This window comes from Bradyrhizobium sacchari, assembly GCF_002068095.1.
Taxonomy (GTDB): domain Bacteria; phylum Pseudomonadota; class Alphaproteobacteria; order Rhizobiales; family Xanthobacteraceae; genus Bradyrhizobium; species Bradyrhizobium sacchari.
On record NZ_LWIG01000066.1, the window covers coordinates 1 to 55,989 of the forward strand.

At 64.4% G+C, this 55,989-nt stretch carries 50 protein-coding genes, 3 tRNA genes, 1 pseudogene and 2 riboswitches; of the genes and pseudogenes, 31 read left to right on the top strand and 23 right to left on the bottom strand.

Annotated features, from left to right (window positions below; genetic code table 11):
- A pseudogene (locus A5906_RS45795) lies at positions 1-139 on the top strand (FAD-dependent monooxygenase); the annotation flags it as partial.
- Positions 140-160: 21 nt separating this feature from the next.
- Here the strand turns inward: A5906_RS45795 and A5906_RS38450 are convergent.
- On the bottom strand, positions 161-586 hold the full coding sequence (locus tag A5906_RS38450) for a twin-arginine translocation pathway signal (RefSeq protein ID WP_080134293.1): 426 nt from the start codon (positions 584-586) through the stop codon (positions 161-163).
- 170 nt (positions 587-756) lie between these two features.
- Here A5906_RS38450 and A5906_RS38455 point away from each other — a divergent pair.
- Positions 757-845: transfer RNA gene (locus A5906_RS38455), tRNA-Leu, on the top strand.
- A 141-nt stretch (positions 846-986) separates the two neighbouring features.
- On the opposite strand, the gene A5906_RS38460 is transcribed toward A5906_RS38455, so the two are convergent.
- A complete protein-coding gene (locus A5906_RS38460) occupies positions 987-1,919 on the bottom strand; it encodes a hypothetical protein (protein WP_136614992.1) in 933 nt (310 codons plus the stop codon).
- 289 nt (positions 1,920-2,208) lie between these two features.
- On the opposite strand from A5906_RS38460, the gene A5906_RS38465 reads away from it, so the two are divergent.
- The gene (locus tag A5906_RS38465; RefSeq protein WP_080134291.1) at positions 2,209-3,711 is read left to right on the top strand and encodes a hypothetical protein; all 1,503 of its coding nucleotides are present in this window, start codon (positions 2,209-2,211) and stop codon (positions 3,709-3,711) included.
- 1 nt (position 3,712) lies between these two features.
- Here the strand turns inward: A5906_RS38465 and A5906_RS38470 are convergent, their stop codons facing one another.
- The 3 genes from A5906_RS38470 to A5906_RS38480 all read right to left on the bottom strand — a co-directional run bounded on the left by A5906_RS38470 (position 3,713) and on the right by A5906_RS38480 (position 7,282).
- Positions 3,713-5,005, bottom strand: coding sequence for a hypothetical protein (locus A5906_RS38470; protein WP_080134290.1), 1,293 nt, complete (start codon positions 5,003-5,005; stop codon positions 3,713-3,715).
- Complete coding sequence (locus A5906_RS38475) at positions 5,005-6,327, bottom strand: hypothetical protein (protein WP_080134289.1); 1,323 nt, start codon at positions 6,325-6,327, stop codon at positions 5,005-5,007. Before A5906_RS38475 ends, A5906_RS38470 begins: the two co-directional genes overlap by 1 nt.
- 175 nt (positions 6,328-6,502) lie before the next feature.
- Positions 6,503-7,282, bottom strand: coding sequence for a crotonase/enoyl-CoA hydratase family protein (locus A5906_RS38480; protein WP_080134288.1), 780 nt, complete (start codon positions 7,280-7,282; stop codon positions 6,503-6,505).
- Positions 7,283-7,371: 89 nt separating this feature from the next.
- On the opposite strand from A5906_RS38480, the gene A5906_RS38485 reads away from it, so the two are divergent.
- The 3 genes from A5906_RS38485 to A5906_RS43455 all read left to right on the top strand — a co-directional run bounded on the left by A5906_RS38485 (position 7,372) and on the right by A5906_RS43455 (position 9,553).
- A complete protein-coding gene (locus tag A5906_RS38485) occupies positions 7,372-7,956 on the top strand; it encodes a TetR/AcrR family transcriptional regulator (protein WP_080134287.1) in 585 nt (194 codons plus the stop codon).
- A 151-nt stretch (positions 7,957-8,107) separates the two neighbouring features.
- Positions 8,108-9,358, top strand: a complete 1,251-nt coding sequence (locus A5906_RS38490; protein WP_080134387.1) for a multidrug effflux MFS transporter — start codon at positions 8,108-8,110, stop codon at positions 9,356-9,358.
- A 54-nt stretch (positions 9,359-9,412) separates the two neighbouring features.
- A complete protein-coding gene (locus A5906_RS43455) occupies positions 9,413-9,553 on the top strand; it encodes a hypothetical protein (RefSeq protein ID WP_167523487.1) in 141 nt (46 codons plus the stop codon).
- A gap of 8 nt (positions 9,554-9,561) precedes the next feature.
- Here A5906_RS43455 and A5906_RS38495 read toward each other — a convergent pair whose 3' ends face one another.
- The 3 genes from A5906_RS38495 to A5906_RS38505 form a co-directional block, all read right to left on the bottom strand.
- On the bottom strand, positions 9,562-11,193 hold the full coding sequence (locus A5906_RS38495) for a glycosyltransferase family 39 protein (RefSeq protein WP_347337590.1): 1,632 nt from the start codon (positions 11,191-11,193) through the stop codon (positions 9,562-9,564).
- Positions 11,194-11,405: 212 nt separating this feature from the next.
- Positions 11,406-13,013, bottom strand: coding sequence for an ABC transporter substrate-binding protein (locus tag A5906_RS38500; RefSeq protein WP_080134285.1), 1,608 nt, complete (start codon positions 13,011-13,013; stop codon positions 11,406-11,408).
- Between the two features lie 110 nt (positions 13,014-13,123).
- Positions 13,124-14,731 carry an ABC transporter substrate-binding protein gene (locus A5906_RS38505; RefSeq protein ID WP_080134284.1) on the bottom strand — a complete coding sequence of 536 codons (1,608 nt, stop codon included), beginning with the start codon at positions 14,729-14,731 and terminating at the stop codon, positions 13,124-13,126.
- A gap of 270 nt (positions 14,732-15,001) precedes the next feature.
- On the opposite strand from A5906_RS38505, the gene A5906_RS38510 reads away from it, so the two are divergent.
- The 9 genes from A5906_RS38510 to A5906_RS38550 all read left to right on the top strand — a co-directional run bounded on the left by A5906_RS38510 (position 15,002) and on the right by A5906_RS38550 (position 26,961).
- Positions 15,002-16,132 (top strand): M20/M25/M40 family metallo-hydrolase, encoded by a 1,131-nt coding sequence (locus A5906_RS38510; RefSeq protein WP_080134283.1) that lies wholly within the window; start codon positions 15,002-15,004, stop codon positions 16,130-16,132.
- Positions 16,133-16,226: 94 nt separating this feature from the next.
- Positions 16,227-16,331, top strand: a riboswitch (glycine riboswitch).
- Position 16,332: 1 nt separating this feature from the next.
- Positions 16,333-16,442: riboswitch (glycine riboswitch) on the top strand.
- A gap of 63 nt (positions 16,443-16,505) precedes the next feature.
- Complete coding sequence (locus tag A5906_RS38515; protein WP_080134282.1) at positions 16,506-17,807, top strand: D-amino acid dehydrogenase; 1,302 nt, start codon at positions 16,506-16,508, stop codon at positions 17,805-17,807.
- 182 nt (positions 17,808-17,989) lie between these two features.
- The gene (locus A5906_RS38520) at positions 17,990-18,931 is read left to right on the top strand and encodes an ABC transporter permease (protein ID WP_018647027.1); all 942 of its coding nucleotides are present in this window, start codon (positions 17,990-17,992) and stop codon (positions 18,929-18,931) included.
- 18 nt (positions 18,932-18,949) lie between these two features.
- Complete coding sequence (locus A5906_RS38525) at positions 18,950-19,837, top strand: ABC transporter permease (protein WP_018647026.1); 888 nt, start codon at positions 18,950-18,952, stop codon at positions 19,835-19,837.
- Positions 19,838-19,963: 126 nt separating this feature from the next.
- Complete coding sequence (locus tag A5906_RS38530; protein ID WP_080134281.1) at positions 19,964-21,613, top strand: ABC transporter ATP-binding protein; 1,650 nt, start codon at positions 19,964-19,966, stop codon at positions 21,611-21,613.
- Between the two features lie 212 nt (positions 21,614-21,825).
- Positions 21,826-23,331, top strand: coding sequence for a M81 family metallopeptidase (locus A5906_RS38535; RefSeq protein ID WP_080134280.1), 1,506 nt, complete (start codon positions 21,826-21,828; stop codon positions 23,329-23,331).
- Positions 23,332-23,344: 13 nt separating this feature from the next.
- Positions 23,345-24,508 (top strand): M20 aminoacylase family protein, encoded by a 1,164-nt coding sequence (locus A5906_RS38540; protein WP_080134279.1) that lies wholly within the window; start codon positions 23,345-23,347, stop codon positions 24,506-24,508.
- 2 nt (positions 24,509-24,510) lie between these two features.
- Positions 24,511-25,932: an amidase gene (locus A5906_RS38545; RefSeq protein ID WP_080134278.1), complete on the top strand. Its 1,422-nt coding sequence runs from the start codon at positions 24,511-24,513 to the stop codon at positions 25,930-25,932.
- Between the two features lie 138 nt (positions 25,933-26,070).
- Positions 26,071-26,961 (top strand): crotonase/enoyl-CoA hydratase family protein, encoded by an 891-nt coding sequence (locus tag A5906_RS38550; protein ID WP_080134277.1) that lies wholly within the window; start codon positions 26,071-26,073, stop codon positions 26,959-26,961.
- 139 nt (positions 26,962-27,100) lie between these two features.
- On the opposite strand, the gene A5906_RS38555 is transcribed toward A5906_RS38550, so the two are convergent.
- The 3 genes from A5906_RS38555 to A5906_RS38565 form a co-directional block, all read right to left on the bottom strand.
- Entirely contained in the window at positions 27,101-28,078 is a 978-nt protein-coding gene (locus tag A5906_RS38555; protein WP_080134276.1) for an NADPH:quinone oxidoreductase family protein, read from the bottom strand.
- Positions 28,078-28,686, bottom strand: coding sequence for a 2-hydroxychromene-2-carboxylate isomerase (locus A5906_RS38560; protein ID WP_080134275.1), 609 nt, complete (start codon positions 28,684-28,686; stop codon positions 28,078-28,080). The genes A5906_RS38555 and A5906_RS38560 overlap by 1 nt, the downstream gene beginning before the upstream one ends.
- A 142-nt stretch (positions 28,687-28,828) precedes the next feature.
- Positions 28,829-29,530 carry a glutathione S-transferase N-terminal domain-containing protein gene (locus tag A5906_RS38565; protein WP_080134274.1) on the bottom strand — a complete coding sequence of 234 codons (702 nt, stop codon included), beginning with the start codon at positions 29,528-29,530 and terminating at the stop codon, positions 28,829-28,831.
- Positions 29,531-29,665: 135 nt separating this feature from the next.
- Here A5906_RS38565 and A5906_RS38570 point away from each other — a divergent pair, with 135 nt between their 5' ends.
- Both A5906_RS38570 and A5906_RS38575 read left to right on the top strand, forming a co-directional pair.
- Positions 29,666-30,688, top strand: a complete 1,023-nt coding sequence (locus A5906_RS38570) for a methionine synthase (RefSeq protein ID WP_080134273.1) — start codon at positions 29,666-29,668, stop codon at positions 30,686-30,688.
- 5 nt (positions 30,689-30,693) lie between these two features.
- Entirely contained in the window at positions 30,694-30,921 is a 228-nt protein-coding gene (locus tag A5906_RS38575; protein ID WP_080134272.1) for a hypothetical protein, read from the top strand.
- On the opposite strand, the gene A5906_RS38580 is transcribed toward A5906_RS38575, so the two are convergent.
- The 3 genes from A5906_RS38580 to A5906_RS38590 form a co-directional block, all read right to left on the bottom strand.
- Positions 30,918-31,535 (bottom strand): hypothetical protein, encoded by a 618-nt coding sequence (locus tag A5906_RS38580; protein ID WP_080134271.1) that lies wholly within the window; start codon positions 31,533-31,535, stop codon positions 30,918-30,920. The two genes, A5906_RS38575 and A5906_RS38580, sit on opposite strands and share 4 nt — an antisense overlap.
- 104 nt (positions 31,536-31,639) lie before the next feature.
- Positions 31,640-32,167, bottom strand: a complete 528-nt coding sequence (gene gpt, locus A5906_RS38585; protein ID WP_080134386.1) for a xanthine phosphoribosyltransferase — start codon at positions 32,165-32,167, stop codon at positions 31,640-31,642.
- Positions 32,168-32,204: 37 nt separating this feature from the next.
- Positions 32,205-32,942 (bottom strand): competence/damage-inducible protein A, encoded by a 738-nt coding sequence (locus tag A5906_RS38590; RefSeq protein ID WP_080134270.1) that lies wholly within the window; start codon positions 32,940-32,942, stop codon positions 32,205-32,207.
- Positions 32,943-33,164: 222 nt separating this feature from the next.
- Here A5906_RS38590 and A5906_RS38595 point away from each other — a divergent pair, with 222 nt between their 5' ends.
- The 7 genes from A5906_RS38595 (at position 33,165) to A5906_RS38625 (ending at position 40,007) form a co-directional block, all read left to right on the top strand.
- Positions 33,165-34,583 carry a circularly permuted type 2 ATP-grasp protein gene (locus A5906_RS38595; protein WP_080134269.1) on the top strand — a complete coding sequence of 473 codons (1,419 nt, stop codon included), beginning with the start codon at positions 33,165-33,167 and terminating at the stop codon, positions 34,581-34,583.
- Positions 34,584-34,587: 4 nt separating this feature from the next.
- Positions 34,588-35,532 (top strand): alpha-E domain-containing protein, encoded by a 945-nt coding sequence (locus A5906_RS38600; RefSeq protein ID WP_080134268.1) that lies wholly within the window; start codon positions 34,588-34,590, stop codon positions 35,530-35,532.
- A 110-nt stretch (positions 35,533-35,642) separates the two neighbouring features.
- Positions 35,643-36,491, top strand: coding sequence for a transglutaminase family protein (locus A5906_RS38605; protein WP_080134267.1), 849 nt, complete (start codon positions 35,643-35,645; stop codon positions 36,489-36,491).
- Between the two features lie 160 nt (positions 36,492-36,651).
- The gene (locus A5906_RS38610) at positions 36,652-37,791 is read left to right on the top strand and encodes a flavin-dependent monooxygenase (RefSeq protein WP_245326602.1); all 1,140 of its coding nucleotides are present in this window, start codon (positions 36,652-36,654) and stop codon (positions 37,789-37,791) included.
- Between the two features lie 53 nt (positions 37,792-37,844).
- A complete protein-coding gene (locus A5906_RS38615; protein ID WP_080134265.1) occupies positions 37,845-38,252 on the top strand; it encodes a carboxymuconolactone decarboxylase family protein in 408 nt (135 codons plus the stop codon).
- A 212-nt stretch (positions 38,253-38,464) separates the two neighbouring features.
- On the top strand, positions 38,465-39,223 hold the full coding sequence (locus tag A5906_RS38620) for a proteasome-type protease (protein ID WP_057740901.1): 759 nt from the start codon (positions 38,465-38,467) through the stop codon (positions 39,221-39,223).
- A gap of 25 nt (positions 39,224-39,248) precedes the next feature.
- The gene (locus tag A5906_RS38625; RefSeq protein ID WP_080134264.1) at positions 39,249-40,007 is read left to right on the top strand and encodes an SDR family oxidoreductase; all 759 of its coding nucleotides are present in this window, start codon (positions 39,249-39,251) and stop codon (positions 40,005-40,007) included.
- A gap of 210 nt (positions 40,008-40,217) precedes the next feature.
- Here A5906_RS38625 and A5906_RS38630 read toward each other — a convergent pair whose 3' ends face one another.
- A complete protein-coding gene (locus A5906_RS38630; protein ID WP_080134385.1) occupies positions 40,218-41,456 on the bottom strand; it encodes an MFS transporter in 1,239 nt (412 codons plus the stop codon).
- A gap of 161 nt (positions 41,457-41,617) precedes the next feature.
- On the opposite strand from A5906_RS38630, the gene A5906_RS38635 reads away from it, so the two are divergent.
- The gene (locus tag A5906_RS38635; protein WP_080134263.1) at positions 41,618-42,868 is read left to right on the top strand and encodes a NupC/NupG family nucleoside CNT transporter; all 1,251 of its coding nucleotides are present in this window, start codon (positions 41,618-41,620) and stop codon (positions 42,866-42,868) included.
- A 134-nt stretch (positions 42,869-43,002) separates the two neighbouring features.
- On the opposite strand, the gene A5906_RS38640 is transcribed toward A5906_RS38635, so the two are convergent.
- Positions 43,003-43,530 carry a cupin domain-containing protein gene (locus tag A5906_RS38640; RefSeq protein ID WP_080134262.1) on the bottom strand — a complete coding sequence of 176 codons (528 nt, stop codon included), beginning with the start codon at positions 43,528-43,530 and terminating at the stop codon, positions 43,003-43,005.
- 213 nt (positions 43,531-43,743) lie between these two features.
- Here A5906_RS38640 and A5906_RS38645 point away from each other — a divergent pair, with 213 nt between their 5' ends.
- A complete protein-coding gene (locus A5906_RS38645; protein WP_080134261.1) occupies positions 43,744-45,870 on the top strand; it encodes an O-linked N-acetylglucosamine transferase, SPINDLY family protein in 2,127 nt (708 codons plus the stop codon).
- 197 nt (positions 45,871-46,067) lie between these two features.
- On the opposite strand, the gene A5906_RS38650 is transcribed toward A5906_RS38645, so the two are convergent.
- On the bottom strand, positions 46,068-46,355 hold the full coding sequence (locus A5906_RS38650; protein ID WP_018648592.1) for an usg protein: 288 nt from the start codon (positions 46,353-46,355) through the stop codon (positions 46,068-46,070).
- Positions 46,356-46,756: 401 nt separating this feature from the next.
- Here A5906_RS38650 and A5906_RS38655 point away from each other — a divergent pair, with 401 nt between their 5' ends.
- From A5906_RS38655 to A5906_RS38665, 3 genes are all read left to right on the top strand, one after another.
- Complete coding sequence (locus tag A5906_RS38655) at positions 46,757-47,071, top strand: co-chaperone GroES (protein WP_025037205.1); 315 nt, start codon at positions 46,757-46,759, stop codon at positions 47,069-47,071.
- 48 nt (positions 47,072-47,119) lie between these two features.
- Positions 47,120-48,760: a chaperonin GroEL gene (groL, locus tag A5906_RS38660; protein ID WP_027560140.1), complete on the top strand. Its 1,641-nt coding sequence runs from the start codon at positions 47,120-47,122 to the stop codon at positions 48,758-48,760.
- 147 nt (positions 48,761-48,907) lie between these two features.
- Complete coding sequence (locus A5906_RS38665; protein ID WP_080140313.1) at positions 48,908-49,195, top strand: GIY-YIG nuclease family protein; 288 nt, start codon at positions 48,908-48,910, stop codon at positions 49,193-49,195.
- Positions 49,196-49,264: 69 nt separating this feature from the next.
- Here the strand turns inward: A5906_RS38665 and lepB are convergent, their stop codons facing one another.
- From lepB to A5906_RS38690, 5 genes are all read right to left on the bottom strand, one after another.
- Complete coding sequence (gene lepB / locus A5906_RS38670) at positions 49,265-50,008, bottom strand: signal peptidase I (protein ID WP_080140314.1); 744 nt, start codon at positions 50,006-50,008, stop codon at positions 49,265-49,267.
- Between the two features lie 158 nt (positions 50,009-50,166).
- Complete coding sequence (locus A5906_RS38675; RefSeq protein ID WP_080140315.1) at positions 50,167-51,318, bottom strand: slipin family protein; 1,152 nt, start codon at positions 51,316-51,318, stop codon at positions 50,167-50,169.
- Positions 51,319-51,652: 334 nt separating this feature from the next.
- Positions 51,653-51,718: transfer RNA gene (locus A5906_RS38680), tRNA-Asn, on the bottom strand.
- A gap of 2 nt (positions 51,719-51,720) precedes the next feature.
- Positions 51,721-51,793, bottom strand: a tRNA-Phe gene (locus tag A5906_RS38685).
- Positions 51,794-51,986: 193 nt separating this feature from the next.
- Positions 51,987-52,820, bottom strand: coding sequence for a LysR family transcriptional regulator (locus tag A5906_RS38690; protein ID WP_080140316.1), 834 nt, complete (start codon positions 52,818-52,820; stop codon positions 51,987-51,989).
- A gap of 128 nt (positions 52,821-52,948) precedes the next feature.
- Between A5906_RS38690 and A5906_RS38695 the strand changes: the two genes are divergently transcribed.
- Both A5906_RS38695 and A5906_RS38700 read left to right on the top strand, forming a co-directional pair.
- Complete coding sequence (locus A5906_RS38695; protein WP_080140317.1) at positions 52,949-53,542, top strand: cysteine hydrolase family protein; 594 nt, start codon at positions 52,949-52,951, stop codon at positions 53,540-53,542.
- Between the two features lie 12 nt (positions 53,543-53,554).
- Positions 53,555-54,184: a glutathione binding-like protein gene (locus tag A5906_RS38700; RefSeq protein WP_080140318.1), complete on the top strand. Its 630-nt coding sequence runs from the start codon at positions 53,555-53,557 to the stop codon at positions 54,182-54,184.
- 108 nt (positions 54,185-54,292) lie between these two features.
- On the opposite strand, the gene A5906_RS38705 is transcribed toward A5906_RS38700, so the two are convergent.
- The gene (locus A5906_RS38705) at positions 54,293-55,366 is read right to left on the bottom strand and encodes a DUF2778 domain-containing protein (RefSeq protein ID WP_080140319.1); all 1,074 of its coding nucleotides are present in this window, start codon (positions 55,364-55,366) and stop codon (positions 54,293-54,295) included.
- Between the last annotated feature and the right edge of the window lie 623 nt (positions 55,367-55,989).

Sequence of the window (55,989 nt, forward strand, 5' to 3'; positions counted from 1 at the left end):
GCAGCGGACCGCGCGGCAGCAGGGCCGCATCTATCATCTCACCGGGCCGCTCGCGATGGCGCGCGATCTTGCGATCCGTGCGCTTGGCCCGGACCGCATGCTGGCACGCCAGGACTGGATCTACCGCTGGCGGCCCTGAGGCTGATGCATTCGTGCCGGCTCAGCGCGCGACGCTGCCGGATCTCGGAGCGGGCTTGATCACCGGCGGCTGCGGACTTGAGGCCACCGGAGCTGCACCCGGCGGCGTCTCCCGGCATCTGTTGCGGCGCCAGGCGTCTTCAGCGAGCTGCGCCTGCCCGCGCACCGCGACGTAGTCGTTGCGATAGGCGAGCTCGGACACGACGGCCCCGCCGGCCCCCGTCTCCGCCTTGTCCATCAGCCTCTGCAAATCGGTCGTGCGGGCGGTGAGGGCCTTGCGCTCGGTCTCGAGCTGCTTGCAATCGTACAGATCGTACTTGGCGGGATCGGCAAAGGCCGGCGCGACCGTCTCGCTGATGCCGGCGCAGCCGGCCAGGGCCGCCCCGCCCGCGAGCAGCACGAGAAACGCGCCGCAGAAGCGCAGCGGAGATGAAAGCGAAGCAGCCATGCCGGATGAATAGTCCCCGTGGATTGAGAATGCCTAAAGCAGCAACAGATGTCCGGATTGAGGCTTTGCCTTGTGCGCCCGGCTCGCTTAAGGAAGGACACCCGCCGGGCCGCAAACGCCAATTCCAGACGGCCGCAGGTGGACTTAAGTGTTTGATCTCGTTGGATCAAGCGGGCATGGCGGAATTGGTAGACGCAAGGGACTTAAAATCCCTCGGCGCGCAAGCGCTGTGCCGGTTCGACCCCGGCTGCCCGCACCATGAGAGCTGACCGGGAATGGCGCGGCCGCACGATCATAAACAGACCCGCGGTCGCAAGACGCCGCCGGAGATCGACGCCGCGACCGGCACGCGGTCGGGCACTATCAGCCCCCGCCTTTGACACGGGGTTCGCGTGCCCAGTCATTGCGCTTTGAAATCGATCTCGAAGAAATGAACTTCCAGCTTCTTCTCCTCGAAGAGTGCCTTCCATGACCGCAAGGTGAAGTTTTGCGCGAACGCAGCACTGGTTGAGCTATTCGAGAAAATGATGAAATTATCGGGCTCATCCGCCAACGGCGTCCCCGTAATTCCAATATGCCCGGTTGCACTTCCTTGCGTGGGCGACACGATGATCATTCCGGGTTTCACCTTCGCGATCGGTTGCTCGATATGACGAGCTTTCAAGATCTCAAAGGTTGCGAGGATGCTCAACCCGTTATCGCCATTTGAAGAACTGATTGGCTTTCCAAGTGCAATCCGCGCGACCTCGTTGACCGACCATGCCGAAGCAAGCATCCCGCGACCTGTCCCCGGCACATTGGCCGTGGAATACCCGACTAACGAGGAAGCCGCCTCAAATAACTTCGGATTGACCTGATCCTGAGAAGTAGGAGGCTGCCCAGCCGGGCGTCTCTCGAACGGCACGGAAACGGTCGGTGGCGGTGGCGTAATCGAAGGATACTGACTCGCGCTGAGATTGACGATTTTCTGATCCGGGTCCTGAATGAAACCCGCATTCAAAAAGAATTTGAGGTTTCGAACCGCCTCGTCCCGATCCGGCGTTTCGATGGCCTTCAGGATGAGCTTTGTTTCAAATTCCCGCCTCGCCAGCTCGGTTGCCGCTGCCTGCTTCTGTCGTTCGATCTCCAGACTACCGTCGACCTTTGTCTTCTCGATGCTGAGGGCAGTTGACGACTTTCCCGCCTCAACGTCGCGCGTCGTCATTGATTGAATGAACGCGCCGCCAATGGCGCTAACGACTGCCAGGGCCGCCGCCGCAACGGTCGCTTGCGCCGTGGTAATTGCAAGGCCGCGCTCCTGCGGAGCCGATGACTGGGACGGTGTGTCACTCATTCTCGCCTCGATCTCGTAGCCCGGAGATATCAAGCGATAATTTTAGACAGAATGCCAGCAGTTTTCAGTGACAGATTGCTATAGTTTACCATTTCTCGCCCAGATTGCACCCCCGCCGACGCCTACCTTCACGCAAGCATTCGTTCACCAACTCGCCTGCATAGTGCAACCGACCTTTACCCGACCTTAGACCGTCCTCCCCTAAATCGAACGATGTCTGCCGCCGTTGCCGCAGGCTTCAAGGGAAACGCGGCAGCCTGCAGCGCCGGCTTCGATGGTGAGAGTTTTCATGGACGCGCGCGAGAATTGGTCCCGGACCGGGATTGGCGGGGCGCCCACGGCGTTCGGACGCCATTTGCACGGGCGCGAGATCTACCTCGTCCTGATCGCGTTCCTGTCGGTGTTCTACATTTCGAACGGTCCGGTCCAGCTCAGCCACTACGACCTCGGCTGGCACATCGCGGCGGGAGACCTGATCAGGGAGCGCGGCGAGATCCCGTTTCAGGATCCGTGGGCGTTCACGCTCGCAGACAAGCGCTGGTACAATCTGTCGTGGCTCTGGGACGTGATTGCCAGCGTGCTCTACCAGCACGCGGGCCTTGCCGGGATCGTCCTGCTGGTCGTCGCCTGCGGCGCGGTCATCGTCGCATACCTCACCTCATGCGGCCTGCGCAGCGGCGCATCGGTGCCGGCGGTCTGCATCACCGTCTTCGCCGCATGCCTGCTCTACCCCTGCTACGAGGCGGCGCCCAACACCTATCTGGCGGCATCGCCGAATATCGCGACCATGCTGTTCGCGGTGATCTTCTACGGCGAATGCCTGCAGCGGCGCAGCTGGTTCCTGCTGCCGGTGTTGATGGTGCTGTGGGTCAATCTGCACGGCGGCTTCATGCTCGCCTTTCCGATCATCGGCGTCTTCGCCGGCGTCGCCTTGCTGCGACGGGACTGGGCGAACTTCAGGAATTACTGCTTCGCGGGCATCGGGTGCGTTGCTGCGATCTTCGTCAATCCCCTGGGATGGCACATCTACGACGGCGTGATGGCGACGCTCGGCCATTTCATCCAGGCCAATATCGGCGAATGGCGTCCCTATCTCCACAACATGGAGCTGCCCGGAAGCATCCCCGGCATCGCCTATGCGTTGACGTTCATTGCGCTCGAGCTGCACTATCGAAACTCGAAACCCATTCCGGTGGAGCCGCGCCTGCTGGCTTGGCTGTTCCTGTTCCTGGGCCTCTACCAGTTCAGGTACATCGCGTTCTTCTTCATCTTCTCGGCAGTCCCGATGGCGCTGCATGTCGACCGGCTGCTGCCCGAGCGGCTGTCGCGGTTCGACATCCGCCGCGCGATGCTGGCGGCGGGGATCATCGGTGTGTTCGTGCTGCCGCTCAGCTTCCTGCAGGTGCGACCGGCGCTGGCGCTGCCGGACATGCTCTCGGATGAGGATGCCGGCTATTTGCTCGCGCACTCCACGCATTCGCGCGTGCTGAACCACTGGAATTCCGGCGGGCTCCTGATCTTCCGCACCCACGGATCGGTGCCGATGTTCGTGGACGGCCGGGCCGCGACCGCCTATCCGGACGAATTGCTGCGCGACTATCTCAAGCTGGTGCGCTGGGACATCGACGAGGCCGCCTGGGACTCGGTCATCAGCAAATACAGAATCGATGCGGTGCTCTGGGTCCGCGGACACGAGCAGCTCCGGCAGTTCCTCGTCGGCCGGCGAGGCTGGAAAGAAGACTACACGGGCGCCTATATGAGCCTCTACACTGCGCCGCCGGCGCCGAGATAGATCACATCCGCTGCGGTTCGCGCGGAAGCAGAATCCAGAAGCAGATCAGCGCGAGCGTGAGCTGGCCATACCCGCCCATGAAGGCGGTGACCGAGGCCGACGCCAGGACCGGAATGGCGACCGCGACCGTGAGTGCGGCGACCATCATCATCGCGGGCAGATCGGCGACGAGAATGGCCGCGTAGAGCGCCACCTGAAAAAAGGTATATTCCTTCGGTCTCGGCGTGCAGAGATAGAGCGCGTACATCGCGAGGACGGTGATGCGCATCGCCGCGCCCGGATGATTCACCAGCCAGTCGTCAAACGCCTGAAGCAGCGAGGCTGTCCGAGGCTCGCCCTGGCGCTTGAACATGCGCCACACCGAAAGCGCGAACGGCGCGAGCACAAGCGTGATCGCGATGACCCCGTAGAGGCCGATGACGAACACCTTGCTGCCGGCAAGTCCAATTTGGCCTGCAAGCGTCGACGCAATCAGCAACAGCGACGGATTGACCTCGCTTGCGGGTGAATGCTGTCCGGGGATCTGGCCGGTGATCGCGCTGAGCCAGCTCCGAGACAGATCCGGATATAACAGCAGCGAAACCAGGATCGGCAGGACGAACGCGCCCGCCGCCACCGCAACCAGAAGCAGCTTGCGGCGTCTCGGCTGCGGCAGGAAATAGAGCGCGGCAAGGACCGGCAAGAACACCAGCTTGAACGCGGTGACGAGGCCGAGCACGGCCGCCCCGGCGAGCTGCGGCATGAGGCTCACCTCACCCCGCCTGCCGGACGGCACAGAGCGCAGCAACAATGCGAGCGAGGCCGCCGTCAGCAGGCCGCTGAGGATCTCGAAATTACCGGTCGCAACGACCCAGTCGAAGCCGAGGAAACCACCGAGCACGAACACGCCTCGCAGCACGACATCCCGCCAACCCCGGCGCGCCGTGCCGAGACCAGGCAGCAGCAGCGCGCAGATCAACGCAAGGACGAGATAGGTCGGCTTGTAATGGGCGACCAGAAAACCGCCGGCGCAGAGCGGCCGAAACGCGTCGAGGGTGACCGGAAGATAGGGGTAGGAGAGTTTCGTATCCTTGAGGTTCTTGACGAAATAGGGATCGAGCCCCGCAAGGTGGGCATCCACTGCCGCGCAGTTGATCCGTACGTCCCAGCCGAAGGTGTCCTCTGCGGCGAAGTCGACGGTGACGGACATGGCGACAAGCAATGCCGCGACCAGGATCACCCAGGTCCGCCAGCGGCTTCCTGACGCGTTCGCGGCCAGGGATCGGGCATCTGCGGACGAGGCGAGGCTCGTCATCAACGCGCGTCCCGCGGCTCAAGTCGCATCGGCTCCGCGCGAAAATCCAGCAGCAGGATCCAGAAGGTTGCCAGCGCGACGATGAGGAGGATGAAGCCGCCCTCCACCGTGTGTCCCGAAATCGAGACCATGCCGGGAGCGAGCAGACCGACGCTGAGCATGGCGGCGAGTGCCAGGGACGGAAGATCGGCGATGAGAACCGCGGCATAGACCGCGAGCTCGAAGAAGGCATATTCCTTGAGGCGGGGCGAGCTGACATAGAGCGCAAACATCGCGAGCACGGTGACGCGCGTGGCGACGCGGGGATGCTCGATCAGCCAGCGATCGAGCCGCGCCAGAAGCGATTCCCCTTCCCGAACCGGTCCGCTGCCGACCTCGCGCAGGACGGACAGGACGAACGGCACGAGCACGATTGCGAGCGCTGCGATCCCATAGGTCGCGAACATCACCGGCTTGCTGTCGCCTAGCCCGACTTGCTCCAGGAGGCTGCGCGCCAGCAGCAGCAGCGACGGATTGTTTTCCATGAGCTCGACGACATGCTGATCGGGGATCTGCTTCGTCAGCACACCCAGCCAGCTCGAGAACAGGTCGGCGTAGAACAGCCTCGAGATCAGGATCGGCAATGCGAAGCCGAACGCGGCCACCGCGACCAGCGCCAGCTTGCGCGCGCGCGGCAGCGGCAGGAAATAGAGCGCGGCGATCACGGGACAGAACACCAGCTTGAAAGAGGTCACGAGACCAAGCAGCGCGGCACCGCCGACGCGCAAGGCGAAGCCGCGGTCCCATGCGCCGGAGGCCGGCGAAAGCAGAAGCCTCAGCGCGACTGCGGTCAGCACGCCGCCCAGGATCGCGAAATTCCCCGACGCCCAGACCCACTCGAAGCCGAGGAACGCACCGAACACGCAGAGCAGCCTGAGCGCAACATCGCGCGGGCTGGTGCGCGTCGGGCCAAGACCCGGAAGGGCCAGGGCGCAGAGCACGGCGAGCACGAGGTATAGGCTCATGTGATGAGCGACGAGGACACCGCCCGCGCAGAGGGGACGAAACACGTCGAGCGTCACAGGCAGATAGGGGTAGGAAAACCTGGTGCCCTTCAAATTCTTGACGAAATAGGGATCGAGCCCGTCGGCATAGGCATCGACCGCGGCGCAATTGACGCGAACATCCCAGCCGTAATTCAGGGGAATTGAGCCGTCGCTGACAAGATTGCCGAGCACCAGCAGCGCCGTCAGCCCGATGAGCCAGGCAAGCCAGGTGTTTCGCCCTGCGCTCGTGTCAAGCGAGGGGCCCAATCCTCGTGCTATGCCGGTCACGTCGGACATCGCGAAATACCTGCCTTGGTGGGTTCCCTCGGGGCGCCTGCGCGGCGCCCCATCGGGCCCACAATGGACAGGATGAGTTGCGGATTCATCTCCCCGATGCGGCGTCCGCGATCTTATGGTGAATGGCTGGTTGCCGGCCCCGGCTGAGACGGCGGCGAAACCGTCGCCACGCCCCCTACCGCGACGCGCGTGCGGCCAGCCAGGCGTCGAGCGCTTCGCGCGTATCCTGTGTCGCCGCCATGCGCGCGAACTGCTCCCCCTCGATGGCAAGGCCTTCGGAGATGGAGACGTTGAGGCCCCGCGTGGTGGCGGTGATGACCCGGGCGACCGCCAGCTGCGAATGCCTGACGATGCGACCCGCCAGCGCGAAGGTGGCGTCCATGAGCTGCTCGTGCGGCACGACGCGGTTGACCAATCCCATCTCGACGGCTCGTTGTGGAGAAAAGGAATCTCCCGTCAGCAGGTGTTCCAGCGCACGCTTCCGGCCCGCGAGCCGCGGCAGGCGCTGGGTGCCGCCAAAGGTCGGCGTGATGCCGATGGCAATCTCCGGCTTGGCGAAGCTTGCCCGCTCGCTCGCGACGGCAAGATGCACGGCTTCCGTGATCTCGCAGCCGCCGCCGAAGGCGATGCCGTTGACCGCAGCGATGACCGGCTTCGGAAACGCCTCCAGGCGCGCCGTCATCGCCTGGCCGCGCCGCACGAACGCCTTCACCGCGGCATCGGGCCCGGCTTTCACGCTCTCCGAGAATTCGGCGATGTCGGCGCCGGCCGAGAAGGCCCGGTCGCCTGCCCCGGTCAGCACGACGGCACGAACACTGGCGTCGTCCTCGATGCGGTCGAGGGTCGTCATCAGACGGTCGATGAGGGCGTAGCTCAGCGCGTTGAGCTTGTTGGGGCGATTGAACGTCAGCAGTGCAACGGCGCCGCGCGTCTGCGCGAGGACGAGATCGGACAAGTGCAGGCTCCTTCCAGGTCGAACAGGCGCGGAAGTCAGCCACAGCGGCCTTGCCGTGTATACTCACTAGGCAGTATACATTTGAGGCCATGTCGAGAAGCGGTGACAGCACGCGGGAGCAGATCGTCGTTGCCGCGACGCGCCTGTTCTATGGCGAAGGCATCAAGGCGGTGAGCATGGATGCCGTCGCCGAGACGGCCGGCGTCACCAAGAAGACGCTCTATTATCATTTCACCAGCAAGGACGAGCTCGTCGCCGAAACCATCGCGGCCAGGGACCAGCCGACGCTGGAGCTTTACATGCGCTGGTTCGCGGAGACCGACGGCGGCGCCGCCGACAAGGTCCGCGGTCTCTTCACCAAGCTCGGACGCTCCGTGAACACGCCGCGCTGGCGCGGCTGCGGATTCCTCCGCACCATCGCCGAGCTCGCGAACACCCCGGCACATCCTGCGGTCAAGGCCGGGGCGGCGCACAAGAAGCGCTTCGAAGCCTGGCTCGCAACGGAATTGCAGGGCCACGGCGTTGCCGATGCCGCGGCGCTCGCGCGCCAGATCGTGATCCTGCTCGACGGCGCCACGACCGTGATGCTGATCCATCGCGACCTGGATTACGTGGAGACCGCGGGACAATTGGCGCTTGGCCTGGTCGAATCAGCTCAGAACCGTCGGCCTTAAGCCGCCCTTAACCTCGACGCCGCGGCCGGAGTGGCGGGCGACCTCACCAACTCGTGTCCGCCGTCGTCCTGCCTGACAGCCATCCCGAAACATGGGTTGTGCGCCGCAGCATAACCGCTAGAAAAAGCCCTGAATTTCAGAGGTGAGCTTCTTGTCCGACGTCAATGCCGACGGTTGGGTGTCCTCGGGACACCGGCCCATGGGTTTTCCCGAATTCGTTATCGTGATTGCGTCCATCATGGCGCTCAATCCGCTTGCGATGGACATGATGCTGCCGGCTCTGCCCAATATCGGGACGGCGTTCAGCATTCCCGTCGCCAATCAACTCCAGCTCGTGCTGTCGACCTTCCTGATCGGCTTCGGCGCCGGTCAGTTCGTCATGGGGCCGTTGTCCGACCGCTTCGGTCGCCGTCCGGTGCTGCTCGGCGGCATGGCGGTCTATGCGGTGGCGAGCGTGCTCGCGGTTGCCGCGCCCTCGTTCGAGACGCTGCTGCTGGCGCGCGCGCTGCAAGGGCTCGGCACCTCGGCAACGCGCGTGATCGCGACCTCGATCGTGCGCGACTGCTATGTCGGCCGCCGCATGGCGAGCGTGATGTCGCTCGCGATGATGGTGTTCATTGCGGTGCCCGTGATCGCGCCGTCATTCGGACAGGCCGTGCTGCTGGTGACGGCCTGGCGCGGCATCTTCGTCGTGCTGATGCTCTATGGCCTGCTCGCGCTCGCATGGTGCGTGCTGCGGCTGCCTGAAACCCTTCCCGAATCGGAGCGCAGGTCGCTCGCGCCCGCCGATGTGCTCTCGGCCTTTCGCCAGACCGTGACCAACCGCCAGACCATCGGCTATGCGACAGCCGCCGGCAGCGTCATCGGCGCGCTCTTTGCCTACGTGTTCTGCGCCCAGCAGGTTTTCACCGGCATCTATCACCTCGGCCGCTATTTTCCGATCGCTTTCGCTGCGATCGCGGCCGGTACGGCTGTGGCGGGCTTCCTCAACGCGCAGCTGGTCGGACGGCTCGGCATGCGCGTGATCTCGCACGGCGCGCTGACGCTCTACACGGTCGTAGCGGGCGTGATGCTGCTGACGGAAAGCCTCGGTGTGCTGCCGCTTGCCCTGTTCATGGTGCTCTCGGCGCTGATGATGTTCTCGTTTGGCATGATGGTCGCGAACTTCACCGCGCTGGCCATGGAGCCGCAGGGCCACATCGCCGGCACCGCTTCATCGCTCTACGGCTCGATCACGACCCTGATCGGCATCGTGGTCGGCATGGCGATCGGCCAGAGCTTTGACGGCACGCTGCTGCCGTTCTCGATCGGCTTCTTCCTGTCGACGCTGGCTGCGCTCGGAATCGTGCTGGTGGTGGAGAAAGGACGGCTGTTCAAGCCGCATCATCGTCCCGTGACCTGAGGAACTTCACGGTGGCCTTGATGTTGTACCGCAGCAATTCGAAAGGCCGCAACAATGGAACTGGAACTCCGCAAAGACCGCCACGCCTCGGAGCCGACGGACGCAAAGCGGCCCGAGCCGAATGCGGAGCAGGCCGCGTTCACTGCACCTTTCGCCAGCGAAGGGCTCGAGCAGGTGCGCGACAGTCATTGCTGAGCGCGCGCCTACTCCGCAGCTCGCCTGCTCGCGCTGAAATCGTTGGCGGCGCTCTCGGGCGCGGCCCGCTCGCCGCGAGACGGCACCATCAGCAGGATCATCTGCCGCGTCAGGCCGGGTCGGCCCCACAGTGAAGCCTGCACAGTGAACTCGCGCCTGACCGAGGGTCCGGCCTGGGGTGACACCCACTCGATCCACCCGCGGCAAAGATCCTGGTCGTGGAAACAGAGCGCGGCCCAACCGCCATCCGCCATGGCTTTGCGCGGCACGCCCCAGGGGTATTGATACACCAGCGGGCGCGCATGCCGCGGATGGTCGGGGCTGTAGAATGCCGTGGCGAAGGTCAGCGCGTCGTCGCCGGTCACGATGCTGAGCGGCTCCCCGGTCAGCTCGCGCCACTCGTGCGTCGCCCTGTCAGCCGCCTGTGCGTAGAAATTCCGCCCTTCTTCGTAGCCGTGCTTGTTGCGGTAAATGGCATGGATCGGAGCCGCGACCAGAACTGCCGCGAGCGCGACGATGGCCACGATCACTGTGACGTTGACGGTGTGGAAGCGCTCGATCGGATAGCGGGCGCCGCAGACCACGAGCACGACCACAAGAAATAGCCCCTGCAACGCCCACAGCGACGGCAGATCTGTCCCCATCGCGAGCGACGTCAGCACCGGCAGCGCGATCGTTCCGATCGCGATGAAGAAGAGAAGTCGTAGGCCCGGGCTCATCGCGGCAAAATCCGCCGGAAACTGCTTCAGCCGCGTGCCGGCGATCAGCGCCCAGCACACAGCCGACACGCTCATGGCCGCCGCCAGCCCCAGCAGGAAGTTTCTGACCTCACCGAGCGAGCTCACGACGTTGCCGTTTGCGTGGGCCAGCGCATAGGTGAAGGTCGATGCGCCCGTCGTCGCGAGCCAATACAGATGCGGTGACAGCGCCGCGAGCCCGACGACGACCGAGATCCAGGGCGAAGCGGAGGAAAAATAGGCGCGCCGCCCCGGGTGCGCCAGCGCGGCAAAGACGAAGCTCGCGACGAGGAAGATCGAGTAATATTTGCCGATCATCGCCAGCGCCGTCGTGGATCCCGCCGCAGCCGCCCACAACGCGGCGCGCGTCTCGAATGCGCGCAGGAAGCAATACGTCGCCAGCGGCCAGGTCGCGAGCAGCACCGCATTGGCGTTGAAGCGCTGGGCATGGAATTGATAGGCCGGCGTCAACATCAACAGCAGCAGCACCAGCACGCGCTTGTGCCCGGTCACGAACTGCCGCGAGATCAGGTCGACGAAGAACAGCGCGAGCCCGGCATTGGCCATCGCCATCAATTGCAGCGACCAGTCGCTGAGCGGAAACACGGAGGTCCATGCCGCCGTAACCCACCCCATCAGCGGCGGATGTTTCTGATAGCCAAAGGCGAAATTCCGGCCAACGGCCCAGGCTTCGAGCGTATCCGGATGCAGGCCGCCGCCGGCATAAGCGATGACGAGGTAAAGCGTCCAGATCGCGACGAAGCAGGCGAGGAGAAGCGGCACGGCCCAGCCTGCCTCGACTGCGCTCAGCCAATGCAGGAACGGGCGGCGCCATCGCGCCGGCGCACGATCGGACCGTTCGGCCATCGCCTGGAATGCAAAATCGAACGGCACGGGACGCAAATGGGACAAGGAAAATGATGCGTTGAGACGCCACATCTATTTCAGGATGGAAACAAATAGCAACAATTAGAAACTGGAAGAGTTAAAAAGCGGCCCGCCATCTCAAGCCACGCAAGAGCAACAAACGAAAACGGCGCCGCTGACGACAGCGGCACCGCGGCGTAACGTTGGCGTAACGTTCGGAACGAAAGGCGCGAGGCCGCGCCTTCGCCCTACTCTGATTTGTCGATGTTCCAGAACACCGGGGTTGCCGGGCCGTCGAGCACGCCGGTGAGTGACTTCCGCCACGCGCTCGGTGCCTGATATTGACCCAGCGGCATATAAAGCACCTGGTCGTAAGCTTCCTTCTGGATCTCGGCCGCGATCTTCTTCTGATCCTCCGCCGAGGTCGCGCGAACGAAGGCGTCCTTGAGCTGCTCGATCTTGGCGTCCTCCGCCCAGCCGAACCAGCCGCCCTTCTTGCCCTGCCCGCCGACGGCGACGTTGGAGATCGGATTGTCAACGTCGGCGCTGACCCAGTTGGTGATGAACATGTTCCAGCCGCCCTCCTTCGGAGACTTCTGGCTGGCGCGGCGGCTCACCACCGTCTGCCAGTCGGTCGCCTGCAGGTCGACCTTGAAGCCGGCTTCGCGCAGCTGCTGGGCCACCACGATCGGTTGAGCCTTCAGCGTCAGCACATCGCCCGGCGCCATCAGCACGACCGGTGTCCCGTCATACCCGGACTCGGCGAGCGCCTTCCGGGCCGCAGCCATGTCGCCGCCCTTCGCAAGGGTCTCGCCGCCCACGTCCGTCGCGAACGGCGTGTCGCAAATGAAGGCCGCAGCACAAGTCTTGTAGTATTTGGGATTGCCGATCAGCGCATCGAGCACGTCCTTCTGCTTGACCGCGAGGAACGCGGCGCGGCGGACCTTGACGTTGTCGAACGGCGGATGAAGGAAGTTCATCCGTGCACCCGTCTGGAATCCGAACTTGTTCAGGATATCGATCTTGAGGTCTTTGTCGGCTTCAATGGCGGGCAACATTTCGATAGCGGGAAATTCCATGAAATCGACGTCACCCGACTGCAGCGCGTTCAACGCCGTCTGCGCGTCCGGCATCGTAAGCCATTCGACGCGGTCGACCTTCACCACCTTGCCGCCGGTGGTCCAGTTCGCCGGCTCCTTGCGCGGCACATAGTCGGTGTTCTTGACGTAGACCGCCTTCACGCCGGGCTGGAATTCACCCTGCACGAATTTGAAGGGGCCGGAGCCGATCTGCTCGGGGATCTGCTTGTCCACCGGCGTCTCGGCGAGACGCTTCGGCATCATGAAGGCGACCCGAGAGGACGGCTTGCCGATCGATTCCAGCACGAGCGCGTACGGCTCCTTCAGCTTCAGCGTGATGGTCTTGGGGTCGGTCGCCTCGATGCTCGCGGTGAACAGCATCAGCTGCTGCCCCATCCCATCGACGACGGCCCAGCGCTTCAGGGAGGCAACGCAATCTTCCGCGGTGACGGGCGTGCCGTCATGCCACTTCAGACCATCGCGGAGCGTGAAAATGTAGGTCAGCTTGTCGTCGGAGATCTTCCAATCCGCCATCTGCGGCTGAATCTTGAAGCTCGAATCCGTCGCGATCAGCGTGTCATAGACCATGTAGCCATGGTCACGCGAGATATAGGCGCTGGTGAAGATCGGATCGAGGATGCGCAGATCCGAATGCATCACGGCAGTGATGGTCTTGCCGGCGGCAAGAACTGGCGAGGCCAGTGCCGAAAGCGCCGCGACCGAGAGCGCAAGTTTGGAGGCGAACGACCTACGCCCCCGACGCATGAGTTCGAACATTGAAGTTCTCCTTGGCGAGCGGCTGGCTGGCGAGCGGCGCCGCTGATGACAGCGGCGCCGCGTAACGGTCGAAACGAAAGGCGCGCGATGCGCCTTTCCTTATCTAGGCCTTACTCCGACTTGTCGACGTTCCAGAACAGCGGGGTTGCCGGACCGTCGAGCACGCCGGTGAGCGATTTGCGCCAGCCGCTCGGCAGCAGGTACTGCCCGAGCGGGATGTAGATCACCTGCTCATAGGCTTCCTTCTGGATGTCGGCTGCGATCTTCTTCTGCTCCTCGACCGAGGAGGCGCGGACGAAGGCGTCCTTGAGCTGCTCGATCTTGGCGTCTTCCGCCCAGCCGAACCAGCCCTTCTTGCCCTGGCCGCCGATCGAGAGATTGGCGATCGGGTTGGCGACGTCGGCTGCGACCCAGTTGGTGAAGAACATGTTCCAGCCGCCTTCCTTCGGGGGCTTCTGGCTGGCGCGACGACTCACCACCGTCTGCCAATCGGTCGCCTGCAGGTCGACCTTGAAGCCGGCCTCGCGCAGCAGCTGGGCCGCCACGATCGGCTGCGCCTTGAGCGTGGTGACGTCGCCAGGCGCCATCACCACGACCGGGGTCCCATCGTAGCCGGACTCGGCGAGCGCCTTCTTGGCTTCGGCCATGCCGTTGCCCTTCACCAGAGTCTCGGCGCCGATTTCGGTCGCCAGCGGCGTGTCGCAGACGAAGAACGCGCCGCAGACCTTCTGGTACTTGGCGTTGCCGACGAGCGCGTCGAGAACGTCCTTCTGGTTCATCGCCAGGAAGGCCGCGCGCCGCACCTTCACATTGTCGAACGGCGGATAGAGGAAGTTCATCCGGCCGAGAGTCTGGAAACCGAACTTGTTGGAGACCTCGATCGTGATCTCCTTGTTCGCTTCAAGTACCGGCAGCATGTCGTAAGGAAGGTTTTCCATGAAGTCGATGTCGCCAGACTGCAGCGCGTTCACCGCGGTCTGCGAGTCCGGCATCGTGATCCACTCGACGCGGTCGACCTTCACCACCTTGCCGCCGGAGGTCCAGCTCGCCGGCTCCTTGCGGGGCACGTAGTCGGTGTTCTTGACGTAGACCGCCTTCACGCCCGGCTGAAATTCGCCCTGCACGAACTTGAAGGGACCCGAGCCGATCTGCTCGGGGATCTGCTTGTCCGGCGGTGTCTCGGCGAGACGCTTCGGCATCATGAAGGCGACGCGCGAGGACGGCTTGCCGATGGAATCGAGGACGAGACCGTAGGGCTCTTTCAGCTTCAGCGTGATGGTCTTGGCGTCGGTCGCCTCGATGCTCGCCGTGAAGTCCATGAGCTTCTGGCCCATGCCGTCGACCGCGGCCCAGCGCTTGAGCGAGGCGACGCAGTCTTCCGCCGTCACCGGCGCACCGTCATGCCACTTCAGGCCGTCGCGCAGCGTGAAGGTGTAGGTGAGCTTGTCGTCGGAGATCTTCCAGTCCGCCATCTGCGGCTGGATCTTGAAGCTCGAATCGGGGGCCACCAGCGTGTCGTAGACCATGTAGCCGTGGTCACGGGTGATGTAGGCCGTGGTGAAGATCGGATCGATGATGCGAAGGTCCGAATGCATGACCGCTGTGAGGGTCTTGCCGGCCGCGAGCACCGGCGAGGCCAGTGCCGTTGAAAGCGCGACGACCGACAGCGCAAGTTTGGAGGCGAACCCGCGAGGCCCCCGGCGCATGAAGTTGGACATAAAATGTTTCTCCTGACGTGAAACTGGTCAAAGGCAGGTTATTGGTTGGGCATCCGGTTCGTTCCTTGGGCGAACTAACCTCATGCAATGCCTTTATCTTTTCGAGACTTGCAGACAGTATTGAGCGCGTCAATCCGGTTTCGCTGCAGCCCCTCGCGGCACGTGCACGGGCTCCACAAAGATCGGTTTCGCTCTACAACGCTGTCCGCTTGTCCTGCCCCGCGCCAGTGCAATGCGCGTTCCATCTTTCGCAGCTTGAGAGACATTAAGATGAATCCAGCCAATCTTCCCTTCGATTCCGAGGCCATGCTCGAGGGCCTGCGTTCCTGGGTGGAATGCGAAAGCCCGACCTGGGACGCGGGCGCGGTGAACCGCATGCTCGATATCGCGGCGCGGGACATGGCAATCATGGGTGCGACGATCGAGCGCATCGCCGGCCGTCAGGGTTTTGGCGGCGTGATCCGCGCGCGCTTTCCGCATCCGAAGCAGGGCGAGCCGGGAATCCTGATCGCCGGCCATATGGATACCGTCCACCCGGTCGGCACCATCGAGAAGCTGAAATGGCGGCGCGAGGGCAACAAGTGCTACGGCCCAGGCATCTACGACATGAAAGGCGGCAATTATCTATCGCTGGAAGCGATCCGGCAGCTGGCGCGCGCCTCGTTCACGACACCGCTGCCGATCACCGTCCTGTTCACACCCGACGAGGAAGTCGGCACGCCTTCCACGCGCGACATCATCGAGGCGGAAGCCGCGCGCAACAAATACGTGCTGGTGCCCGAGCCGGGCCGCCCCGACAACGGCGTCACCACCGGACGTTACGCCATTGCGCGTTTCAATCTCGAGGCGACGGGACGGCCGAGCCACGCCGGCGCGACGCTGTCGGCGGGACGTTCGGCGATCCGCGAAATGGCGCGGCAGATCCTCGCCATCGACGCGATGACGACGGAGGACTGCACTTTCTCGGTCGGCGTCGTGCATGGAGGACAATGGGTCAATTGCGTTGCCACGACCGCGACCGGAGAGGCGCTGTCGATGGCCAAGCGGCAGGCCGATCTCGACCGCGGCGTCGAGCGGATGCTGGCACTCTCAGGCACCAGCAACGACGTCGCCTTCAAGGTCACGCGCGGCGTGACACGGCCGGTCTGGGAACCGGATGCCGGCACCATGGCGCTGTATGAGAAGGCACGCGGTATCGCCAAATCGCTCGGCGCGGAATTGCCGCACGCGAGCTCCGGCGGCGGCTCCGATGGCAATTTCACCGGTGCGATGGGAATCCCCACGCTCGACGGCCTCGGCGTGCGCGGCGGCAACGGCCATACGCTGGAAGAGTTCATCGAGGTCGACAGCCTCGTCGAACGTGGGCGTTTGATGGCGGGGTTGCTGGCGACGCTGGAATGACTGCAACAACTTCGCACTGCACAATGCGTTGGCAGTCGCGGTCTAAATTTAGCCTTGTCTAAAAATGAGGCGTATCGTACTGGTCGATTGTCCACGCGACGATGCGGGAGAGATCGCAACGAAGGTTTTCAGCTTTCGTCGCGGCGCCGACGGAGCAACCGCCCCGGAAACTCTCAGGCAAAAGGACTGTATCGTCAGGACAATCTGGAGAGAGGCGGCGCGATTTTAGGCAATCGCGACGTCCACCGAAGGGGATCGTCCGTTGCAGGAGCCGCAGCGGATCAAGCTCTCAGGTAACCGTGACAGATGGGGCGCCAACGGCCTTCGGCCGGTGGTTCGCCTATCCTAACTCACGGGAGCCCCGAGACCTGCCATGACTCATATCGCCATCATCGGCGCCGGCATCACCGGCGTGACGACTGCCTATGCCCTGCTCGAACGCGGCTTTGAGGTGACGGTGCTCGACAAGCACCGCTATGCCGCGATGGAGACGTCGTTCGCCAACGGCGGACAGCTTTCCGCCAGCAATGCCGAAGTGTGGAACTCTACCGCAACGATCCTGAAAGGCCTGCGCTGGATGTTCCGGCGCGATGCGCCGCTGCTGATGAACCCGCGGCCGAACTGGCACAAATATTCGTGGATGAGCGAGTTCGTCGCCAACATCGGCAACTACCGGGCCAACACCATCGAGACCACACGGCTTGCGATCGAAGCCCGCAAGCATCTGTTCGAGATCGCGGCGCGCGAAGGCATCGACTTCGATCTCGAACGCCGCGGCATCCTCCACATCTATCACGACAAGGAAGGTTTCGAATCCGGCCTGCGCGTCAACGCGCTGTTGCAGGAGGGCGGCCTCGATCGCCGTCCGGTGACGCCGGAGGAAATCCACGCGATCGAGCCGACGCTGCGCAAGGCGTATTATGGCGGCTTCTACACGCCGTCGGATGCGACCGGCGATATCCACAAGTTCACCCGCGGACTGGCGGACGCCTGCAAGCGGCGCGGCGCGACCTTCGTCCACGAAGCCGATATCGATTCAATCGCGCGCGCCGGCAGCGGCTTCGTGCTCGGCTGGGCCGAACTTGCCGCAAGGGATGCCGCAGCAACCACGCGCGGCATGCTGAAGGCGGACGGAATCGTGGTCTGCGCCGGCGTCGCCAGCCGCCACTTCGCCGCCCTCCTCGACGATCGCATCAACGTCTATCCGGTGAAGGGCTACTCGATCACCGTGCAGCTCGACACTGCCGAAAGCCGCGCCGCGGCGCCGACCGTGAGCCTGCTCGACGAAGCCGCCAAGATCGTCACCAGCCGGCTCGGCGCCGATCGTTTTCGCGTGGCCGGAACGGCCGAGTTCAACGACTTCAACCGCGACATTCGCGCCGACCGCGTGCAGCCGCTGGTCGACTGGGTGCGCAGCAACTTCCCCGACATCGAAACCTCGCGCGTCGTGCCCTGGGCCGGGCTGCGCCCGATGATGCCGAACATGATGCCGGTGGTGCGCGCGGGGCGGACACCGGGCGTGTTCTTCAACACCGGCCACGGCCATCTCGGCTGGACCCTGTCGGCGGCAACGGCGCAGATGATCGCCGAGACCATCGACGGCTGGCGCGGGATCAACGCGCCGGCGGCGGTGCCGTCACTTGGGGTTGAGCGTGAGTATCGCCATGCATCTTGAGTGGTTCCGATCTGATGCGGCGCGGCCCCTTGCGACCGCCCTGCCCTTGGCACACAATTTGCCCCGAAAGACCGGCATCTCCGGCCGGCCTTCCCAGCCCGAGTGACAGGCGCGCATGATAGACTCGTTCGAATCCACGGGCGCTCCAGGGCCCCACAAGTTCCGCAGCCGGAGATAGGTGCATGCTAGGTTATCTCATTCGCCGCGTTCTGGCCGCGGTGCCCGTGATGGGCGTCGTCGCGCTGTTCGTGTTCCTGCTGTTGCGCCTGACGCCGGGCGATCCCGCCGCGATCCTCGCCGGCGACAATGCGACACCGGAACGGCTCGAGCGCATCCGGGAATCGCTCGGCCTCAACGAGCCGCTGATCGTGCAGTTCATCACCTGGGTGAACAAGCTGCTGCACGGCGATCTCGGAACGTCGCTGATCTCCAACCTGCCGGTGATGAAGATGATCGGCCAGCGCGTCGAGCCGTCGATCTCGATCGCGCTGTGCACCATCATCCTCGCCGTCATCGTCGCAGTGCCGCTGGGCGTGATCGCCGCGTGGAAGCACGGCACCTGGATCGACCGTTTCGTGATGGGCCTGTCGGTCCTGGGCTTCTCGGTTCCGGTGTTCGTGGTCGGCTATGTCCTGATCGAGGTCTTCGCGATCGATTTGCGCTTGGTGCCTGTGCAGGGCTTCCGCAGCATCTTTAACGGCTTCGGCCCGTTCTTCGAGCGCATGATCTTGCCGACCTGCGCGCTGTCCTTCATCTACATCGCGCTGATCGCGCGCATGACGCGCGCGGCGATGCTCGACGTGCTCGGTGAAGATTACGTGCGAACGGCGCGTGCGAAAGGCATCAACGAGGTCGCCGTGATGATGCGGCATGCCCTGCGCAATGCCGCCGTGCCCGTGATCACCGTGATCGGCACCGGCTTTGCGCTGCTGATCTCCGGCGTCGTCGTCACCGAGAGCGTGTTCAACATCCCCGGCATCGGACGCCTCACTGTCGATGCGGTGCTGGCGCGCGACTATCCGGTGATCCAGGCCATGATCCTGCTGACGTCGCTGATCTATGTCGTCGTCAACCTTCTCATCGACGTCGCCTACACCCTGCTCGATCCCCGGATCCGGTACTGAGGCAAGGACAAGAACAAAATGTCGGTCGATACCCTTCCCCAGTCGTCCATTCCGATCACGTCGCCGCTGCGGCCGCGCTTCGGCTTCCTCACCTCGACGCCGATCATCGCGACCGCGACGTTCCTGCTCGCCCTGATCGTGGTGATCTCGATCCTCGCGCCGCTGATCGCGCCGCATGATCCGATCCAGCTCGCACCGTCACAGCGGCTCAAGCCGGCCTCGGCGCAATTCCTGCTCGGCACCGACGCATACGGACGCGACCTGTTGTCGCGCGTGGTCTATGGCGGTCGCATCTCGCTGCTGATCGGCATCGGCTCGGCGATCCTGTCGATCGTCATCGGGCTTTCGATCGGCCTCGTCTCCGGCTTCTTCAAGCTGGTCGATTCCGTGATGATGCGCATCATGGACGGCCTGATGGCGATGCCGAGCATCCTGCTCGCGATCGCGGTGGTCTCGCTCTCCGGCGCCAGCATCTGGACCGTGCTGATCGCGATCACCATCCCCGAGATTCCGCGCGTGGCGCGCCTGGTCCGCTCGGTCGTGCTGTCGGCGCGCGAGGAGCCCTACGTCGAGGCCGCGATCTCGGTCGGTTCCAGCCTGCCGAAGATCATGTGGCGTCACCTGATGCCGAACACGATCGCGCCGCTGATCGTCCAGGGCACCTATGTCTGCGCCTCCGCAATTCTCACCGAGGCGATCCTGTCCTTCCTCGGCGCCGGCATCTCGCCGGAGACGCCGACCTGGGGCAACATCATGGCCGAGGGCCGCCAGTACTTCCAGATCAAGCCCTCGCTGATCTTCTGGCCGGGCCTTCTGCTCTCGATCGCCATCCTCAGCATCAACCTGATCGGCGATGCCGCCCGTGACGCCCTCGATCCCCGCATGAAGCAGCGGGAGGGGAAGTGATTGTTTCGCCGGCCCATCCCCTTGTTCCGTCATTGCGAGCGAAGCGAAGCAATCCAGTCTGCCTCCGCGGAAAGATTCTGGATTGCTTCGTCGCTTCGCTCCTCGCAATGACGACGGAGTGACCTGATGACCAACCCCGTTCTCGACATCAACAACCTCGTCGTCTCCGTCGGCAAGAAGCCGGGCGGTGCCAAGATCATCGACGGCATCTCGATCCAGGTGCGCGAGCGCGAGACGCTGTGCCTCGTCGGCGAAAGCGGCTCGGGCAAGTCGGTGACCTCGCTCACCACGATGGGCCTGCTGCCGAAGGGCACGCTGGTGCCGACCTCCGGCAGCGTCAAGCTGGTCGGCGAAGAGCTGCTCACCGCCACCGATCGCCGCCTGCGCCAGCTCCGCGCGACGCAGATGGCTATGATCTTCCAGGAGCCGATGACCGCCCTCAATCCGGTGGTGCCGGTCGGCCGCCAGATCGACGAGGTGCTGCGCGCCCATACCAAGCTCGACGCGAAGGCGCGCAAGAAGCGCATCCTCGACATGATGGAGCAGGTTCGCCTGCCCCAGGTCGAGCGCATCTTCGCCTCCTACCCGCACCGCCTTTCCGGCGGCCAGCGCCAGCGCATCATGATCGCGATGGCCTTGGTGCTGGAGCCGAAGCTGCTGATCGCGGACGAGCCGACCACCGCACTCGACGTCACCACGCAGAAGCAGATCCTGACCCTGATCCGCGACCTCCAGCGCGATCACGGCACCGCCGTGCTGTTCATCACCCATGACATGGGCGTGGTGGCCGAGATCGCCGACCGTGTCGCGGTGATGCGGCAGGGCCGCCTCGTCGAGACCGGTCCGCTCGAGACCGTGCTGCGCAATCCGACCATGGAGTATACCCGCAACCTGCTCGCATCGGTGCCGAGCCTGGTGCCGCGGCCGCCGCGCGAGGAGAGCCGCGAACCTATCGTGCTGGAGGCCAACGAGCTCAGCAAGGTCTACAAGGAACGCGCGTTGTTCGGCAAAGGCCGCGAGGTCGTCGCCGCCGACAAGGTCACGCTGACGCTGCGCAAGGGCCGCACGCTCGGCATCGTCGGCGAAAGCGGCTCGGGCAAGTCGACGGTGGCGCGCTGTATCGTCCGCCTGATCGACCCGACCTCCGGCGGCGTGCGCCTTGCGGGCCGCGAGATCTCCGACATCTCCCGCCGCCTGCTGCAGCCGCACCGGCAGAAGATCCAGATCGTGTTCCAAGATCCCTACCGCTCGCTCAATCCGCGCGTCAGCGTCGGCGAGAGCATCGCGGAAGGGCCGATCAACTACGGCGTCTCGCATGCCGACGCGATGAAGCGCGCCCGCGAGCTGCTCGAGCTCGTCGGCCTGCCGGCCGATGCGGTCTCGCGCTATCCGCACCAGTTCTCCGGCGGCCAGCGCCAGCGCATCGCGATCGCGCGCGCGCTTGCGCTCGATCCGGACGTGCTGGTCGCGGACGAAGCGGTCTCCGCGCTCGACGTCTCGGTGCAGGCCCAGGTGCTGGAACTGCTCGACGAGATCCAGAAGAGGCTCGGCATCGCCATCCTGTTCATCACCCACGATTTGCGCGTCGCCGCCCAGATCTGCGACGAGGTCGTGGTGATGCAGCACGGCCGCGTCGTCGAACAGGGCCCCGCCGCCGAAGTGCTGACGCATCCGCAGGAGGCCTACACCAAGGCACTGCTGGATGCGGCGCCGGGACGCAACTGGGATTTTGCGAACTTCCGGCCGGTAGCGGAGGGTGTGGCGGCTACGGCTTGATCCGCATATTCCGTCATTGCGAGCGAAGCGAAGCAATCCAGACTGCCGCCGCGGAAAGATTCTGGATTGCTTCGCTTCGCTCGCAATGACGGTGAGCGCCGCAAGCATTCCCAAAACAGCTTGAGGCCATGCGTGGCGCGATTGTCTGCCTTGCTTGCGCTTGCCGCAAAGGCGGGTAACGTCGCGGCATTCTTTGCCCGGGACTGGATTGAATGACACGTATCGCGGTCGGCGGCTTCCTGCACGAGACCAACACCTTCGCGCCGACAAAGGCGACGTTCGCGGACTTCCAGCATGGCGGCGGCTGGCCGGCGATGACTGAAGGTGCCGACGTCCTGAAGGTGATGCGCCGCATCAATGTCGGCCTTGCCGGTTTCGTCGACAGCGCGGAGGCGAACGGCTGGGAACTCATTCCGACCATCGCCTGCGGGGCGAGCCCGTCGGCACATGTCACCAAGGACGCCTTCGAGCGCATCGTGAAGGTGATGGTCGACGGCATCGCGGCCGCGGGCCCGATCGATGCGGTCTATCTCGATTTGCACGGCGCGATGGTCACGGAGCATCTCGACGATGGTGAAGGCGAGATCCTGGCGCGTGTGCGCCGCGTCATCGGCAAGAATGTCCCGCTGGTCGCAAGCCTCGACCTGCACGCTAATGTCACGCCCGCAATGATGGAACATGCGGATGCGCTGATCGCCTACCGCACCTATCCGCATGTCGACATGGCTGACACAGGCCGCGCCTGCGCAAAGCATCTCGCGCTGCTGCTGAAGACGAAGCAGCGTTTCGCAAAGTCGTTCCGGCAATTGCCTTTCCTGATCGCGATCAGCTGGCAATGCACCAATGACTTTCCGACCAAAGGTATCTACGAAGAGCTCGCCGCGTGGGAGAGCGACGCGGTTCCAACCCTTTCTTTCGCGCCCGGCTTCCCTGCCGCCGATTTCCGCGATTGCGGGCCGAGCGTGTTCGCCTATGGCAAGACGCAGGAAGATGCCGACCGTGCGGCCGACGCCATCGTCAAGCTGATCGAAAGCCACGAGGACGATTTCGACGGCAAGATCTGGACGCCCGACGACGGCGTCCGCCACGCCATGGAACTTTCGAAGGGCGCCAGCAAGCCGATCATCATCGCCGACACCCAGGACAATCCCGGCGCCGGCGGCGATTCCGACACCACCGGCATGCTGCGCGCGCTGGTGCGCAACAAGGCCAGCGCTGCGACCGGTGCCATCTATGATCCGGAGTCGGCGAAGGCCGCGCATGCGGCCGGCGTCGGCGCCACCGTGACGCTATCGCTCGGCGGCAAGTCCGGTATTCCCGGCGATGAGCCCTATCGCGAGACCTTCGTCGTCGAAAAGCTCTCCGACGGCCGCTTCATCGCACCCGGCCCCTATTACGGCGGCCGCGAGATGGAGATGGGCCCCTCCGCAGCCTTGCGCATCGGCAACGTCCGGGTCGTCGTCTCCTCGCACAAGGCCCAGCTCGCTGACCAGGCGATGTACCGCTATGTCGGCATCGAGCCGACGCAGGAGAAGATCCTGGTCAACAAGAGCTCGGTGCATTTCCGCGCCGATTTCGAACCGATTGCGGAAAAGCTGATGATCTGCGCCGCGCCGGGCGCGATGCCGGCCGATACCGCCTCGCTGCCCTGGACGCGTCTGCGCCCGGGCATCCGCATCAAGCCGAACGGCCCCGTTTTCAATCCTCCCTCACGCTAACCGGACAGGACACATGCCCACGATCGACCGCATCGACGGCTATGCCGACGAACTCACCGCTATCAGGCGCGACCTCCACGCCCATCCCGAGATCGGCTTCGAGGAAGTGCGCACTTCCGGCATCGTCGCCGACAAGCTGAAGGGCTGGGGCATCGAGGTGCATCGCGGCCTCGGCGGCACCGGCGTGATCGGCGTCATCAAGGGCAAGGGCTCGGGCAGCAAGCGCATTGGCCTCCGCGCCGACATGGACGCACTGCCGATGGAAGAGAACACCAACCTGAAATGGAGCTCGAAGATCCCCGGCCGCTTCCACGGCTGCGGCCACGACGGCCACACCACCATGCTGCTCGGCACCGCGCGCTATCTCGCCGAAACCCGGAACTTCGACGGCACCGTGCATCTGATCTTCCAGCCGGCCGAGGAAGGCCTCGGCGGCGCCCGCGCCATGATCAAGGACGGTCTGTTCGAGAAGTTTCCGTGTGACGAGCTCTACGGCCTGCACAACGCGCCCGACCTCAACCACGGCGAGATCGCGATCCTGCCCGGCCCGGCGATGGCCAGCGCCGATTTCTTCGACCTGCGCATCACCGGCTATGGCGCGCATGGCGCGATGCCCGAGCGTTCCAAGGACGCGGTGATCATCGCAACCACGCTGGCGCAGGCGATCCAGACCATCGTCAGCCGCAACGTCGAGCCGTTGCAGGCCGCGGTGGTGTCGATCACCCAGATCCATGCGGGCTCCGCCTACAACGTCATTCCCGGCGACGCGCATCTTTGCGGCACCATCCGTACCTTCTCGAAGGAAGTCCGCACCCTGGTGAGCGAACGCATCCGAACCATCTGCGCCGGCATCGCAAACGCCTACCAATGCGTCATCGACGTCGACATCCGCGATACCTTCAACGTGCTTGTCAACCAGGTCGAGCAGTCGAAGGTGGTCGAGGACGTCGCGCGCACCGTCGTCGACCCCGCCAAGGTGATCACGCGCACCCAGCCGAAGATGGGCAGCGAGGATTTTGCCGACATGTTGGAGACCATTCCCGGCGCCTATTTCTGGGTCGGCCACGACGGCTCGGTGCCCGTGCACAATCCCGGCTTCGTGCTCGACGACAAGATCCTGCCGATCGGCGCCAGCATGTTCGCCCGCATCATCGAAACGCGCATGCCGGTAGGCTAGCAATGCATAAAAAGAGCGCCGAGGAGGCGGTCACCTCGCTGCACGATCTTTCCGCGGTCGACCTGATCGCGGGCTATCGCGCCAAGCAATTCTCGCCGAGCGAGGTGCTGGAGGACGTGCTCGCGCATGTCGCTGCGTGGGAGCCGCACCTCAAGGCGCTCTATGCATTCGATCCCGAAAGCGCGCGCGAGGCCGCAAAGGCCTCGACCGCGCGCTGGACCGGCGGCGAGCCGTCCGGCGCGCTCGACGGCGTGCCTGTGACGGTGAAGGACAACATCGCGACCAAGGGCGTGCCGGTGCCGCTGGGCGCGGCCAGCGTCAAGCTGGTGCCGGCAGAGAAGGATGCCCCGCCCGCCGCGCGGCTGCGCGAAGCCGGCGCGATCATCTTCGCGAAAACCACCATGCCCGATTACGGCATGCTGTCCTCGGGTCTCTCCAGCTTCCATGCGCTGGCGCGCAATCCCTGGGACCTCAGCAAGAACCCCGGCGGCTCCAGCGCCGGCGCGGGCGCCGCTGCCGCGGCCGGCTATGGTCCCCTGCATCTCGGCACCGATATCGGCGGCTCGGTTCGCCTGCCCGCCGGCTGGTGCGGACTCGTCGGCCTGAAGCCGAGCTTCGGCCGCGTGCCGATCGATCCCACCTATGTCGGCCGCGTCGCCGGCCCCATGACCCGCACCGTCGATGATTGCGCACTGATGATGAGCGCGATCGCAAAGCCCGACCGACGCGACGGCATGAGCCTGCCGGCCGAGCCGCTGAACTGGAAGGGACTGGAGAAGTCGCCGCGAAAGCTGCGCATCGGCCTGATGCTCGATCCCGGCTGCGGCCTGGCGCTGGAGAAGCCGGTGCGCGAGGTCGCGGTGAGGGCCGCGAAGGCATTTGAATCCGCGGGTGCAGTCGTGACGGAAGTCGACGGCATCCTCACCCGCGAGATGCTCGACGGCCTCGACAATTTCTGGCGCGCGCGGATGTGGGACGATCTGTCGAAGCTGACGCCGGGCGAGCAGGCCAAGGTGCTGCCCTACATCTTCAAATGGGGCGAGTCCGGTGCGAAGCTCTCGGGTGTGGATGTCATCCGCGGCTTCAACCAGACCATGGCGATCCGCGCCGCGGCGTCAAAGCTGTTCTGCGAGCTTGACTATGTGATCTCGCCGACCGCGCCGAACGTGAACTATCCGGCGGAGTGGGCCTCACCGACCAACGATCCCATGAAGCCGTTCGAGCACATCGCCTATACCGTGCCGTGGAATATGTCGGAGAATCCGGCCGTCTCCGTCAATGGCGGCTTCGACGCCAAGGGTTTTCCAATCGGCGTGCAGATCGTCGGCCGCCGCTTCGACGACATCGGCGTGCTCGGCATGGCCAAGGCGTTCGAAGGCCTGCGCGGCGCACAGAAACCCTGGCCGAAGCCACCGGCTCGTTGAGCACGCATCCAGCGTCTCAGCACAAATCGTCATGCGCGGGCTCGACCCGCGCATCCATCCTCTTCAAAAAAGATGGATTGCCGGGTCGAGCCCGGCAATGACAGAATTGATTCAAGAATGACAGGGAAGGAAACCACCATGGCGTATGAGACGATCAAATATGAGGTCTCAGAGCAGATCCTCACCATCACGCTGAACCGGCCCGACAAGCTCAACGCCTTCAACGCGCAGATGCAAGCAGAGCTGATCGACGCGTTCGACGCCGCCGACAAGGACGACAATGTCCGCGCCATCATCGTCACCGGCGCCGGCCGCGGCTTTTGCGCGGGCGCCGATCTCTCCTCCGGCGCCGATACCTTCGACCGCGACGCGCGGCGCGGGCCGGTGAAGCGCTTCGCCGACGGCAAGGTCGATTACAGCGATCCGCAGGTGCGCGACGGCGGCGGCCAGGTGACCTTGCGCATCTTCAAGTGCCTCAAGCCCGTGATCGCGGCGGTGAACGGCCCTGCGGTCGGCATCGGCGTCACCATGCAGCTCGCGATGGACATCCGCATTGCCTCGGAGGCCGCGCGCTTCGGCTTCGTGTTCTCCCAGCGCGGCATCGTGCCGGAGGCCGCCTCGAGCTGGTTCCTGCCGCGCATCGTCGGCATCTCGCAGGCGCTGGAATGGTGCTATTCGGGCCGCGTCTTCCCGGCGCAGGAAGCGCTCGCCGGCCGCCTCGTCAGCAAGGTCGTCCCGCCCGACGATCTCTTGCCGACCGCTCGCGAATTGGCAAAAGAGTTCGCGGCCAAGACCGCGCCGGTGTCGGTGGCGCTGATCCGCCAGATGATGTGGCGCATGATGGGCGCCGACGATCCCATGGAAGCGCACAAGGTCGATAGCCGCGGCATCTACGCCCGCGGCCGCTCGGACGACGTCAAGGAAGGCGTGGTGTCGTTCCTGGAGAAGCGTCCCGCGCAGTTCAAGAACAAGGTGTCGACGGACATGCCGGACTATTTCCCGTGGTGGACGGAGCGGGAGTACAAGTGACGCGAAGCGTCATCCCGGGGCGATGCGAAGCATCGAACTATGGTGCGCACTTTCGCACCTGAGGATCTCGAGATTCTTTGGTGCGCAATTGCGCACCAGAGTTCGCCCTTTGGGCGCCCCGGAATGACTGTGGTGGAGGTCACTCCATCACCAGCGCCACGCGTCCGATCGCCTTGCGATCGATCAATAGCCGCATCGCCTTCGCAAACTCCGCTAGCGGCAGTCGGTGCGAGACGTTCGGGCGCAGCTTGCCCTCCTCCGCCCACCGCAAGAGCGCCTTCAGGCGCACTTCGCCGAGCGCGGGGTTTTTCCGTGCCGCCTCGCCGGCGCGCACGCCGAGAACGCTGGCGCCCTTGATCAGCAGCAGGTTGGTCTTCGCCGAGCCGATGCCGCCGGTGAAGCCGATCACCAAGAGGCGCGCGCCCCAGGCGATGCAGCGCATCGAGTTCTCGAACACCTCGCCGCCCACTGGGTCGAACACGACGTCGGCGCCGCGGCCGTTGGTGATGCGCTTGACGGCGTCGCGAAACGGCTCGCGATCGTAGCGGATGAGATGATCGGCACCGCGCGATTTCGCGATCGCGAGCTTGTCGTCGCTGGAGGCCGTTGCGATCACGGTCGCGCCCAGCAACTTGCCGATCTCGACGGCGGCAAGGCCGACGCCGCCGCCGGCGCCGTGCACCAGCAGCACCTCGCCCGGCTCGACCCGGCCGCGATCGATCAGCGCGTGATAGGCCGTGCCGTGACCGGCGAGATAGGTCGCAGCTTCCGCATAGTCGAAGGTGGACGGCTTAGGGGTGAGTTGCGACGGCGTCACCACGGCCTCGTCGGTAAACGCGCCATGGCGCATCTTGACGATGACTTTGTCCCCGACGGCGACGCCCCTCGCCTCCGCGCCCAATTCAGTCACGTCGCCGGCAGCCTCCATGCCGGGCGTGAACGGCAGCTCGGGCTTGAGCTGATATTCGCCGGCCGCCATCAGCACGTCGGGAAAATTGAGCCCAGCGGCGCGGATCGCGACGCGGACCTCGCCCGGCTTCAGGGCGCGCGACGGAAACTCCTCCAACCCCAAGGTCTCGGGCGCACCAAGCGCGCGGCAGACGACAGCGCGCACCATCAGGCCGCGCTCGCCTTGTTGCGCTCAAGGGCCTCGCGGATCAGCGGCAAGCGGTCATTGCCGAAATACATGTCGGTCTTGTTGACAAAAATCGTCGGCGAACCGAAGCCGCCGCGCGCCACGACCTCTTCGGTGTTGGCCTTGAGCTGGTCCTTGATGCCCTGCTCGGAGATGCCGGCAAAGAATTTCTGCTCATCGATGCCGACCTTGCTGCAGATCCCGGCCAGCACCGCGTCCTGCGAGATATCCTTGTCCTCGCCCCAATAGGTCTCAAACACGGCGGTCGCGAACGGCACCGTGTCCGCACCCAACCAGATGCAGCCGCGCATCGCCTTGACGCTGTTCACCGGAAACACCGTCGGCGGCATCTTGATCGACAGGCCCGCCGAGCGCGCCCAATCGGCGAGGTCCTTTTTCATGTAGCGCGCCTTCAGCGGCACCGGCTTCTCGCGCTGTGCATAGACGCTCGGATTGACGGTGTTGAAGATGCCGCCGACCAGGATCGGTCGCCAGACGATCCCGGCACCGCACTCCCTGGCCAGCGGCTGGATGTTGTGGAAGGCGAGATAGGTCCAGGGGCTGGAACAGTCGAAGAAGAATTCGATCATGGCGTTTTCCTTGTGTCTCGTGTGTCCCGCTCTCTCACCCGTCATTGCGAGCGAAGCGAAGCAATCCAGAGATGCATCCGTGGAAACAGCCTGGATTGCTTCGTCGCAAGGGCTCCTCGCAATGACGGTTGTGGCGAACAGCCTACCGCTTTCCCAACACTTCCTTCGCACGCTGGCCGAACATGATCTTGCGTGATTCCTCGTCGAACGGCTCTTTCACGAATTTTCCGATCGCAAGCCCGGCCTGCACCTGCGGCCGCGCCCGAACCTCGGCGTACCAGCGTTTCACGCTCGGATAGTCGTCGAGCGTAAAGCCCTGCGCCTTGTGGGTCATGGTCCAGGGAAAACAGGCGATGTCGGCGATGGAATAGTCGCCGGCGACATAGGCGCCGGTCTTGGCCAACTGCCGGTCGAGCACGCCGTAGAGCCGCGCCGCCTCGTCGCGATAGCGCTCGATCGCGTAAGGGATCTTCTCGGCCGCATAAAGCGCGAAATGGCCGTGCTGGCCGAGCATCGGCCCCAGGCCCGCCATCTGCCACATCACCCACTGGATGGTGGTGGAGCGCCCGCGCAAATCGCTGGCCAAGAAACGACCGGTCTTCTCCGCGAGATAGATCAGGATCGCGCCGGTCTCGAACGCCGAGAACGGCGCGCCGCCGTCGGCCGGCTCATGATCGACGATCGCGGGGATCCGGTTGTTCGGGGAGAGCGCCAGAAATTCAGGGCTGAACTGCTCGCCGGCGCGGATATTCACGGGGATCACCTTATAGGGAAGCCCGAGTTCCTCCAGCATGACCGAGATTTTCCAGCCATTCGGCGTCGGTGCGTAATAGAGGTCGATCATGACCTTTCCATTGACCTTTCCTTTTGCGCCTTCCCTGTCGCCGCCGCTGGAATAGAGAGCGACTTTCGTTGTTCTGTACCTCGACGTTAGGACATGGCAGGAAGGGGCGCAACTGAACCTGCCGGGAGAGCCGCCATGATGTTTCCAACCACGATCGCCGGCTCCTTGCCGAAACCGGAATGGCTCGCCGAGCCCAACATGCTCTGGGCGCCCTGGAAGTCCCAAGGCGACGAGCTCGCCCGCGCCAAGCGTGACGCGACGCTGATCTGGCTGAAGATCCAGGAGGACGCCGGCATCGACATCGTCACCGAGGGCGAGCAGGCCCGGCAGCATTTCGTGCACGGTTTTCTGGAGAAGATCGAGGGCATCGATTTCGCCCACAAGGTCGAGATGGGCATCCGCAAGGACCGCTACAAGGCAATGGTGCCGCAGGTGGTCGCGCCGCTCCGGCTGAAGGACCGCGTCCATGCCTTCGAGGCGCGCGTCGCGCGCACGCATACGAAGAAGAAGCTGAAATTCACCCTGCCCGGCCCGATGACCATCATCGACACCATTGCCGACCGCTATTATGGCGACCGCGTCAAGATGGCGTTCGCCTTCGCCGAGCTCTTGAACGAAGAAGCCAAGGCGCTGCAGGCCGACGGCGTCGATCTCGTGCAGTTCGACGAGCCCGCCTTCAACGTCTACATGGACGAGGTCAACGACTGGGGCATCAAGGCGCTGGAGCGCGCCGCGCAGGGCCTCACCTGCGCCACCGCCGTGCACATCTGCTACGGCTATGGGATCAAGGCCAACACGGACTGGAAGGAGACGCTCGGCGCGCAATGGCGGCAGTATGAGCAGATCTTCCCCGCGATCGACGCGAGTCCGATCCAGCAGGTCGCGATCGAGTGCCGCAATTCGAAAGTGCCGCTCGACCTGCTCGCGCTCCTGAAGACCAAGATCGTGCAGGCCGGCGTGATCGATGTCGCCAGCGATACGGTCGAGACCGCCGAGGACGTCGTCAAGGTGATCGACGCGGTGTCGAAATTCGTTCCCAAGAGCAACATCATCGCCACCACCAATTGCGGCATGGCGCCGATGCGGCGCGAGATCGCCGAAGCCAAGCTGATGGCGCTCGGCGCCGGCGCGGCGCTGGCGCGCGAAAGGCTCTCGTAGCGGCGATGATCCGGCCGGCAATCCTCGCCGCGGCAGTCGTTGCGACCGCGGCTTCGGCGCGCGCGGAGGACCGCTCCGTGCTCGTCAATTGCAAGGCGATGGTCGAACGGGCATCGACGGATGCGCATGCCGCGAGCGAAGCCGAGCTGACCCGCTGCCGACAGGTGATCCGCGAATGGGCGCTGCGCGATGCCCGGATGACCGTCGATGAAGAAGGCAAGTCGCTGCGCTAGCTGCGCGCCGTCGGATGCAGCACCGGCTGATATCCGGCGATGATCGCACGCAGCGTGGACGGCGGCGTCAGCAACATCGGACGATCGAGGGCGGGTGCATGCGGGGCGTAGCCCGCGAACGACCACCGCAACGCCTTGCCCTGCGTCACCAGAAAGCTCTCGTCACCCTGCTGCACCATTGCGCCATCAGGCAATTGCGCGAGCGGCATCGGCAATTCGTGCAGCCGTTTCCTGCCACGATCGAGCCGCTCCTGATGCAGAACGACATCCATTGCCTTCGCGCTGATGCCGCTCACACCATTGCCCTTCTCCCACGCGGCGCGAAAGCGCTTGGCATCGTCGCGGCGGCAAAAGAAGCAGGGCCGGTGCCCGGCCGCAAAGGCGGTGGCCTCGTCGAGGAAGAACAGCTCGGTCCAGCTCCGACGCGCCATCACCGGCCGCCGCCATCCCCGGAATTCGCATAGGCAGGTGATCCACGCCGATGTCGACCAGCGCTTCTTCAGCAGCGTCTTCGTCGCGGGATCATGGATGATGCCGCGGTTGCCGGTGAACATCCCGCGATGCGGCGTCGCGATGACGTCGCCGGTCGGCGTGACGCGGTTTTGCAGAGGCATGGCCGCCTCCGCCCGTCATTGCGAGCGAAGCGAAGCAATCCAGAAATGCATCCGCGCAAACAGTCTGGATTGCTTCGTCGCTTCGCTCCTCGCAACGACGGCGATCACGCCGCCCCGTCGCGCAGCGGCGGGTGGTAGGACAGCGCGGTGTCCCAGGGGAAGAAGATCCAGGTGTCCTGCGACACCTCGGTGATGAAGGTGTCGACCAGCGGACGTCCCATCGGCTTGGCGTACACGGTAGCGAAATGTGCGTCGGGCAGCATCTCGCGCACCATCCTGCCGGTCTTGCCGGTGTCGACGAGGTCGTCGACGATCAGAAGCCCCTTGCCGGTGCCGCCGCCGAGCTTCATCGCCGCCTCGGAAATGCCCTTGAGCACCTGCAGCTCGCCCTGCTTGTTGTGGTCGTAGCTCGCAATGCAGACCGTATCGATCACGCGCACGCCGAGCTCGCGCGCGACGATCGCGGCCGGCACCAGGCCGCCGCGGGTGATCGCGATGACCGCGTGGAACGGACCGACCTCGTTGAGCCGCCAAGTCAGCGCCCGGCAATCCCGGTGGAACTGGTCCCACGAGACCGGAAAGGCCTTGCCCGCCCGCTCCTGCGCACTCAGTTCCGGTGCTTCACCCGCCATCGTCGTCTCCTGCCATTCGTCCGCCGGCAACTTGGTGCTAGCGGGTGATGTTCAATCCCGCCAGCATTTCCTTCACTGCGGCCATCGCCGCCGCGAGCTTGTCGGCATCGCGCGATCGCACCACCAGGTTGGTGTTTGGCTTCTGCTCCTCGTCCATGAAGGGATAGCTGCCGATGATGGTGTCGGGATGGGCGGCGGCGATCGCCCGCAGCGGGCTGCCGATGTCACCCTCCCGCGCATTGGCCCGAACCGATTCGGAGAGCATGCGCACGCCCGATTTCAGCTTGGGCGAGACGATGTCCATCATCGCCTGCATGATCGAGGGCACGCCGGCCATCACGATGACATTGCCGATCTTGAAGCCGGGGGCGAGGATGGTGGCGCTCTGGATCAGCTCGGCCCCATCGGGGATGCGGGCCATGCGCAGGCGGGCCTCGTTGAGGTCCTGCTCGCTCCAGCGCTCGCGGAAGCGGGCGACCACCTCCGGGTGATGGTCGATGCCGACGCCGAAGGCCTTGGCGACGCTGTCGGCGGTGATGTCGTCATGGGTCGGCCCGATGCCGCCGGTGGTGAAGACGTAGGTGTAGCGATGCCGCAGTGCATTCAACGCGGCGATGATGTCGGCCTCGTCGTCGGAGACGACACGGACTTCCTTCAGGTCGATGCCGATATTGGTCAGATATTCGGCGATGAAGCCGATATTCTTGTCCTTGGTCCGGCCCGACAGGATTTCGTCCCCAATGACCAGAATGCCCGCCGTGACGATCTCGCTCATAAACTCTGTCCCTCACCTGTGGCACCGACTTTGCCGAGGTAACGCGTTGAAGTCACGCGGTTTTGCTGCCGAAATAAGCAGTCCTCAGCCATTTTTTCAGGCAAGCCGCCGTCCGTCCCCGCTAAATCCTGCCAGTCCATGCTTATCGCGCTGGCCCGGCCCTTGCTACCACATGAAAGTCATGCACTCTTGCCGCATGGCCAGGGAGACAAGTCGGGATCTATGGCAGTCGCGTTTGATGAAATGAATATTCCCGGCGGGGACCTTCGCCCCGCCTACCAGGAGCTGGCGCGCTGGCTCAAGGAGACGCCTCCGGAGGCGCTCGAATATCGCCGCCAGGAAGCCGAGCTCCTGTTTCGCCGGATCGGCATTACCTTCGCGGTCTACGGCGACTCCGAATCCACCGAACGCCTGATCCCGTTCGACGTGATCCCGAGGATCATGTCCGCCAAGGAATGGGCGCTGCTGGAGAAGGGCCTGAAGCAGCGCGTGAAGGCGCTGAACATGTTCCTGCGCGACATCTATCATGGTCGCGACATCCTCCGCGCCGAGGTTGTCCCCGACGATCTGATCTTCCAGAATCCGGTCTTCCGCCCCGAGATGAACGGTCAGCAGGTGCCGCACGACGTCTACGTGCACATCGCCGGCATCGACATCGTCCGGGTCGACGCCGAGGACTTCATTGTGCTGGAGGACAATGCGCGCACGCCCTCCGGCGTGTCCTACATGCTGGAGAACCGCGAGATCATGATGCGGCTGTTTCCGGACCTGTTCGCCCGCCACAGGGTGGCGCCGGTCGAGCGCTATCCGGACGAGCTGCTCGCGGCCTTGCGCTCGGTCGCGCCGCAAAGCGCATCCGGCGAGCCGACGGTCGCCCTGCTGACGCCGGGCGTCTACAACTCCGCCTATTACGAGCACTCGTTCTTGGCCGACAAGCTCGGCATCGAGCTGGTCGAGGGCCGCGACCTCATCGTCAAGAACAATGAAGTGTTCATGCGGACGACCGAGGGTGTGAAGCGGGTCGATGTGATCTACCGCCGCGTCGACGACGATTTCCTCGATCCCCTCACCTTCCGCCCCGACTCCGTGCTCGGCGTGCCCGGGCTGATGTCGGCCTATGCGGCCGGCAACATCACGCTCGCCAATGCCGTCGGCACCGGCATCGCCGACGACAAGGCGATCTACTCCTACATGCCGGACATCGTGAAGTTCTATCTCAGCGAGGAGCCGATCCTGAAGAACGTGCCGACCTGGCGCTGCCGCGAGCCGAAGGACCTCGCCTATGTGCTGGACAATCTCGGCGAGCTCGTCGTCAAGGAGGTGCACGGCTCCGGCGGCTACGGCATGCTGATCGGCCCGGCCGCGACCAAGGCGACCATCGAGGCCTTCCGCGAGAAGCTCAAGCGCGAGCCGGAAGGTTTTATCGCCCAGCCGACGCTGGCGCTCTCGACCTGCCCGACCTGCACGGCGTCGGGCCTTGCCCCGCGCCACGTCGACCTTCGCCCCTTCGTGCTCACCGGCAGCAAGAGCACCACGATCGTGCCGGGCGGCCTCACCCGCGTCGCACTGAAGGAAGGCTCCCTGGTGGTGAATTCGAGCCAGGGCGGCGGCACCAAAGACACCTGGATTCTGGACGAGTAGAGAGATGCTGTCGCGTACCGCCGAAAACCTCTACTGGCTCGCCCGCTATGTCGAACGGGCCGAATATCTCGCGCGCACCATCGATGCGACGCTGCGCGTCACCGCGCTTCCCGCCGCCTATATCGGCAAGACCAACGAATGGGACTCGGCGCTGCTCACGGCCGGCGTCGCCGCGAGCTTCTATCAGACCTATGAGGAAGCCAACGAGCACAACGTCGTGGAGTACCTCTCGTTCTCGCCGAACAACCCGTCCTCGATCCGGAACTGCATCGAGGCGGCGCGGCTGAACTCGCGCTCGGTGCGCACCGCGCTCACCAGCGAGATGTGGGACACCATCAACTCGGCCTGGATCGAGCTGCAGGCGGTCTGGAGCAAGGGCACCTCGACGCGCGAGGACCTCGCCAAATTCCTGCGCTTCGTGCAGGAGACCTCGCTGCGCTTCGACGGCTCGGCCTACCGGACCATGCTGCGGAACGACGCCTACTGGTTCTCGCGCATGGGCGTGCATCTCGAGCGCGCCGACAATACCGCCCGCATCCTCGACGTGAAGTACCATGTGCTCTTGCCTGAGGAAGAGCATGTCGGCGGGCCGCTCGACTTCTACCAGTGGAGCTCGATCCTGCGCTCGGTCTCAGCACTGACGGCCTATCACTGGGTCTATCGCGAGACGCTGAAGCCGTGGCTGATCGCGGATCTGTTGATCCTCAACGACACGCTGCCGCGCTCGCTCGCCAGCTGCTATGGCAATCTCGTGCGCAACCTCGACCAGATCGGCGTTGCCTATGGCCGCCAGGGTCCGGCCCAGCGCCACGCCCGCGGCATCCGCAACCGGCTGGAACACAGCAATATGAACGACATTTTCCAGCATGGCGTGCATGAATTCATTCAGGAATTCATTGCGGACAATTCCAGGCTGGGCGAAATCATCACGAAGCAGTATTTGATCTGATAGACGCCGTCATTCCGGGATGGTCCGAAGGATCAGACCGGAATCTCGAGATTCCGGGTTCGATGCTGGCGCATCGCTCCGGAGTGACGACGCCAGAACAATGGTCCACCATGCGCCTGCGAATCCAGCACACCACGACCTATCGCTACGAGCCGCCGGCCACCAGCGTGATCCAGATCCTGCGCATGACGCCGTGCAGCCATGACGGACAATATGTGGCGGAGTGGCAGATCGACGTCTCCACGGACACCAGACTCGACACCCATGAGGACGCCTTCGGCAACGTCACCCATGTGCTGTCCTGCGGGCCCGTCGGCGACATCAGGATCACCGCCGAAGGGCTGATCGAGACCCACGACACCGGCGGCGTGCTGCGCGGCGCCGACGAGCGCTTTCCGGCCGGCATGTTCTTGCGCGCCACCGACCTCACCTCGGTGAATCCGGCGATGGCGGCGGTCGCACGGCAGCTGCGCAGCGAGGCCGAGAGCGACACGCTCGGCTTCCTGCACACGCTGATGAGCGAGATCAGCGACCACATGACCTTCGACGAGGACCCGACCAACAGCGGCACCTCGGCGGCGGAGGCGTTCGCGCTCAAGCGCGGCGTCTGCCAGGACTACGCGCACATCTTCATCGCCTGCGCCCGCACCGGCGGCGTGCCGGCACGCTTCGTCTCCGGCCACTTCTTGCGCTCCGACGGCACGGTGCATCAGGATGCCGGCCATGCCTGGGCGGAGGCCTATGTCCCCGACCTCGGCTGGGTCGGCTTCGATCCCGCCAACTGCATCTGCACCACCGATGCCCATGTCCGCGTCGCCATCGGCCTCGATTATCTCGGGGCGGCCCCCGTGCGCGGCACCCGCTATGGCGGCGGCGCGGAGACGCTGACAGTCGCGGTCAAGGTCGAACAGGCCGGCCGCGGCGGCCAATCGCAATCGCAGTCCCAGCGCCAGAGCTAGCAGCGTTACAGCCGTAACCGACGACCGCCGCGTTGAAGCCGCGCCGTAGCATTGTCTGTTCAACCTCCGTTGCGATCCGTTCCCGCAACAGAGGTTGAGACAGATGCGGCTTCAAGAAAGACTCAGCGACCACTTCGCACTGCGCGATCCCCACAAAGCCATGCTTGTGGGCATCCGGGAATTGGCACCCGAGATCACGGCACGCACCGCAGAGATCGAAGCTGCACGCCGCATCCCGCCCGACCTCGTGGAACGGCTGCGATCGATCGGGATCTTTCGCATGTTCGTCCCGCGGAGCGAAGGCGGACTGGAGCTCGATTTTCCCGCCGGACTGGAGGTCATCAAGGCGCTCGCCCGTCTCGACGGCTCGATCGGCTGGATCGCGGTTGTCGCCGGAGCCAGCAGCCTCTTCGTCGCAGCCTCACCCGCGGAACTGTACAAGCGCATCTATCAGGACGGACCTGATACTGCGATCTGCGGCTCATCCCAGCCGGGTGGAACGGCAGAACGCGTGTCGGGCGGCTATCGGGTCAAGGGCCGTTGGCCGTTCGCCAGCGGTTGCACGCATGCCGACTGGATCGGCGGGTTCTGCATCGTCACCGAAAACGGCAAACCGATCCCCGGCCCACAGGGCAAGCCGCTGCTTCGCGTCGTTGCGCTGCCGGCGCGCGACTGGGACGTCGAGGACACCTGGCACGCGGCGGGGCTCAAGGGCACCGGCAGCCATCACGTCACGCTACGGGAGACGCTGGTTCCCGAGGCCAATTTCTTCGATCTCGAGGCCGCCCCGCGTCAGTCGGGTCCGCTTTATCAAGCACTACGGCAATGGCTGCCGTTGCTTCACGGCGCGTTCTCGGTGGGCCTCGCCGAGGGCATGGTCGATGACCTGCTCGCGCTGGCGCATACAGGGCGGCAGCAATTATATGCGGCGGTCCCGATGCGGGAGTCCGAGACTTTCCAGTACGAACTCGGCCGGATCTCCGCCGACCTCGGCGCCGCGCAGGGCTTTCACGAGGTCCAGGTTGCCGGCCATTGGCGCCACGCGCAGTCCGGCACGCTGAACAACGAAGACCTCGTGATCGAAGGGGCTCGATCGGCGACCTGGCTCGCCACGACCTGCGTCGGCATCGCGGATGCCTGTTTCGCGCTGGCCGGAAGCAGCGCGGTCTACGACACATCGCCGCTGCAGCGGCGCCTGCGCGACATTCACGTCGCAGCCCAGCACGCCCATGCGCAGCAGCGGCAGTATGTCGACGTCGGCAAGCTCGCCTTGCGCCGCTCGGCCGAGGATGCCGCCTGAGCGCATCAGCCGTGCTAAACTCGCGGGATCAGACCCGATCCCGCGAGGCCCTCATGGCAACTGTAAAACTGCTTTCGGACGACGAACTCTCCAGCGAGGTGCGCGCCGTTTTCGACGACATCCGCAAGGTGCGGCAGTCCGATTTCATCAACAATTTCTGGCGCGCGCTGGCGCATGATCCCAAGACGCTGCGGCGGACCTGGGACAGCCTCAAGGAGGTGATGGCGCCGGGCGCGCTCGATCCCAAGGTCAAGGAAATGCTCTATGTCGCGGTATCGGTCGCGCATGGCTGCAGCTATTGCATCCATTCGCACACTGCGAGCGCCCGGGCCAAGGGCATGACCGCGGCCGAATATGGCGAGTTGCTCGCCATCGTCGGCATGGCCGCGGAGACCAACCGGCTGGTCACGGCCCTCGGCGTCCCCGTCGATGCGGCGTTTCTGGTCGATAGCGCGGATTGAGGTGGGAAAGCCAAGCCGTTCCGTCCCGTCATTCCGGGGCGCGCGCCGCGCGAGCCCGGAATACATCGGACGGCAAGGTTAGTGGATGAATGGATTCCGGGCTCGCGACTTCCTCGCGCCCCGGAATGACGACCCTTTCCGCGGGAATCGGGGGTTTCATGCTTCCCTGAAATTCGCTAGTAATTCCGCGCAAACGCGTTCGGGGACTGGAAATGACCTATTGCTGCGGAATCCTGGTTCGGGACGGTCTGGTGATGATCGCCGATACCCGCACCAATGCCGGCCTCGACAACGTCTCGACCTTCCGCAAGCTGCATATCTTCTCCAAGCCCGGCGACCGCATCATGGCGATCGCCAGCGCCGGCAACCTCGCCATCAGCCAGTCGGTGCTGTCCACGCTGACCGAAGGCCTCGAGGACCCCAATACGGGCGAGATCGAGACGCTGATGAACGCGCCGACCATGTTCCAGGCCGCCCAGCGCATCGGCCGGGCGATCCGGGCGGTGCATGCGACCGAAGGCCCGGCGCTGAAGTCAGAGGACGTCTCCTTCGACGTCTCCTTCCTGTTCGGCGGCCAGATCAAGGGCGCGCGCATGCGCCTGTTCATGGTCTACACCGCCGGCAATTTCATCGAGTGCACGACGGATACGCCTTACCTGCAGATCGGCGAGCACAAATACGGCAAGCCGGTGCTCGACCGCGCCATGCATTACGACGTCGAGCTCTACGAGGCGCTGAAGACCGGCCTGATCTCGATGGACTCGACCATGCGGTCCAATCTCGGCGTCGGCCTGCCGATTGATGTCCTGGTGGTGCGCACGGACGCCTGCGAGGCCGATCTCAACCACCGCATCGAGGCGGGCGAGCCCTATTTCCACGATCTGCGCTCGCGCTGGTCGGCGGCCTTACGCGCCGCGCATCAGAACATCCCGCGCCCGCCCTATAAGAACGAAAAAGAACCCAAAACCTGACAGCTTAAGAGAAGAGGCAGGAACGATGAGTGAAGCAAAAAAAATCGCAGTGGTTACGGGCGCCGGCACCGGTGTCGGGCGCGCGGCGTCGCTGGCGCTGATGAATACCGGCTTCACCGTGGTGCTGGTCGGACGCCGAATTGAGATGCTCGAGGAAACCGCAAAGCTCGGCCCCGCGGGGAAGAGCCTCTGTATCACCGCCGACATGACCAAGCCGGACCAGATCGCCGCGCTGTTCGACAAGGTGAAGGCGACCTATGGCCGCCTCGACGTGCTCTTCAACAATGCCGGCATGGGCGCACCCGCCGTGAACTTCGAGGACCTCAGCCTCGAGCAGTGGCAGGCGGTGGTGAACACCAACCTCACCGCCCCGTTCCTGTGCACCCAGCACGCCTTCCGCATCATGAAGGACCAGAGCCCGCGCGGCGGCCGCATCATCAACAACGGCTCGATCTCGGCGCATGCGCCGCGGCCGTTCTCTGCCGCCTACACCTCGACCAAGCACGCCATCACCGGCCTCACCAAGGCCTCAAACCTCGACGGCCGCATGTACGACATCGCGGTCGGCCAGGTCGACATCGGCAATGCCGCGACCCCGATGACCGACCGCATGGTCAACGGCCCCGGCGTGCTGCAGCCCGACGGCACCACCAAGCACGAGCCGCGCATGGACGCCAAGGCGGTCGGCGATGCCGTCGCCTACATGGCCGGCCTGCCGCTCGATGCCAACGTGCTGACCATGACTGTCATGGCGACCAAGATGCCGTTCGTCGGACGGGGTTGAACAGAAAACTGCGAAAACAACCCCATGCACAGTAGGCGTCAAGTGGCGCCTGCTGCTGCTCGGCTGCGGGGGTGACGTGACCTAAGTCACCACGCTATCTCAACAATCGTCATTGCGAGCGCAGCGAAGCAATCCAGGCTGCCTCCGCGGCGAGATTCTGGATTGCTTCGTCGCAAGAGCTCCTCGTAATGACGTGGAGGGAGCGGGGGCCTACTCCAAGCTCTCCACCTGCCGCAGGGTCGGAAACAGTTTCATCCACAACAGCGCCACCGCGACCGTGCAGATGCCGCCGAGCACGGCGGCGGGCATGGTGCCGAACAGTGCCGCCGTGAGCCCGCTCTCGAACTGGCCGAGCTGGTTGGAGGCGTTGATGAACAGGAAATTCACCGCGCCCACACGGCCGCGCATCTCGTCCGGCGTCGACAGCTGCACCAGCGAGAAGCGGATCACGACGCTGATCGTGTCGGCCGCGCCGAGGATCGCGAGCGACAGCACCGACAGCCACATCCAGGACGACAGCGCGAACACGATCGTGGCAAGGCCGAACACGATCACGGCCTGGAACATGCGCAGGCCCACATGGCGCGAGATGGCGTGGCGCGCCAGCACCATGGTCATCAGCAGCGCGCCGACCGCAGGCGCGGCACGGAGCACACCGAGACCCACCGGGCCGGTCTGCAGAATGTCGCGGGCATAGATCGGCAAGAGCGCGGTGACGCCGCCGAACAGCACCGCGAACAGATCGAGCGAGATGGTGCCGAGGATCGCGGGATTGCTGCGGATGAAGCGGACCCCGGCGAAGATATTGTCCGCATCGTCCATGTCCTTGGCCACCGCCTGCGGACGCGGCCGGATGAAGCCGGTAAGGATCATCCCCACGATCCAGAACAGCAGCATCACGGCATAGGCGAGATGCGGCGCGATCGCGTAGGCGAAACCGCCAAGCGCGGGACCGGTGATGGTCGCGACCTGCCCCGCACCGCTCGCGACCGCCGTGGCGCGCTGGAGCGATCCCTGCGGCGCGATCAGCGGCAGCAGCGCGGCGGTGGTCGGGCTCTCGAACGCGCCGGCGATGCCGAGCACGAAGGTCGCGATGAAGATCTGCACCTCGCTGACCGCGCCGAGATAGGTGATGACGCCGAGATAAAGCGCCGTCAGGGCTTCCACGAGCTGGCAGAGCTGGACCACACGCTTGCGCTCGAAACGGTCGGCGGCGTGGCCGGCGACGAACACGAGCAGCGCCGTCGGCAGGAACTGCACGAGCCCGACCATCCCGAGGTCGAAGGCCGAGCCGGTGAGATCGTAGATCTGCCAGCCGATCGCGACCGCGGCGATCTGGCTGGAGAAGCGCGACAGGCTGCGCGAGAGCAGGAAGTACAGGAAGGCGCGGTGGGCGAGGAGCGCGCCGGCGCTGACCGGCGGATTTTGGGATATTGGCTGCTCTGGCATCGCCTTTTCGGTCACCTCGGGCGGTCCGCCCCCTTATCTCGATGGGTCTCCCCGCGTGGCTGAGACGGGTCCGCTTGTCAACAACGGGGCGCTTCCGCGGCCTGTCGGCATTGCCTTTGCAACGCAGGCGCGGCCATAATCATTGGGGGTTTGGGGACATCATGCTTCGCCTGCAATCGGCACTCGGCATTTTCGCATTGCTGCTGATCGCCTTCGCGCTCGCAGAGAATCGCCGCGCGGTCTCGCTGCGCCAGGCGGCGATCGGCCTCGCCGTGACCTTCGTCACCGCGGTCGTGCTGCTGAAACTGCCGGTCGTCGCCCATGCCTTCGGCACCATCAACGATGCGGTCGGCGCGATCTCGGCGGCCTCGCGCGCAGGCTCCGCCTTCGTGTTCGGCTATATCGGCGGCGGCACCCTGCCCTTCGACCTGAAGGTGCCCGGCGCGGACTTCATCCTGGCGTTCCAGGCGCTGCCGATCGTGCTGGTTATGAGCGTGCTGACGACGCTGCTGTTCTACTGGCGCGTGCTGCCGCCGATCGTGCGCGGCATGGCCTGGCTGCTGGAGCGGACGCTCGGCGTCGGCGGCGCGGTCGGGCTCTCGACCGCCGCCAACATCTTCCTCGGCATGGTCGAGGCGCCGCTGTTCGTGCGGCCGTATCTGGCGCAGATGACCCGCAGCGAATTGTTCCTGGTCATGACCGGCGGCATGGCCGGCATCGCCGGCACCGTGCTGGTGCTCTATGCGACGCTCCTTGCTCCTCTTATTCCTGATGCGGCCGCGCATTTCGTCATCGCTTCCGTGCTGGGCGCGCCGGCCGCGATCCTCGTCAGCCTGATCATGGTGCCGGAGACCTCGGACAAGCGCACCGGCGGCGCGCTGGAGGATCCGGAGATGGAGGTCGCGAGCACGATGGATGCGATCGTGAAAGGCACGAGCGCGGGGCTCGAGCTGTTGCTCAACATCGTCGCGATGCTCCTCGTGCTCGTGGCGCTGGTCTACCTCGTCAACGCCATCCTCGGCCTCTTGCCAAACATCGGCGGCGCCGCGATCTCGCTGCAGCGCCTGCTGGGCCTTGTCATGGCGCCGGTGTGCTGGCTGATGGGTTTGCCGTGGGACCAGGCGGTAACGGCCGGCAGCCTGATGGGCACCAAGACCGTGCTCAATGAGCTGATCGCCTATGTCGACTTCTCGAAACTGCCGCCCGATACGCTCGATCCACGCTCGCGCCTGATCATGCTCTACGCGATGTGCGGCTTCGCCAACTTCGCCAGCCTCGGCATCATGATCGGCGGGCTGGGTGTGATGGCGCCGGAGCGGCGCGAGGAGATCAACGCGCTCGGGCTGAAGTCGATCGTATCGGGGACGCTGACGACGTGCCTGATGGGGGCGGTGGTGGGGGTGCTGAGTTAGCTCTCTCCACCCGTCATTGCGAGCGAAGCGAAGCAATCCGGAAATGCGTCCCACGGAGATAGTCCGGATTGCTTCGTCGCAAGAGCTCCTCGCAATGACGAGTTGAGAGACCGGCGCGCTCTTTCCGCAGCCCCTTACGCCTTCAACTCCACCGTCTTGAACTCCGCCGGCAGGATCACCTCCAGCAGCTCCACATCGTCCGAATAATCCAGGATCATGTGCTTGATCTTCGGGGGCTGGGTCCAGGCGCTGCCTTGCTTCATCAAGGTCTCGCCCTGCCCGTCCATGTAGGTCTTCACCCAGCCTTTGAGCACATAGACCATCTGGAATTCGACGTCGTGGAAGTGCAGCTTCGAGACCTCCGCCGGATCGCAGGGGCCTTGCAGGCGTATCACGTGCGCCTGCGCCAGGCCATGGGTCGCAGCGGCAATGCCGAGGTCGCGGTATTTTGCGTAGGCACGCAGGCCGTCGGCCTTGAAGTCTTCTTCGCGATGATGGCTGATCGCGATGCGCTGCCTGGGGCGCGCCGGCTTCTTCGGTGCGGCCGCGCGCGCCTTTGTCTTCACCGCCTTGCGCGCCGAGGATCGCGCCGCCGCCTTGGTGCCGCTCCGCTTCTTGACCGCGGTCTTGGTTGCGGGTCTTGATGCCTTTTGCCTGGCCATTGTCTGTCTCCCTGATCTGAGCCGCGCCCGCCGGACGGGGACAACCCAACGGTAGATTAGCCAGTCCTGGACCGGGCAGCAATTGCGGGCCAGTCAACGCGATGACCACAACCGCTCGTAGCTTGCCCGAAGCTGTCGTCACGAACGGCCGTCGTCTCGTATTCGCGCCCTCGCCGACTTAATCTCCCATAAGAGATTCTGGGGGATTGATTGATGAGCAACAGCGTAGGTCAGCGTGCATTTCACAATGCCCGGCTTCAAAAGCGACAGAAAGCCGAAGTGCTGCCATTGCTCGGGCTGGCCCTCCAGCTGCACAAGCAAGGGCTTCTCTCCGAGGCCCGGGCCGGCTACCGCCAGGTCTTGCAGCTTGCGCCCAACCAGTTCATCGCGCTGCATATGCTCGGCAGTCTGGAGTCTGATGCCAAGAACTATCAGGAAGCCGAAATTCTGCTGAGCCGGGCGGTTGCCGTGGATCCGCAATCTGCCGATGCTCACATGAGCCGGGGCATCGCACTGAACAAGCTGCGACGTCACGACGAGGCCCGCGAGAGCTATCGAAGGGCCCTCGCCCTGCGCCCCAACTTCGCCGTAGCCCTGTCCAATCTCGGCAACGCGAGCGTGACCCTCGATCTTCAGCAAGCGCTCGATTGCTACGACAAGGCGCTCGCAATCGACGGAAAACTTGCCGAAGCCCACAATGGCCGGGGTTGGGTGCTCTGCCGTCTGCGCAATTACGACGAGGCCATCGCAAGCCTGAACCGCGCGCTGTCGATCAAGCCCGACTATGCCTCGGCGCTGGCGAACCGCGCCATCGCATTGCAGGAACTTCTGCGATTTGACGACGCCATGGCGGATTGCAATCGGGCAATCGCCCTGGCGCCCGACGAGATGAACGGGTGGCTCGGGCGCGCCTGTGTCTGGCTCCAGATCCCGCAAATCGCCGAAGCATTGAAGGATAGTGAGAGAGCTATCGCGCTCGATCCCGATGCCGCTCAAGCTCATTTGGTCCGGGGCATTTGTCTCTCCGCACTTGGGCGGGTCGACGAAGCCCTGGCCAGTTACGACAGAGCGCTCGAGATCGAGCCTGACTTCCCAGGCGCCATCTCCAACAAGATATTCACGCTCGATTTCGCGGCCGATGCCAGCGTCGAGCAGCATCAGCAGGCGCGGCAGGTCTGGTGGGAGCGGATCGGCAAGACGTTCGCTTCACGAGCGGTGGAAGCGTACGATAACAGCCGCGATCCGGATCGCCCACTGGTGCTCGGCTATGTCTCGGCGGACTTCAACGCGCATTCGGCCGCGTTCATATTCAAGCCGGTCCTGCAATACCACGACCGGACACAGTTTGAGGTCGTGTGCTACTCCTGTTCGTCGAAAGAAGATCCGGCGACCGCCGAATTCCGAAAGATCGCCGATCGCTGGCGCGATGCCTCGCAATGGAACGACGATCGCCTCGATGCCGAGATCCGCGCCGATGGCATCGATATCCTGATCGATCTGTCCGGCCACACCAAGGGAAACCGCCTCAGCGTATTTGCACGCAAGCCGGCGCCGATCCAGGCCCATGGCTGGGGTCACGGCACCGGCACCGGGCTGCCGACGATCGATTATCTGTTCTCGGACCCGGTCGCGATTCCTCCCGCGGTCCGGCATCTGTTTGCGGAAACGATCGTCGATCTGCCGTGCTTTGTGACGCTGGAGCCACTGCCGATCGAGCTTGCGCAGACGTCAACGCCGGCGATCTCGAACGGCTTCGTCACATTCGGTGTCTTCAACCGCATCAGCAAGATTTCGGACCAGGCCGCGAAAGCCTGGTCCCGGATTCTCGAGCGGGTGCCGGGGTCGCGACTGCTGATCAAGGATGTTGCGCTGGACGATCAACTGGTCCGCGACAATCTGCTGGCGCGGCTTGCAGCTTGCGGCGTGCCGGCCGAACGCGTCGATCTGCTCGGAACCACCTTGCGCATCGATCATCTGGCAGCGTTCAATCGCGTCGATATTGCCCTCGACCCGTTCCCGCAGAATGGCGGCGTCAGCACTTTGGAAGCCTTGCAGATGGGCGTGCCGGTGGTGGCCAAGCTCGGGCAGAGCCTGCCCAGCCGTGCCGCCGGCTCCATCCTTACCGCGCTTGGCCTGCCGGACTGGGTGACGGACAGCGAGGAGGCCTATGTCGACATCGCGGTGAGCCGTGCGGCTGAGCTCGGCGACCTCGACGAGTTGCGCCACGCACTGCCCGGACAGGTGCGCGCTGCGGCCGCCTGCAACCCGGTCGCCTACGCGCAAGCGGTGGACGAGGCCTATCGCGCGATGTGGAAGCGCTATTGCAGCAGCGGCGCTTGATGACCCTCAGGCACCGGTCGAGCAGATAGCGCGTTCACAGGGTTGGGCAAAGCGGCTTGTCCGCCATAGCTCGAAGAGCGACGCCGGATGCGTGCCCACCATCGCCAGCTGCGATCGCGGTGGGATGGTGGGTACGGCGCGAAGAGCGCGCCTTTGCCCACCCTGCGAGGCTGGTGCGACGAGATCGGGGCTCGCCCTCAATGCAGCCGGAACACGCCGTCGACGGCGCGCAGCTCGGCGGGCTTGATCAGCTTGGAATGGGCGACCGTCACCGAGAACAAGGGACCGTCGAGCTTCTCCTGCCAGAAGGCCAGAAAGTCGGTCAGCGCGGGAAATTTCGGAAACATGTCGTAGTTCTGCCAGACATAGGTCTGGAGCAGCGAGGGATGATCCGGCATCCGGTAGAGAATTTGTGCCGTCGTCAGCCCGTAGCCCAGCATCTGTTTCCGGAAGTCCTCGGAAACGCCCCCAACCCGCAGTCCCATGCCAACCTCCTTTGCAGGAGCGCATTCTGGGGGTGGCTTTCCGGTACGCTGCTTACGAGCCACCCGGTGGAGATGCGCTCACATGAGAGAAATGTGACGCAAACTGACAACCCATCTCAAGCTCAAAAGTTTAACAAGCTGTTGAAATTCAATGCGTTAGCAGCAGACATGCCCCCGTGCTAATACGGTCCCCGAGGGAGCCTCGAAGCGGTCTCCAAGGCTGGTTAACGATGGGAAAGAGATTCTGGCAGTCCCCGCTTCCGGGTGCTGATTTTTCTGCTAGAAGCCCTTGCCCCCGCAAAATTCCTGTCCTATTTCAATCTCGCTCGTGCTAGCACTCACGGGCATCGACTGCTAACAATTCAAAATCCTCAACTCGTGCAAATGTTTAGGAGGACTGCATGAAATTCCGTCCGCTTCACGACCGCGTCGTGGTCAAGCGCATCGACGCAGAAGAGAAGACCGCTGGCGGCATCATCATTCCCGACACTGCCAAGGAAAAGCCCTCCCAGGGCGAAGTCGTCGCCGTTGGCCCCGGTGGCCGCGACGAGGCCGGCAAGCTGATCCCGATCGACCTGAAGGTCGGCGACCGCGTGCTGTTCGGCAAGTGGTCCGGCACCGAAGTCAAGATCGACGGCCAGGACCTGCTGATCATGAAGGAGAGCGACGTGATGGGCGTTCTCGAAGTCAGCGAGTCCAAGAAGAAGGCGGCTTAAGAGCCCCTCTCCTCCCTCCAGTCAAACATCATCCAAGGAAAATTCGAGATGGCAGCCAAAGAAGTCAAATTCTCGGTTGAAGCGCGCGACAAGATGCTGCGCGGCGTCGACGTTCTCGCCAACGCGGTGAAGGTCACGCTCGGTCCGAAGGGCCGCAACGTCGTGCTCGACAAGTCGTTCGGCGCTCCCCGCATCACCAAGGACGGCGTCACCGTCGCCAAGGAGATCGAGCTCGACGACAAGTTCGAGAACATGGGCGCCCAGATGGTGCGCGAAGTCGCCTCCAAGTCCGCTGACGCGGCCGGCGACGGCACCACCACCGCAACCGTCCTCGCCCAGGCAATCGTGAAGGAAGGCGCCAAGTCGGTTGCCGCCGGCATGAACCCGATGGACCTCAAGCGCGGTATCGATCTCGCGGTCGAGGCCGTGGTTGCGGACCTGCAGAAGAACTCCAAGAAGGTCACCTCGAACGAGGAGATCGCCCAGGTCGGCACCATCTCGGCCAACGGCGACCAGGAGATCGGCAAGTTCCTCTCCGACGCCATGAAGAAGGTCGGCAACGAGGGTGTCATCACCGTCGAGGAAGCCAAGTCGCTCGAGACCGAACTCGACGTCGTCGAGGGCATGCAGTTCGACCGCGGCTACATCTCGCCCTACTTCGTCACCAACGCCGACAAGATGCGCGTTGAGATGGACGACGCCTACATCCTCATCAACGAGAAGAAGCTCTCCTCGCTGAACGAGCTGCTGCCGCTGCTCGAGGCCGTGGTGCAGACCGGCAAGCCGCTGGTCATCGTCGCCGAGGACGTCGAAGGCGAAGCGCTCGCGACCCTGGTCGTGAACCGCCTGCGCGGCGGCCTGAAGGTCGCGGCCGTCAAGGCTCCGGGCTTCGGCGATCGCCGCAAGGCCATGCTGCAGGACATCGCGATCCTGACCGGCGGCCAGGCGATCTCGGAAGACCTCGGCATCAAGCTCGAGAACGTCACGCTCAACATGCTCGGTCGCGCCAAGAAGGTGATGATCGACAAGGAGAACACCACGATCGTCAACGGCGCCGGCAAGAAGGCCGACATCGAGGCGCGCGTTGCCCAGATCAAGGCGCAGATCGAGGAGACCACCTCGGACTACGACCGTGAGAAGCTCCAGGAGCGTCTCGCCAAGCTCGCTGGCGGCGTCGCGGTGATCCGCGTCGGCGGCGCGACCGAGGTCGAGGTGAAGGAGCGCAAGGATCGCGTTGATGACGCGATGCATGCGACCCGCGCGGCTGTGGAAGAAGGCATCGTCCCGGGCGGCGGCGTCGCCCTGCTCCGTGCCTCCGAGCAGCTCAAGGGCCTGCGCACCAAGAACGACGACCAGAAGACCGGCGTCGAGATCGTGCGCAAGGCGCTGTCGGCTCCCGCTCGCCAGATCGCGATCAACGCCGGTGAAGACGGCTCGGTGATCGTCGGCAAGATCCTGGAGAACAAGGCCTACAATTACGGCTTCGACTCCCAGACCGGCGAATATGCCGATCTCGTCAAGAAGGGCATCATCGACCCGACCAAGGTGGTCCGTACCGCGATCCAGAACGCAGCCTCGGTGGCCGCGCTCCTGATCACCACGGAAGCCATGGTCGCCGAGCTGCCCAAGAAGGGCGGCGCCGGCCCGGCGATGCCCCCCGGCGGCGGCATGGGCGGCATGGACTTCTGATCCAGCCGTTCAGGCACGATGCGAATGCGAAACCCCGGCAGCGATGCCGGGGTTTTTGTTTTTGAATGATACACGCAAAAGTAGTAAATGCGGTCATTCCGGGGCGCGACGAAGTCGCGAGCCCGGAATCCATTTCACCGCTTGCTCATGGTGTATTACGTCTACCTCCTCGCCAGCAAAAAATACGGCACGCTCTATCTCGGCGTAACGAACGACATCGTGCGGCGCATCCACGAGCATAAGACCAAGGTCGTTGCCGGGTTTAGCAAACGGTATTCCGTCGACAGGCTTGTCTGGTTCGAGATCTACGACGATCCTATCACCGCAATCACCCGCGAGAAGGAATTGAAGAAGTGGCGGCGACAATGGAAGGTCCGGCTTATTGAGGAGAAGAATCCTCAGTGGATCGACCTCTCTCCACAAATTGCGAGCTGAGCTTGCAGATTAACGGATTCCGGGCTCAGCGCTTCGCGCTGCCCCGGAATGACCGGCGAGAAGGCCCCCTCATTCCACCTTGCCCAGCCGCTCGATGTGCGGCTCGCCGTTCTCGTCGAGCGACCAGAAGATCCGCGTCACCTTGCCGATCAGATTGTCCATCGGGATGAAGCCCATCGCGCTCATCATGCGGCTGTCGGTGGAATTGTCGCGGTTGTCGCCGAGCACGAAGAAATGTCCCGGCGGCACCGTGTAGACGTTGGTGTTGTCGAGGAAGCCATTGTCGACGCAGTCGTAGGTCACATAGCTCGCTCCGTTCGGCAGCGTCTCATGCCAGCGCTTGACCTTGGTCTCGGCAGTCCCGCAGGCGGAGGCGGAAAACGCCTCGTTCAGCGCCACGCGCGTCACCGGACGGTCGTTGAGGACGAGCTGCCCTGCCCGCATCTGCACGCGGTCGCCCGGCAGCCCGACCACGCGCTTGACGTAGTCGACCGAATTGTCCTTTGGCGTGCGAAACACGACGATGTCGCCGTATTCGGGGTCGGCGGCAAAGAAGCGGCCCGAGATCCAGGACGGCGCGACGGGGAAGGAATAGCGGCCGTAGCCATAGGCGTATTTGGCGGCGAAGACGTAGTCGCCGACCACCAGGGTCGGCCTCATCGAGCCGGACGGGATGTTGAACGGCTGGTACAGGAAGAAGCGAACCAGGAACGGCGGCGACCACAGTACCGGGATCAGCAGGATCAGAACGACGATCGCCTTCCATTCGCTGGATCGCACCGAGGGACGGATGGTGTCCTGAAACGTGCTCATGCGCCTGCCCTGATCAACTGTCGCGAGATTACGCAACCTGTGCGCGCGTGCAATCCCCTGCGAACCTGCAAATTGGTCGCGCGCCGTGCGGACTGCGTTCACCGCAGGGCGATGCCAATACCAGATGTGAAGGGCCGCCCGTGGGCGGCCCTTCTGTTTCACGCGCTCTCGGGCGCCTTCAGGCGCACGAGCCGGGTCAGGAGGGCATCGAGGCCCTGGCCGTCACCGGCGTGGAGGTCGATGCGGCCAACCTTCTCGACCAGCCGCTCCAGCGACTCCAGCTCCTTGAGCCGCAGCAGCAAGGGGTTCTCCTCCATCAGGCGGGCGGTGTTCAGGAGCGAACGCGTTGCCGCGGTCTCCTCCTGCCGGCGGATCAGGTTCGCCTTCGCGACCCGCTCCGCCTCCACCACCTTGTTCACCAGCTCCCGGATCTCGCCGGGCAGGATCACGTCCTTGACGCCGAGTTCGGTCACCTCGGCACCGGACTCCGCGACGCGTGCGCGCACATAGTCGCGCAGCTCCGCATCCAGCGCCGCCTTTGCAGACAGCACCTCGTCCAGCGTCCGGCCCGCCACCGCCTCGCGGATCGCGAACTGCACCAGGCGGTACAGCCACGCATCCACGTCGGGCACGGTCGCAACCGTGCGCTCAGGATCGACCACCTTACGGAACGCCGTCAGCGTCACCCGCAGCGCGATGCGATCCTTGGTCAGCATTTCCTGCGCGGTGATCTCGACCGCCTGGGGCCGCAGGTCGAGGCGCTTCACCTCGATCTTGCGGCCGACGGTCCAGAAGGCGTGCCGGCCCGGCGTGAGCCGCTCCACGAGCCGGCCCTCGACATAGAGCAGGCCCGCCTCGTGGTTCTCGACCACGGTCTCCGAGGTCACGGCCGAGCGGTTGCGCTCGATCATGGCCAGATGCCGCGCGCTGACCTTGGGATCGCTCGACACATCGATGCGCTCGACATCGATGCTCGTTGCGACCTTCCAGTAGACGCGCACCTGCCAGGGCGTCATGAGATGCACAGGCCGGCCGTCGAGGCTGACGATGGCGACGTCGTCCGCCCCGGTCTCGACCGCCTCGAACAGCTCGGCGGCAAGATCGGGCCGCGCGGCCTTCAGCACCGCGTAGCGCTCCGCAGGAAATTCGCTGCGGACCACGTCGAGCACTTCAGCCTTCAGCTCGTGCAGGGGATCGAACAGCCGGTGCTTGCCGGGCGCGAGCACGCGCACGAGCCGCCCGTTGCGCATCAGCAACGCACGCTCGCCATCCTTCACCGTCACGTTCAGCATCAGCAAATGCCGGCTCATGGCACGCCTCCTTCGTTTGCGCCCGGCCGGATGCCGGGCAGCAGGTTTGGTTTGCAAAGGACGTGAGGACGCGGACGACGCTTCCCATGACATCGGCGGGCCGGGGCTTGAGCGTGCGTGACGACGGGCGCACGCGCGCGATCGCGCGAGGTGTGTCGCGCGGCCACGCGGAGCCACCCGGCATCAGCGCAAACGGTATCAACCCGCGGCGCAAAGCCGGTCTCACAGTGTCTAGGTTCGGACGGAAAGCCTTGCGGCAAACGGCCGGACCGCGACTGAAGCGCGCGTCCGGTCCTCGTCAGAGGTATCAGCTTTTCAGGCTGAAACGGAGCGCTGGAGCGGGATTCGAACCCGCGTCACGATGATTAACAGTCATCTGCTCTACCAAACTGAGCTATCCCTTGGTGCAAGAGACCGGAATCGAACCGATGCCTTCGGGCGTTCAGCCCGACGCTCTCCATGAGCTACATCCTGCGTTTCGCCTTCATTCGGCGGAACACGAAGCCGCAGACCGACCCGCGCCAGTCGGGATCTCAGAGAGCCCGAACCCATGGCCTAGCGAAGGACGGCGCTAATAGACCAGGCACGTTCGGGTTGCAAGAGGCAGGCGCAAGATTTTTCGCCGCAGCGTGCGCTCGGTGGCGCGATCGTCACACCGAGACATCGTGTCAACTGCGCGACATCTCCTGGAAGCACGCCCTCACCCAGTCGATCGTCACACGCGTTGCGGCGTCGCGCTTGAGATGGTTTTGCACGAGCAGCCAGACGTCGCGGCGCTTCGGCAGCAGCGTGGCGCGCAGCCGGCGATCACCGAGCAGATCCGCGCAAACATACTCCGGCAGCACGCCGGCGGCCTGATGCGCGCGGATCAGGTTACGGATGACGCGAACGTTGTCGGTGACGCAGCGCGCGCGGGCCTTCTTCGTGCGCAGGAATTGCATCTCGGGAATGGCCCCGAGCTCGTCCGGATAGGCGCACAGCATCGGCTCCCCCTCGGTCGTCACCGGCTCGAAATAATAGATCCGGATTTCGCCGAGCCTTGAGATCGCGAAGTCGCCCTTGTCGGGTTTACGCAGGCGGATGGCAAGATCGGCCTCCCACCGCGAGAATTTTACGTTCTCGCTCGAGGTGAGGAATTGCAGCGTCAGGCCGGGATTGACGCGCAGGAATTCGCTCGCGCGCGGCGACAGCACCTCCTCGGCGACCGTGTTGGTGGAGGCGATGCGCAGGCGTCCCACCGGACCGTCCAGGCTCTCACTGAGGCGACCGATCTCGGCGGCATGCGCGGCCATCGCCTCGACATGCGCCAGCACCGCCTCGCAACTCCGCGTCGGCCTGCGGGCGCCGTCGGCGGCTTCGAACAAGCGCAAACCGAGCGTACGCTCGATGCGCGACAGCCTGCGCCCGACCGTCGTCTCGTCGATGCGCAGCCGCGCGCTGGCGCCCGCATAGGTGCCCTCGTCCCTGACGGCGGCGATGATGCGCAGATCGTCCCAGTTCATTGCGTGAGGTTATACCGACCGGGCCTAGCCTGCAATATCGCAGCTACCCGCTGCAATATCCCTGCATATCGGCAGGCCTTCCCGGAGCTATGTTTGTCGCACCTTCTGCTCCGGAGATTTCCAAGACCATGACGACCGCAAAGACCCTGCTGCAGCTCGCCGGTGCCGATCTCAACCCGCCACGTCTTGCCGACGCCGCGCTGGTGCTGATCGATATCCAGAACGAATATCTTGCAGGTCCTCTCGCTTTGCCCGGCGCGAGACCTGCGATCACGCGGGCAGCTGCGCTGCTGGCACGGGCACGAGAGAGCGGAGCTGCGATCATCCATATTGCCCATCGCGGCAAGGCCGGCAGCCTGTTCGATCGCGGCGCTGAGCGCGGCGCCATCGTCGCCGAGCTGAGCCCACGTGCCGGCGAGCTGGTGATCGAGAAGGAGCTGCCGAACGCATTTGCCGGCACTGATTTACAGGCGCGCCTTGCCGCAAGCGACCGGAAGAACATCGTGCTGGCCGGCTTCATGACGCATATGTGCATCAGCTCCACCGCGCGCGCCGCGCTCGATCTCGGCTTTCGCACGACGATCGACGCCGAGTCCTGCGCCACACGCGACCTGCCGGACGGCCGCGGCGGCACGCTGGACGCCCGGACCATCCATGAGGTTGCACTCGCCGAGCTATCCGACCGCTTCGCCATCATCGCGCGCGGCGATGCATTGAAGTAACGGAGCAACGCGATGCTGCAACTCTATTTCTCACCGATGGCCTGCTCGCTTGCGAGCCGCATCGCGCTGATGGAAGCAGGCCTCGACGCACGCTATCATCTGGTGCATCTCAGGACCAAGCAGGTGATGGACGACGACAGCGACTTCCGCGGCGTATCGCCGAAGGGGGCGGTGCCGGTCCTCGTGCTTGAGAACGGGGAGCGGCTGACCGAATGCGCGGCGGTGCTGCAATATATCGCCGACCGGAAACCGGAAACGGCCCTCGCGCCGCGGTTCGGCGATCCCGACCGCTATCGCCTGCAGGAATGGCTGAGCTTCATCGGCGCCGAGATCCACAAGGCGTTCCTGTTTCCCACCTTCTGGTACAAGGACGACGGTTCGCTCGCCAAGCCGCGCGCACGAATTCCGCAGACCTTGTCGGTGCCGTCCGCGCATCTTGCCGACCGCGACTTCCTCGTCGGCAACAGCTTCACCGTCGCGGATGCTCATCTGACCTGGGCCTTGCTGCTGCTCCGTCCCGCAGGGATCGACGTCGGGCAATGGCCGTCGCTGTCGGCCTATCTCGAACGCATGCAGGCGCGGCCTGCCGTGAAGGAAGCGATCGCGACCGAGATGGCGCTGCGCAAGACCATGGCGGCCTAAAGCGCGATGATGCTCGGATAAATCGTCATCGCGCTTGAGGTTGTTGTTTGCGCATGATCTTTCCGGAAAACCGCTTCGCAATCTTCCGGAGCATGCTTTAGAGGCCGATCACTCCACCCGCGCCAGCACCGCGAGCTTGCGGATGCCCTTGTTGCGATAGGCGTCGAGGAACGCGTAATAGTCCTTGAACGACACGCAGCCGTTGGAGTCGCCGTTCGGCCCGAGCATGAAGGTGTGCGCGAGCAGACCGTCGCGGCCGTAGATTGCGCTCTCGCCGCCGATCGGGGTCAGGCGCAGCGCCGGCACGCCGTGGAACAGCGCTTCGCGCGGCTTCAGCGTGTAGATGTGCGGCGGGGTCACGCCGCGCATGCGGGTGCGCTGCGAGCGCGGATCGTCGAGATTGGAGCCGAGGCCGGAATGCGCCTCGAGCTTGGTACCATCCGGCAGGTAAACCGTCTTGGCGGTGATGTCGTAGACGGCGGTGTCGCGCTCATAGGGCGGCGCGCCGCCGAACATCGGGTTCTGCTCCTTCGGCGCGATGGCCGAGGTCACGCTGGCATCGGCCGAGGCATAGGCCAGAAGGCCGCCGGACGGCTCACGCTTGCCCCAGAGCTTCTCCACCATCGACTGGCGCGGCCCGGTGATCGACATCACCGCGGCCTTGGCGCGGTCGGCGAACGATTTCGGCTTTGCTTCGGGCGCCGGAACGATCTCGGCCGGATCCGCCGAGGCCAGCTGCATCTGGCCCTCCGGGGCGCGCTTGGCCTTCGCCGCATCAGCGACCTTTGCGGGAGCCGGCTTCAGCGCTTCCGCGACCTTCGCGATCACGCTCTGCTTCGGGGCGTCTTTGGCCACGGCAACCTGGGCTGCGGGCGCGGCGCTCGCCGCATTCGACGGCACGCCCTGGGTGGCAGCGGCGGCAAAGCGCTCGTTGAACATCTCGCGCGAGATCGGGGGCGCGACCTGGAGCCGGTCCGGCAGCAGCGCGAAGGTCTCCCTGATGGCCTCGCTGGCCTCGCGCAGCGCCACCGTGGGCGCGCGCTTGATCACGGGCTCGTCGTAGCCAATGCTGCCGACGGTCGGATAGACGCTCGCGCCAAAGATGTTGCTGTGGATGGTCCAGGCGGCGCCGATCACGAGGCAGCCGATCGCGGCGGCGCCAAGCCAATTGGTGGTGGTCATTTTCCGGGAAGATTTCCGCGAAGATTTCTTTGAGAAATTCTTGGACTTCCGTGCCGCGTTACTCTGCGCAGCGATACTCGTACTCATTCGCCTTGCGTCCAGGACGGTGTCACTAAGTCCCCCTTCGAAGTGCCGCTGGTCACGATCCGGGAACAGCATCTCGCAGAGGGTCGGAGCGTCATTAAGGCGACTTTTAGTTAAATGCGGATTAAGTTCGGGCGGATGTGGGGCAACTCGCTAACGCTGTCTCATTCTGAGAAAAAAGCCCGCAGAACTACGGACTTAGTCGCGTCTGTTAACCATAATTCTTGGCTGGATCGGGGCGACCAGCGGACGTCTTACGGCCACCTCTCTAGGCACACCAACCAAGTCATTTTCGTGGTCTTCAATGCCCTGATGATAACGGGGAAGCATTGCGCGAGGCTGGTGCGCACCATCTCAATCTTCGCCTCTCACCGCTTGCACGGAGTGGAAAGATTGGCGCTCACGCGGCGCGGCGCACTGACTGAAAGTTGATCGCATCGGGATCTGGAAAATGCCGCAGCGCGAAAATAACTGCGAGAGGCGGCACTATTCAGCAGCCTCTGCGTGTGATACGGTACCGTATCAGCATCGCCTTGAAC

What these genes read in the sequence shown, in the direction of transcription:
- A5906_RS38450 (WP_080134293.1), bottom strand. Translation starts at nt 586, where the DNA reads ATGGCTGCTTCGCTTTCATCTCCGCTGCGCTTCTGCGGCGCGTTTCTC.
- A5906_RS38460 (WP_136614992.1), bottom strand. Translation starts at nt 1,919, where the DNA reads ATGAGTGACACACCGTCCCAGTCATCGGCTCCGCAGGAGCGCGGCCTT.
- A5906_RS38465 (WP_080134291.1), top strand. Translation starts at nt 2,209, where the DNA reads ATGGACGCGCGCGAGAATTGGTCCCGGACCGGGATTGGCGGGGCGCCC.
- A5906_RS38470 (WP_080134290.1), bottom strand. Translation starts at nt 5,005, where the DNA reads ATGACGAGCCTCGCCTCGTCCGCAGATGCCCGATCCCTGGCCGCGAAC.
- A5906_RS38475 (WP_080134289.1), bottom strand. Translation starts at nt 6,327, where the DNA reads ATGTCCGACGTGACCGGCATAGCACGAGGATTGGGCCCCTCGCTTGAC.
- A5906_RS38485 (WP_080134287.1), top strand. Translation starts at nt 7,372, where the DNA reads ATGTCGAGAAGCGGTGACAGCACGCGGGAGCAGATCGTCGTTGCCGCG.
- A5906_RS43455 (WP_167523487.1), top strand. Translation starts at nt 9,413, where the DNA reads ATGGAACTGGAACTCCGCAAAGACCGCCACGCCTCGGAGCCGACGGAC.
- A5906_RS38500 (WP_080134285.1), bottom strand. Translation starts at nt 13,013, where the DNA reads ATGTTCGAACTCATGCGTCGGGGGCGTAGGTCGTTCGCCTCCAAACTT.
- A5906_RS38505 (WP_080134284.1), bottom strand. Translation starts at nt 14,731, where the DNA reads ATGTCCAACTTCATGCGCCGGGGGCCTCGCGGGTTCGCCTCCAAACTT.
- A5906_RS38510 (WP_080134283.1), top strand. Translation starts at nt 15,002, where the DNA reads ATGAATCCAGCCAATCTTCCCTTCGATTCCGAGGCCATGCTCGAGGGC.
- A5906_RS38515 (WP_080134282.1), top strand. Translation starts at nt 16,506, where the DNA reads ATGACTCATATCGCCATCATCGGCGCCGGCATCACCGGCGTGACGACT.
- A5906_RS38520 (WP_018647027.1), top strand. Translation starts at nt 17,990, where the DNA reads ATGCTAGGTTATCTCATTCGCCGCGTTCTGGCCGCGGTGCCCGTGATG.
- A5906_RS38525 (WP_018647026.1), top strand. Translation starts at nt 18,950, where the DNA reads ATGTCGGTCGATACCCTTCCCCAGTCGTCCATTCCGATCACGTCGCCG.
- A5906_RS38530 (WP_080134281.1), top strand. Translation starts at nt 19,964, where the DNA reads ATGACCAACCCCGTTCTCGACATCAACAACCTCGTCGTCTCCGTCGGC.
- A5906_RS38535 (WP_080134280.1), top strand. Translation starts at nt 21,826, where the DNA reads ATGACACGTATCGCGGTCGGCGGCTTCCTGCACGAGACCAACACCTTC.
- A5906_RS38540 (WP_080134279.1), top strand. Translation starts at nt 23,345, where the DNA reads ATGCCCACGATCGACCGCATCGACGGCTATGCCGACGAACTCACCGCT.
- A5906_RS38545 (WP_080134278.1), top strand. Translation starts at nt 24,511, where the DNA reads ATGCATAAAAAGAGCGCCGAGGAGGCGGTCACCTCGCTGCACGATCTT.
- A5906_RS38550 (WP_080134277.1), top strand. Translation starts at nt 26,071, where the DNA reads ATGGCGTATGAGACGATCAAATATGAGGTCTCAGAGCAGATCCTCACC.
- A5906_RS38555 (WP_080134276.1), bottom strand. Translation starts at nt 28,078, where the DNA reads ATGGTGCGCGCTGTCGTCTGCCGCGCGCTTGGTGCGCCCGAGACCTTG.
- A5906_RS38560 (WP_080134275.1), bottom strand. Translation starts at nt 28,686, where the DNA reads ATGATCGAATTCTTCTTCGACTGTTCCAGCCCCTGGACCTATCTCGCC.
- A5906_RS38565 (WP_080134274.1), bottom strand. Translation starts at nt 29,530, where the DNA reads ATGATCGACCTCTATTACGCACCGACGCCGAATGGCTGGAAAATCTCG.
- A5906_RS38570 (WP_080134273.1), top strand. Translation starts at nt 29,666, where the DNA reads ATGATGTTTCCAACCACGATCGCCGGCTCCTTGCCGAAACCGGAATGG.
- A5906_RS38575 (WP_080134272.1), top strand. Translation starts at nt 30,694, where the DNA reads ATGATCCGGCCGGCAATCCTCGCCGCGGCAGTCGTTGCGACCGCGGCT.
- A5906_RS38580 (WP_080134271.1), bottom strand. Translation starts at nt 31,535, where the DNA reads ATGCCTCTGCAAAACCGCGTCACGCCGACCGGCGACGTCATCGCGACG.
- gpt (WP_080134386.1), bottom strand. Translation starts at nt 32,167, where the DNA reads ATGGCGGGTGAAGCACCGGAACTGAGTGCGCAGGAGCGGGCGGGCAAG.
- A5906_RS38590 (WP_080134270.1), bottom strand. Translation starts at nt 32,942, where the DNA reads ATGAGCGAGATCGTCACGGCGGGCATTCTGGTCATTGGGGACGAAATC.
- A5906_RS38595 (WP_080134269.1), top strand. Translation starts at nt 33,165, where the DNA reads ATGGCAGTCGCGTTTGATGAAATGAATATTCCCGGCGGGGACCTTCGC.
- A5906_RS38600 (WP_080134268.1), top strand. Translation starts at nt 34,588, where the DNA reads ATGCTGTCGCGTACCGCCGAAAACCTCTACTGGCTCGCCCGCTATGTC.
- A5906_RS38605 (WP_080134267.1), top strand. Translation starts at nt 35,643, where the DNA reads ATGCGCCTGCGAATCCAGCACACCACGACCTATCGCTACGAGCCGCCG.
- A5906_RS38610 (WP_245326602.1), top strand. Translation starts at nt 36,652, where the DNA reads ATGCTTGTGGGCATCCGGGAATTGGCACCCGAGATCACGGCACGCACC.
- A5906_RS38615 (WP_080134265.1), top strand. Translation starts at nt 37,845, where the DNA reads ATGGCAACTGTAAAACTGCTTTCGGACGACGAACTCTCCAGCGAGGTG.
- A5906_RS38620 (WP_057740901.1), top strand. Translation starts at nt 38,465, where the DNA reads ATGACCTATTGCTGCGGAATCCTGGTTCGGGACGGTCTGGTGATGATC.
- A5906_RS38625 (WP_080134264.1), top strand. Translation starts at nt 39,249, where the DNA reads ATGAGTGAAGCAAAAAAAATCGCAGTGGTTACGGGCGCCGGCACCGGT.
- A5906_RS38630 (WP_080134385.1), bottom strand. Translation starts at nt 41,456, where the DNA reads ATGCCAGAGCAGCCAATATCCCAAAATCCGCCGGTCAGCGCCGGCGCG.
- A5906_RS38635 (WP_080134263.1), top strand. Translation starts at nt 41,618, where the DNA reads ATGCTTCGCCTGCAATCGGCACTCGGCATTTTCGCATTGCTGCTGATC.
- A5906_RS38640 (WP_080134262.1), bottom strand. Translation starts at nt 43,530, where the DNA reads ATGGCCAGGCAAAAGGCATCAAGACCCGCAACCAAGACCGCGGTCAAG.
- A5906_RS38645 (WP_080134261.1), top strand. Translation starts at nt 43,744, where the DNA reads ATGAGCAACAGCGTAGGTCAGCGTGCATTTCACAATGCCCGGCTTCAA.
- A5906_RS38650 (WP_018648592.1), bottom strand. Translation starts at nt 46,355, where the DNA reads ATGGGACTGCGGGTTGGGGGCGTTTCCGAGGACTTCCGGAAACAGATG.
- A5906_RS38655 (WP_025037205.1), top strand. Translation starts at nt 46,757, where the DNA reads ATGAAATTCCGTCCGCTTCACGACCGCGTCGTGGTCAAGCGCATCGAC.
- groL (WP_027560140.1), top strand. Translation starts at nt 47,120, where the DNA reads ATGGCAGCCAAAGAAGTCAAATTCTCGGTTGAAGCGCGCGACAAGATG.
- A5906_RS38665 (WP_080140313.1), top strand. Translation starts at nt 48,908, where the DNA reads ATGGTGTATTACGTCTACCTCCTCGCCAGCAAAAAATACGGCACGCTC.
- lepB (WP_080140314.1), bottom strand. Translation starts at nt 50,008, where the DNA reads ATGAGCACGTTTCAGGACACCATCCGTCCCTCGGTGCGATCCAGCGAA.
- A5906_RS38675 (WP_080140315.1), bottom strand. Translation starts at nt 51,318, where the DNA reads ATGAGCCGGCATTTGCTGATGCTGAACGTGACGGTGAAGGATGGCGAG.
- A5906_RS38690 (WP_080140316.1), bottom strand. Translation starts at nt 52,820, where the DNA reads ATGAACTGGGACGATCTGCGCATCATCGCCGCCGTCAGGGACGAGGGC.
- A5906_RS38695 (WP_080140317.1), top strand. Translation starts at nt 52,949, where the DNA reads ATGACGACCGCAAAGACCCTGCTGCAGCTCGCCGGTGCCGATCTCAAC.
- A5906_RS38700 (WP_080140318.1), top strand. Translation starts at nt 53,555, where the DNA reads ATGCTGCAACTCTATTTCTCACCGATGGCCTGCTCGCTTGCGAGCCGC.
- A5906_RS38705 (WP_080140319.1), bottom strand. Translation starts at nt 55,366, where the DNA reads ATGACCACCACCAATTGGCTTGGCGCCGCCGCGATCGGCTGCCTCGTG.